The organism is Chryseobacterium sp. 27AL (assembly GCF_057815395.1).
Window position 1 is genome coordinate 173015 of the sequence record NZ_JBYRIW010000001.1, and the last position, 57671, is coordinate 230685.

At 37.0% G+C, this 57671-nt stretch carries 50 protein-coding genes (2 of these 50 running past the window's edge); 33 read left to right on the forward strand and 17 right to left on the reverse strand.

Going from position 1 to position 57671, the window contains the following annotated elements; all coding sequences use genetic code 11:
• The 3 genes in view from gcvT to idi are tightly spaced (at most 15 nt apart) and all read right to left on the reverse strand, a layout consistent with a single transcriptional unit that may run on beyond the window.
• A protein-coding gene (gene gcvT, locus AC3WV0_RS00795; RefSeq protein WP_488843093.1) for a glycine cleavage system aminomethyltransferase GcvT crosses the window boundary here: on the reverse strand, positions 1 to 70 show its 5' end (the start). Its footprint begins 1007 nt before the window's first position; only the first 70 of its 1077 coding nucleotides appear in the window; it begins with the start codon at positions 68 to 70; the stop codon falls past the left edge of the window.
• A 15-nt stretch (positions 71 to 85) separates the two neighbouring features.
• On the reverse strand, positions 86 to 562 hold the full coding sequence (locus AC3WV0_RS00800; RefSeq protein ID WP_488843094.1) for a hypothetical protein: 477 nt from the start codon (positions 560 to 562) through the stop codon (positions 86 to 88).
• A complete protein-coding gene (idi, locus tag AC3WV0_RS00805) occupies positions 559 to 1074 on the reverse strand; it encodes an isopentenyl-diphosphate Delta-isomerase (protein ID WP_488843095.1) in 516 nt (171 codons plus the stop codon). Before idi ends, AC3WV0_RS00800 begins: the two co-directional genes overlap by 4 nt.
• Positions 1075 to 1330: 256 nt before the next feature.
• On the opposite strand from idi, the gene AC3WV0_RS00810 reads away from it, so the two are divergent.
• Complete coding sequence (locus tag AC3WV0_RS00810; RefSeq protein WP_488843096.1) at positions 1331 to 1738, forward strand: LNS2 domain-containing protein; 408 nt, start codon at positions 1331 to 1333, stop codon at positions 1736 to 1738.
• Between the two features lie 81 nt (positions 1739 to 1819).
• Entirely contained in the window at positions 1820 to 2779 is a 960-nt protein-coding gene (locus AC3WV0_RS00815) for a D-2-hydroxyacid dehydrogenase (RefSeq protein ID WP_488843098.1), read from the forward strand.
• Between the two features lie 52 nt (positions 2780 to 2831).
• Here the strand turns inward: AC3WV0_RS00815 and mscL are convergent, their stop codons facing one another.
• The gene (gene mscL, locus AC3WV0_RS00820) at positions 2832 to 3221 is read right to left on the reverse strand and encodes a large conductance mechanosensitive channel protein MscL (RefSeq protein ID WP_089998569.1); all 390 of its coding nucleotides are present in this window, start codon (positions 3219 to 3221) and stop codon (positions 2832 to 2834) included.
• Between the two features lie 205 nt (positions 3222 to 3426).
• Between mscL and AC3WV0_RS00825 the strand changes: the two genes are divergently transcribed.
• Complete coding sequence (locus AC3WV0_RS00825) at positions 3427 to 4941, forward strand: NAD(P)H-hydrate dehydratase (RefSeq protein WP_488843100.1); 1515 nt, start codon at positions 3427 to 3429, stop codon at positions 4939 to 4941.
• Positions 4942 to 5042: 101 nt separating this feature from the next.
• Here AC3WV0_RS00825 and lgt read toward each other — a convergent pair whose 3' ends face one another.
• Positions 5043 to 5909 (reverse strand): prolipoprotein diacylglyceryl transferase, encoded by an 867-nt coding sequence (gene lgt, locus AC3WV0_RS00830; RefSeq protein ID WP_488844686.1) that lies wholly within the window; start codon positions 5907 to 5909, stop codon positions 5043 to 5045.
• A gap of 430 nt (positions 5910 to 6339) precedes the next feature.
• On the reverse strand, positions 6340 to 6591 hold the full coding sequence (gene yidD, locus AC3WV0_RS00835; protein ID WP_488843102.1) for a membrane protein insertion efficiency factor YidD: 252 nt from the start codon (positions 6589 to 6591) through the stop codon (positions 6340 to 6342).
• Positions 6592 to 7023: 432 nt separating this feature from the next.
• Here yidD and AC3WV0_RS00840 point away from each other — a divergent pair, with 432 nt between their 5' ends.
• Positions 7024 to 7770, forward strand: a complete 747-nt coding sequence (locus AC3WV0_RS00840) for a DUF6261 family protein (protein ID WP_488843103.1) — start codon at positions 7024 to 7026, stop codon at positions 7768 to 7770.
• 499 nt (positions 7771 to 8269) lie between these two features.
• Positions 8270 to 9547: a replication-associated recombination protein A gene (locus tag AC3WV0_RS00845; protein ID WP_488843105.1), complete on the forward strand. Its 1278-nt coding sequence runs from the start codon at positions 8270 to 8272 to the stop codon at positions 9545 to 9547.
• Between the two features lie 102 nt (positions 9548 to 9649).
• Here the strand turns inward: AC3WV0_RS00845 and AC3WV0_RS00850 are convergent, their stop codons facing one another.
• The 4 genes from AC3WV0_RS00850 to AC3WV0_RS00865 form a co-directional block, all read right to left on the reverse strand.
• Complete coding sequence (locus AC3WV0_RS00850; protein ID WP_488843107.1) at positions 9650 to 10087, reverse strand: hypothetical protein; 438 nt, start codon at positions 10085 to 10087, stop codon at positions 9650 to 9652.
• A gap of 111 nt (positions 10088 to 10198) precedes the next feature.
• Complete coding sequence (locus AC3WV0_RS00855) at positions 10199 to 12403, reverse strand: DUF2339 domain-containing protein (protein WP_488843109.1); 2205 nt, start codon at positions 12401 to 12403, stop codon at positions 10199 to 10201.
• A gap of 89 nt (positions 12404 to 12492) precedes the next feature.
• A complete protein-coding gene (pheA, locus tag AC3WV0_RS00860) occupies positions 12493 to 13341 on the reverse strand; it encodes a prephenate dehydratase (RefSeq protein ID WP_488843111.1) in 849 nt (282 codons plus the stop codon).
• A gap of 23 nt (positions 13342 to 13364) precedes the next feature.
• A complete protein-coding gene (locus tag AC3WV0_RS00865) occupies positions 13365 to 13775 on the reverse strand; it encodes an acyl-CoA thioesterase (RefSeq protein ID WP_312901755.1) in 411 nt (136 codons plus the stop codon).
• 138 nt (positions 13776 to 13913) lie between these two features.
• Here AC3WV0_RS00865 and dnaA point away from each other — a divergent pair, with 138 nt between their 5' ends.
• The 3 genes from dnaA to AC3WV0_RS00880 all read left to right on the forward strand — a co-directional run bounded on the left by dnaA (position 13914) and on the right by AC3WV0_RS00880 (position 16622).
• Positions 13914 to 15368 (forward strand): chromosomal replication initiator protein DnaA, encoded by a 1455-nt coding sequence (dnaA, locus tag AC3WV0_RS00870; RefSeq protein WP_089998597.1) that lies wholly within the window; start codon positions 13914 to 13916, stop codon positions 15366 to 15368.
• Positions 15369 to 15462: 94 nt separating this feature from the next.
• Entirely contained in the window at positions 15463 to 15912 is a 450-nt protein-coding gene (locus AC3WV0_RS00875; RefSeq protein ID WP_488843114.1) for a low molecular weight protein-tyrosine-phosphatase, read from the forward strand.
• An 11-nt stretch (positions 15913 to 15923) separates the two neighbouring features.
• Positions 15924 to 16622 (forward strand): SAM-dependent methyltransferase, encoded by a 699-nt coding sequence (locus AC3WV0_RS00880; protein WP_488843116.1) that lies wholly within the window; start codon positions 15924 to 15926, stop codon positions 16620 to 16622.
• 97 nt (positions 16623 to 16719) lie between these two features.
• Here the strand turns inward: AC3WV0_RS00880 and AC3WV0_RS00885 are convergent, their stop codons facing one another.
• Entirely contained in the window at positions 16720 to 17097 is a 378-nt protein-coding gene (locus tag AC3WV0_RS00885; protein ID WP_488843118.1) for a GxxExxY protein, read from the reverse strand.
• A gap of 106 nt (positions 17098 to 17203) precedes the next feature.
• Between AC3WV0_RS00885 and AC3WV0_RS00890 the strand changes: the two genes are divergently transcribed.
• Positions 17204 to 18268 carry a DUF2891 domain-containing protein gene (locus tag AC3WV0_RS00890; RefSeq protein WP_488843119.1) on the forward strand — a complete coding sequence of 355 codons (1065 nt, stop codon included), beginning with the start codon at positions 17204 to 17206 and terminating at the stop codon, positions 18266 to 18268.
• Between the two features lie 40 nt (positions 18269 to 18308).
• On the opposite strand, the gene AC3WV0_RS00895 is transcribed toward AC3WV0_RS00890, so the two are convergent.
• A complete protein-coding gene (locus tag AC3WV0_RS00895; RefSeq protein ID WP_488843121.1) occupies positions 18309 to 18782 on the reverse strand; it encodes an Mpo1 family 2-hydroxy fatty acid dioxygenase in 474 nt (157 codons plus the stop codon).
• 70 nt (positions 18783 to 18852) lie between these two features.
• Between AC3WV0_RS00895 and AC3WV0_RS00900 the strand changes: the two genes are divergently transcribed.
• The 5 genes from AC3WV0_RS00900 (at position 18853) to AC3WV0_RS00920 (ending at position 25550) form a co-directional block, all read left to right on the forward strand.
• Entirely contained in the window at positions 18853 to 19698 is an 846-nt protein-coding gene (locus tag AC3WV0_RS00900) for a helix-turn-helix domain-containing protein (RefSeq protein WP_488843123.1), read from the forward strand.
• Positions 19699 to 19787: 89 nt separating this feature from the next.
• Positions 19788 to 21098: a TolC family protein gene (locus AC3WV0_RS00905; protein ID WP_488843125.1), complete on the forward strand. Its 1311-nt coding sequence runs from the start codon at positions 19788 to 19790 to the stop codon at positions 21096 to 21098.
• Between the two features lie 22 nt (positions 21099 to 21120).
• Positions 21121 to 22248: an HlyD family secretion protein gene (locus tag AC3WV0_RS00910; RefSeq protein WP_488843127.1), complete on the forward strand. Its 1128-nt coding sequence runs from the start codon at positions 21121 to 21123 to the stop codon at positions 22246 to 22248.
• A 175-nt stretch (positions 22249 to 22423) separates the two neighbouring features.
• Positions 22424 to 24016, forward strand: coding sequence for an MFS transporter (locus tag AC3WV0_RS00915; protein WP_488843129.1), 1593 nt, complete (start codon positions 22424 to 22426; stop codon positions 24014 to 24016).
• Between the two features lie 829 nt (positions 24017 to 24845).
• The gene (locus tag AC3WV0_RS00920) at positions 24846 to 25550 is read left to right on the forward strand and encodes a class I SAM-dependent methyltransferase (protein WP_488843131.1); all 705 of its coding nucleotides are present in this window, start codon (positions 24846 to 24848) and stop codon (positions 25548 to 25550) included.
• A gap of 26 nt (positions 25551 to 25576) precedes the next feature.
• Here the strand turns inward: AC3WV0_RS00920 and AC3WV0_RS00925 are convergent, their stop codons facing one another.
• Positions 25577 to 26245 carry a hypothetical protein gene (locus AC3WV0_RS00925; protein WP_488843133.1) on the reverse strand — a complete coding sequence of 223 codons (669 nt, stop codon included), beginning with the start codon at positions 26243 to 26245 and terminating at the stop codon, positions 25577 to 25579.
• 49 nt (positions 26246 to 26294) lie between these two features.
• On the reverse strand, positions 26295 to 28331 hold the full coding sequence (gene metG, locus AC3WV0_RS00930) for a methionine--tRNA ligase (RefSeq protein WP_488843135.1): 2037 nt from the start codon (positions 28329 to 28331) through the stop codon (positions 26295 to 26297).
• Between the two features lie 325 nt (positions 28332 to 28656).
• Between metG and AC3WV0_RS00935 the strand changes: the two genes are divergently transcribed.
• From AC3WV0_RS00935 to AC3WV0_RS01025, 19 genes are all read left to right on the forward strand, one after another.
• A complete protein-coding gene (locus AC3WV0_RS00935; protein ID WP_488843137.1) occupies positions 28657 to 31392 on the forward strand; it encodes a SusC/RagA family TonB-linked outer membrane protein in 2736 nt (911 codons plus the stop codon).
• 13 nt (positions 31393 to 31405) lie between these two features.
• Positions 31406 to 32995 carry a RagB/SusD family nutrient uptake outer membrane protein gene (locus AC3WV0_RS00940; protein ID WP_488843139.1) on the forward strand — a complete coding sequence of 530 codons (1590 nt, stop codon included), beginning with the start codon at positions 31406 to 31408 and terminating at the stop codon, positions 32993 to 32995.
• A 17-nt stretch (positions 32996 to 33012) separates the two neighbouring features.
• Complete coding sequence (locus AC3WV0_RS00945; protein ID WP_488843141.1) at positions 33013 to 34122, forward strand: SusE domain-containing protein; 1110 nt, start codon at positions 33013 to 33015, stop codon at positions 34120 to 34122.
• Between the two features lie 77 nt (positions 34123 to 34199).
• Entirely contained in the window at positions 34200 to 36356 is a 2157-nt protein-coding gene (locus tag AC3WV0_RS00950) for a glycoside hydrolase family 97 protein (protein WP_488843143.1), read from the forward strand.
• Between the two features lie 260 nt (positions 36357 to 36616).
• A complete protein-coding gene (locus AC3WV0_RS00955; protein WP_488843144.1) occupies positions 36617 to 38467 on the forward strand; it encodes a glycoside hydrolase family 13 protein in 1851 nt (616 codons plus the stop codon).
• Positions 38468 to 38622: 155 nt separating this feature from the next.
• Positions 38623 to 39156 carry a nuclear transport factor 2 family protein gene (locus AC3WV0_RS00960; RefSeq protein ID WP_488843146.1) on the forward strand — a complete coding sequence of 178 codons (534 nt, stop codon included), beginning with the start codon at positions 38623 to 38625 and terminating at the stop codon, positions 39154 to 39156.
• Complete coding sequence (locus tag AC3WV0_RS00965) at positions 39156 to 40574, forward strand: MFS transporter (protein WP_488843148.1); 1419 nt, start codon at positions 39156 to 39158, stop codon at positions 40572 to 40574. The genes AC3WV0_RS00960 and AC3WV0_RS00965 overlap by 1 nt, the downstream gene beginning before the upstream one ends.
• 200 nt (positions 40575 to 40774) lie before the next feature.
• On the forward strand, positions 40775 to 41503 hold the full coding sequence (locus tag AC3WV0_RS00970) for a pirin family protein (protein WP_488843150.1): 729 nt from the start codon (positions 40775 to 40777) through the stop codon (positions 41501 to 41503).
• A gap of 29 nt (positions 41504 to 41532) precedes the next feature.
• Positions 41533 to 42084, forward strand: a complete 552-nt coding sequence (locus tag AC3WV0_RS00975; RefSeq protein WP_488843151.1) for an NADPH-dependent FMN reductase — start codon at positions 41533 to 41535, stop codon at positions 42082 to 42084.
• A gap of 264 nt (positions 42085 to 42348) precedes the next feature.
• A complete protein-coding gene (gene purM / locus AC3WV0_RS00980; protein WP_488843153.1) occupies positions 42349 to 43341 on the forward strand; it encodes a phosphoribosylformylglycinamidine cyclo-ligase in 993 nt (330 codons plus the stop codon).
• Between the two features lie 74 nt (positions 43342 to 43415).
• Entirely contained in the window at positions 43416 to 43988 is a 573-nt protein-coding gene (gene purN / locus AC3WV0_RS00985) for a phosphoribosylglycinamide formyltransferase (protein WP_488843155.1), read from the forward strand.
• Between the two features lie 416 nt (positions 43989 to 44404).
• Complete coding sequence (gene purH, locus AC3WV0_RS00990) at positions 44405 to 45922, forward strand: bifunctional phosphoribosylaminoimidazolecarboxamide formyltransferase/IMP cyclohydrolase (protein WP_488844688.1); 1518 nt, start codon at positions 44405 to 44407, stop codon at positions 45920 to 45922.
• 131 nt (positions 45923 to 46053) lie between these two features.
• Positions 46054 to 47292, forward strand: a complete 1239-nt coding sequence (purD, locus tag AC3WV0_RS00995; RefSeq protein ID WP_488843156.1) for a phosphoribosylamine--glycine ligase — start codon at positions 46054 to 46056, stop codon at positions 47290 to 47292.
• A 324-nt stretch (positions 47293 to 47616) separates the two neighbouring features.
• Positions 47617 to 49146 carry a glutamine-hydrolyzing GMP synthase gene (guaA, locus tag AC3WV0_RS01000; RefSeq protein ID WP_488843158.1) on the forward strand — a complete coding sequence of 510 codons (1530 nt, stop codon included), beginning with the start codon at positions 47617 to 47619 and terminating at the stop codon, positions 49144 to 49146.
• 994 nt (positions 49147 to 50140) lie between these two features.
• The gene (locus AC3WV0_RS01005; protein ID WP_488843160.1) at positions 50141 to 51640 is read left to right on the forward strand and encodes a carbon-nitrogen hydrolase family protein; all 1500 of its coding nucleotides are present in this window, start codon (positions 50141 to 50143) and stop codon (positions 51638 to 51640) included.
• A 493-nt stretch (positions 51641 to 52133) separates the two neighbouring features.
• On the forward strand, positions 52134 to 52571 hold the full coding sequence (locus AC3WV0_RS01010; protein WP_312901782.1) for a transposase: 438 nt from the start codon (positions 52134 to 52136) through the stop codon (positions 52569 to 52571).
• Positions 52572 to 52573: 2 nt separating this feature from the next.
• Positions 52574 to 52906 carry a helix-turn-helix domain-containing protein gene (locus AC3WV0_RS01015; RefSeq protein ID WP_488843162.1) on the forward strand — a complete coding sequence of 111 codons (333 nt, stop codon included), beginning with the start codon at positions 52574 to 52576 and terminating at the stop codon, positions 52904 to 52906.
• Between the two features lie 92 nt (positions 52907 to 52998).
• Positions 52999 to 54648, forward strand: coding sequence for an ABC1 kinase family protein (locus tag AC3WV0_RS01020; RefSeq protein WP_488843164.1), 1650 nt, complete (start codon positions 52999 to 53001; stop codon positions 54646 to 54648).
• Positions 54649 to 54825: 177 nt separating this feature from the next.
• On the forward strand, positions 54826 to 56178 hold the full coding sequence (locus AC3WV0_RS01025; protein WP_488843166.1) for a DEAD/DEAH box helicase: 1353 nt from the start codon (positions 54826 to 54828) through the stop codon (positions 56176 to 56178).
• Between the two features lie 300 nt (positions 56179 to 56478).
• Here the strand turns inward: AC3WV0_RS01025 and AC3WV0_RS01030 are convergent, their stop codons facing one another.
• The 3 genes from AC3WV0_RS01030 to AC3WV0_RS01040 all read right to left on the reverse strand — a co-directional run.
• Positions 56479 to 56952, reverse strand: a complete 474-nt coding sequence (locus tag AC3WV0_RS01030; protein ID WP_488843168.1) for a hypothetical protein — start codon at positions 56950 to 56952, stop codon at positions 56479 to 56481.
• Positions 56953 to 57606 (reverse strand): GDSL-type esterase/lipase family protein, encoded by a 654-nt coding sequence (locus AC3WV0_RS01035; protein WP_488843170.1) that lies wholly within the window; start codon positions 57604 to 57606, stop codon positions 56953 to 56955.
• Positions 57607 to 57670: 64 nt separating this feature from the next.
• On the reverse strand, position 57671 holds a 1-nt sliver of the coding sequence (locus AC3WV0_RS01040) for a lipocalin-like domain-containing protein (RefSeq protein ID WP_488843172.1). The gene runs 461 nt beyond the window's last position; just 1 of its 462 coding nucleotides falls inside the window; its start codon lies beyond the right edge, outside the window — the gene reads right to left on this strand; its stop codon straddles the right edge of the window (only 1 of its three bases is visible, at position 57671).

Below are 57671 nucleotides of genomic sequence, written 5' to 3' on the forward strand. Positions count from 1 at the left end.
CAAAACCTGCAAAAGGTACGATTTTAGCACCCAAAGACACGTGCTTGTCGTACAATGCTGTCTTCTTCATATTTAATTTTTATTTCTATTTCTTTATTTTAAAACTGTCAAAAGCTTCGTTGAAAATTTTCATATAATTGCCGTTCCAGTATTTCTGGCTGCAATTTACCGATACCAGGTAGAGGTTTTTATCTTTCTGAAATACTTTCGTGAGCCAAATCAGCTTTTCTTTTTCATCAAGATATTCGTAAAAATATTCTGTGTATCCTTTTTTACCGCTTTTAGAGGTGACTTTTTTTTCCTCGTCCGCAGATTTGTAAAGCGCAAGGATGAACTTTTTGGTTTCCGCTTTCGGGAGGTTCAGATCATGATATTCTGAAATAGTAATAGCTCCTATCTGATTAGGAGGAAAGATATTGATAATATCGTCATTATTGGTCACTTTCCAGCCGGCGGGATGGCTGATGGAGTAATTTTCACTCTCATAAGTCTCTGTAGGAACAGTTTGGGCATAAAACAGCGATCCTAAAAACAGCAGAAACGTAAGAATTATCTTTTTCATGAATTGAAATGGTGTTTATATTCTTCAAGAATAATCTTGAACCATTCTGTAAAATTCTCAGGATGTTCCGACATTTCCTGATCGAGATCTTCAAAAGTGATGTAGCGTACTTCCTCCACTTCTTCTTTATTCAGATAAAATTCGTCTTCGAAAATCCCTACGAAAACATGATCCAGTTCGTGCTCCCAAAGACCGTTGCCGACATCAGCTTTATAAATGAAGCTGAATTTTTCCGAAAGATCGGCTTCAATTCCGAGTTCTTCTTTTACGCGTCGTCTTGCGCCTTCAAGATAAGTTTCCTCAACTCTGGGGTGAGAACATACGGCATTGGTCCATTTTAATGGAGAGTGGTATTTTCCCGAAGCTCTCTTCTGCAAAAGCATTTCGCCTTTGCTGTTGAACAGAAATACTGAAAAAGCTCTGTGCAAAAGGCCGTTGATGTGTGCCTGCTGCTTTTCCATCGTGCCGGTGATCTGATCCTCAGGATTGACTAAAACTACGTATTCTTCCATTTTTACAAATGTAAGTCTAATAAATGTATTTCGGAAATTTTTGGTTAAACATCATAATTTTTAGGTATAATAAAATATCTCGGTAGAATTTTATTTTTCGCTGAAAGAATATTTTTAACTTTAATTATAAAAAAACAACTGTTTTTGTTAAAATTATTAATCAGATATTTAAATTTGGTTTAAAAAATTCATATTTGCTAAGTTTAGCGGGACTTATTGATGTAAAAGCCGTAACTTTGCCTTTCAAATTTTTACGATGGAATTAGAGTACAAAGACCACATTAGCCCTATCCTGAAAGATGGCGTAAAAAACTACCTGATCGATATTGACGGAACCATTACAGAAGATGTTCCGAACGAAGAACCTGAGAGAATGGTTACCTGCGAGCCTTTTCCTGACGCCTTGGAAACCATCAACAAATGGTATGATGAAGGACATCAGATCTGTTTTTTCACATCAAGAACAGAAAACCTTAAGCAGATTACCATCGACTGGCTCGATAAGCATGGTTTCAAATATCACAGCGTACTGTGCGGAAAGCCCAGAGGCGGAAACTACCACTGGATCGACAATCATCTGGTGAGAGCTACAAGATACAAAGGCAAATTCACAGATCTTGTTGAAAAACAGGTAACGATTGAAGTTTTCAGAGAGGAAGAATAAAAATTTAATGAACAGATTAAACGATTAATTTCCCTTAAGCTGATTCTGTCGTTTAATCTTTAATATAATGACAAAAATTTTATGAAAGTTTTAGCAAACGACGGTTTGGATCAATCGGGTATTGATGCATTGACTGAGAAAGGTTTTGAAGTAATCACCACCAAAGTTCCGCAGGAGTTTTTGATGGATTATATTAATGAGCATAAGATCCGTACCCTGTTGGTGCGCAGTGCAACGCAGGTGAGAAAAGATATTATCGACAACTGTCCGTCTCTGGAAATCATCGGGCGTGGCGGTGTAGGAATGGATAACATTGACGTTGATTATGCAAGAGAAAAAGGAATTCATGTGATCAATACGCCGTCGGCTTCATCAGAATCTGTAGCTGAGCTGGTTTTTGCCCACCTGTTTTCAGGAGCAAGATTCCTGCAGGATTCCAATAGAAAAATGCCGGTCGTAGGTGATACGGAATTTGCCGCACTTAAAAAAGCATACGCAGCGGGTATCGAACTAAAAGGAAAAACCATCGGTATTGTAGGGATGGGTAGAATCGGACAGGAAGTTGCTAAGATTGCTTTAGGTCTTGGAATGAGAGTCGTTGCAGCGGACAGTAATGTAGGGAAGGCAAGTATTAAAGTAACCTTTTACAATAAACAGTTTATTAATGTTGATATAGAAACAGAACCTCTTCATGACGTGCTTCAGCATTCTGATTTCATAACGCTTCACGTACCGGCTCAGAAAGACGGATATATGATCGGGAAAAATGAATTCGAGATGATGAAAGACGGCGTAGCCATCGTGAACTGTTCAAGAGGAGGCGTAATTGATGAAACGGCTTTAATTGAAGCATTGGATTCAGGAAAAGTGAAATTCGCAGGACTTGATGTATTTATCAATGAACCGACACCTTCAAAAGAAATTCTGAGTCATCCGAAGATCTCTATGACACCACATACCGGTGCCTCTACACTGGAAGCTCAGGACAGAATCGGGCTTTCTCTGGCAGAACAGATCTCAAGTATTCTACAGATTCAGTAATCGAATGTAACAGAAAAATAGATAAAGCACTTCGGGATGAAGTGCTTTTGTTTTATACGTTGTTTTTAGCTTTTAGCAGATCTCTGATTTCCATCAGCAGTTTCTGATCTTCAGTAAGTACGGGTGCTGCAGGAGCTTCTTCTTTCGGTTTTTTATTAAGACTGTTAACCCCTTTAATCAGAAGAAATAAGACAAACGCAACAATCAGGAAGCTGATTACGGAAGATAAAAAATTACCGTACTTTACACCTCCCCATGAAAGTTCTGCAATGTTCTTTACATTAGCCTTTTCCAACGCAGGATTCAACAGGAGAGGAGTGATGATATCATCCACGAATGATTTTACAATAGCACTGAAAGCAGCACCAATAATCACACCGACTGCAAGGTCTAGAACATTCCCTTTGAATGCAAATTCTTTAAATTCTTTTACAAATCCCATATTATATTTTTTAAAGTTTTATCCGAAAGAAGGGAATTAAGTTACAAAAAAATGTGTAAATATTGATACTTAATGATATTCTTAATGAAGAGGTACCGATCAGGTATAAATTTTAATCTGATATATTATGATAAATCTCTTGGCGTATTCCTTTTAAATTTTCTTTTTCGTAAATTGCTCTTAAGACATCATAAAAAATATTTCAATGAAGATTTTCACAGCAGAGCAGATTCGCAATTGTGATCAATATACCATAAAAAACGAACCGATTTCTTCGATCCAGCTAATGGAAAGGGCGGTAGAAGCCTGCGTAGACTGGATTTTCGAAAACTGTAATCATCACAGAAACTTCGCCATATTCTGCGGAAGCGGAAACAATGGTGGTGATGGCTTTGCAATAGCGAGAATGCTGTATCAGAAGGGTTTTGATATCGATATATTCACCAATTCAAAATCAAAATTCTCTCCGGACGCTCTGGAAAATTTTAAGCATATCCGAGAAATATCAGGGATAACGGTAAGAGAATTCAAAGAAGCAATGAACTACCGGTTTGACAGCAGAACGGTAATTATCGATGCGCTGTTTGGAACCGGGCTTTCCAGAGACTTAGAGAATGAAATGAAGGATCTTGTTGAACTTTTAAACCAAAAAAACAATATAAAAATCTCCATCGACCTTCCTTCCGGTCTCCTGGCAGATGGTATTTCAGATTCTGATGCAGCGGTTTTTATGGCAGATTATACCCTCAGCTTTCAGTTCTGGAAAAAATGTTTTCTTCATACCGAAACCGGAAAGTTTGCCGGAAAAGTTCAGATCTTGGATATCAATTTAAGTCAGGATTATATTGACGAGACAGAAACTCAGGATTTTGTCATCGATGAAGAACTGATCAAAAATATTTTCAGGGTCAGAAACGAATTTTCACATAAAGGGACGTACGGAAAGGTTACTATCGCCGGTGGAAGTTATGGCAAAATGGGGGCTGCGGTACTTTCTGCGAGGTCAGCACTCAGGACTGGTGCAGGTCTTACTTTTGTGCTCGCTCCGAAATGCGGATATGAAATTTTGCAGACCTCTGATCCGGAGGCTATGTTTATGGAAGGTGGAATCGATTATATCGACCGTTTCGAGTTTGATGAAACATCGGTATGCGGAATAGGTCCCGGTTTAGGAACTCACAAAAAGACATCAGACAGCCTTTTAAAATTCCTGAAGAATTACTCAAAGCCTTTAATTCTGGATGCGGATGCATTAAATATAATTGCTGAGAATCCTGATCATCTTCTTTTAATTCCGCAAAAATCAATTATTACGCCTCATCCGAAAGAGTTTGAAAGGCTATTCGGTAAAACTGAGAATTCATTTGAAAGAACTTTGTTGGCCAAAAATAAAGCGCATGAACTTCAGATTTATATTGTGTTAAAAGATCATCATACGCAGGTTATCACACCGGAAGGAAAGGTGTTCTATAATATTACCGGCAATTCCGGACTGGCAAAAGGTGGAAGCGGAGATATTCTGACAGGCATTATCACCTCATTGCTGGCTCAGCAATATTCTGAAGAAGAAGCTGCTCTGCTTGGCGTATGGTTCCACGGAAAGGCTGCCGAGTTCGCTTCCGAAAAGTATTCCAAGGAATCGATGCTGCCTACCGACGTCATTGCTGAATTCGGGAATGTTTTTGCGGAGTTGAATGCGAAGGTTCAGAAGGTTTTGTAAAGAAGGATAGATGGATAGAAGATAAATGTAAGAATAACAAAAAAGCAAGCCTGAATAGACTTGCTTTTTTTAACGGCTTTTCCGTAAAATATATTTTTAAATTATTCAGGTTTTTCGTTTTCGGCCTGCGTAATTTTAAACTTTTTAGAAATAATCATGATGACAACTCCGGCAATCATAAAAGGAATCGATAGCACCTGTCCGGTGTTTAGTCCTCCAAACTGGATGAATTCGTCACCCTGAGGTTCTTTCAGGAATTCTACAAAGAATCTGATGGCCCAAAGGATAATGAAGAAAAGACCAAATAGCCATCCCTGCTGGTACTTCTTATTGGTTTTTCTGTATAAAATCCATAAAATAACAAACAGACATACATATCCGAATGCCTCAAAAAGCTGTGAAGGATAACGGGGAACAGTCACCCCATATTCACTGCTCTGTTGCGGGAAAAGCAAAGCAAAAGGAGAGTTGGGATCTGCCGGTTTTCCGATAATTTCAGAGTTGAAGAAGTTACCCATTCTTACAAAAGCACCACCCAAAGCAACGACGATTCCCAGTCTGTCATATACCCAGAAAGGATTTTTCTTAATGATTTTGAATGAGTAATAAAGAGTGGTAAAGATCAAAGCGATCGTAGCACCATGGCTGGCCAATCCTGAAAAACCTGTAAAGTGAAGACCGTTTTTGGTGCTGATCGGTAAGAATACACTCCAGAAGTCTTCTTTAAACAATTCCGGCTGATAGAAAATAACGTGTCCCAGACGTGCTCCGAGAATTGTTCCCACCAATGTCCATGTAAATAAAGGCTCAAGATATTTTTGGTTTACATTATCAATCTTAAATATTTTTGTCATTAAAACATAACCGAATCCAAATGCGAAAATGAACATTAAGCTGTAAAAGTGCAGGGTAATTGGACCAAGCACAATTCCTTTTGAAGGATCCCAGATTTTAAAAGGGGTCTCCAGGCTTACCTGATCTGCAGAGGTAATCGGTTTGTTGGATTTTACTGCATATTTAAAGGTTCCGATGTTTTCCTTGGTCGCAGGAGACTCTATCAGTCTGAAATTTTTATCCAAAAGCTGGTATTTTGCCTGCTTCAGCTTATCCAGGGTCATAGCACCGAAACTAAAGAATGCGGGCTCGAAATTCGATTCGTTCAGAATAATCAGTACATTCCCGTCTACTTTTCTGTCAGGAAATACATTAAGATCGCCTAATTCTGTCGTGCTGTAGATTTTTACAGGAACGCTGGTGGAGTTGATTTTTAAAGTTCCTTCCGACATTCCGTCCGGATAATTCTGCGCAAATAAACATTGGGTGATCAACGCAAAAATAACGAGATACATTCTGAAAAAAATATTACTCATTTCTATTTTTTTAGTAGTTTGTTTTAATCTAAATTTTACTTTTTTTGGGTGGAACAGGATCATAGCCGCTTCCTCCCCATGGATGACATCTTGAAATTCTTTTTATGCCCAGCCAGAACCCTTTAACAGGTCCGTGCACCTGCAACGCTTTTACCATATAATGCGAGCATGTCGGTTCATACCTGCAGTTTTTAGGGAGCAGTGGTGAAATAAACCATTGGTAAAACCGGATAAGAATTACCAGAGGAAAAGTGATTATTTTATTAGCTGTGACTTTCAAAACATTGCAAAAATAGGCTAAAAAATTGGAAATTGGTTTAAATATATCAGAACTTTCGGCAAGACAGAAGCGTGTTGGTCGGAGATTTTTCAGGGTTGATCGATTTGTGGTTTTAGGGAAGCCATGTCTTTTATTTTTAAACTCTTTGCAGAGAATATGAAATTCTTTGCAAGTGTTATTTGAAATCATATATTTGTAATAGAAATGAATATACCGGAAAATTGATGGTATTCATTTTTCCGGAAAGCTTGCCGCACCCTAGCGTCAGGGTTTTTTGGAAACCGGGAAAGTTCAATGCACCCTTGTAATGACTTTTCCGGTAACCGGGAAAAGTTGTTGCACCCCTGCGACAGACTTTCCCGTAGGCGGGAAACCTTCTTGCACCCTAGCAACAGACTTTCCCGGTAAAAACGCAAACAATGTTAAAAAATTATGAATACAATTGAATTACGATTACTCCGCAATGCAGAATACCTGCAGTACGTAAAAGACTTTTCAGGAATTATCGCCCTGAACAATCCCGAAACCTTACAGATCGATGCCAAGCTTTCGGCTTTTAATGCCAGAATTTCCGAGTTGGAAAATCTGTATAAGAAAGCGTTAGCTAATGAGAAAACGCAGGATCTTCTGTTGTTGGACGAGAGAAGGGATAATGCCATCAACGGAACTTATTATTTTCTTTTAGGGCATTCTTATCATTTCGAAGCAGATAAAAAACAGAAGTCACAATTACTTCTCGAAAATATGGCTTTGTACGGAAGCGGCATTGCCCGTCTCAACTACCAGGCAGAAACCGCCACCCTCAACAACCTGATCCGCGACTGGGAAAATAAGCCGGAACTGATGGATGCCATTGCCTTTTTTGATTTATCAGATTGGGTAAACGAGCTGAAAGATGCCAACGAGCAGTTCAATGCAAAATATCTTTCCCGTACTCAGGAATATGGTGATGCGAATCCGGATACTATTAAATCGAAAAGGGAAGAAGCCAATGCCGCTTATTATGCATTACGCGACCGTATCGATGCGCTTCATCTGCTGACGGAAACACCGCCGTCGCCTTATTCCACAGTGATCAATCAGCTTAATGCACTTACCGATCAGTATAATGTGTTGCTGGTGAACCGAAAGGATAAGGCGATTCCTCAGAGTGATCAGAAGCCTCCTTTACAGCAATAAAACATTAATGACCCGTTGTGCATTGAGTCATTTCGTCACTTCGAGTAGATTTTGAAAAAATCGTATCGAGAAGTTGGTGATTTTTGAGGATAAATTTCATTCTCGATACATTTTTTCTCCACTTTGTTACGAGAAAAAACTCGAATCGACGAATCAGAAAATATATATAGTAAAAAACTTAGTATTGTAACCCGCCCAATCATCGGCGGGTTTCTTTTTAAACAAATAGGACAAGTAAAGTAGCATTAACCTTAGCGAACTCTTAATAAGTGAAACGGCTTTGTGAAACTTAAAAGTCATTAGCATTTTAAAAATCATTGTGTACTTTGTGTTAAATAAAGTATGTTGAATTCGTCCAATGATTATTCTTTTTGAATAATTGAGCATTTAAATTAAACAATCTTCAATTTATAATTTAAAAAAATACTTTCTCTACCTTTGTAAGTAATAAAATGTATTCACATTCAATACATCAACGCAAACCAATAATTAAAATACCTTGAATCAAAATATTCCATTAGCCGAAAAATTAAGGCCGAAGACACTGGATGATGTTCTCGGGCAGGAACATCTGACAGGAGAGAAGGGAACAATACGGAAGATGCTGCAGAATAATTCTCTGAATTCTCTCATCTTTTGGGGACCACCGGGAACGGGGAAAACAACACTGGCTGAAATCATTTCGGAACAGTCAGGAAGAAAGTTTTATAAGCTTTCAGCCGTTTCATCGGGAGTGAAAGACGTAAGGGATGTCATCGAAGATGCCAAGAAGCAGAATCTTTTTTCGGGAAAATCGCCGATCTTATTTATTGATGAGATTCACCGTTTCAACAAATCTCAGCAGGATTCTTTGCTTCATGCCGTAGAGAAAGGCTGGATCGTACTCATTGGTGCCACCACGGAAAACCCAAGCTTTGAGGTGGTTTCCGCACTGCTGTCCCGAAGCCAGGTGTATGTGCTGAAAGCCTTAAGCTATGAAAAGCTTGAAGAACTGATTGATATTGCCCTGGAAAGATTCAACCGGGATGAAGGGACAAATTTTAAAGTCACTGAAAAAGAAGCCATGATTCAATATTCCGGGGGAGATGCCAGGAAACTGATCAATTCCGTAGAGCTGGTGCTGAATCAATATAAAGGTTCTTCAAAATCAGACATTACGAATGATGATGTGCTTGAGGTTTTGCAGGAAACGATGGCCCTGTATGATAAAAATGGGGAACAGCATTACGACATCATTTCAGCCTTCATTAAGTCCATGCGCGGAAGCGATCCCAACGGTGCCGTATACTGGCTGGCAAGGATGCTTGCGGGCGGTGAAGATATTAAATTTATTGCAAGAAGAATGCTTATCCTTGCCTCGGAAGATATCGGACTGGCCAATCCGAATGCTTTGGTGATTGCCAACAACTGTTTTCAGGCCGTGAACGTGATCGGGAATCCGGAAGCAAGAATTATCCTGAGTGAAACGGCGGTTTATCTGGCTGTTTCTCCAAAGAGCAATTCGACCTATATGGCGATTAATGAGGCCATGGCACTGGTAAAGAAAACCGGAAACCTGCCCGTACCGCTGCATCTGAGAAATGCACCTACCAAACTGATGAAAGACCTTGATTATGGAAAGGAGTATAAATATGCCCATTCTTATGAAGGGAATTTTGTAAATCAGGATTTTCTGCCGGAGGAGATCAGGGATGTAAAATTGTATGAACCCGGGAATAATGCCACGGAAAAAAAGATCTACGAAGAACTGAAAAAGAAATGGAACAATAAATATTAATACTATTGATTCGTCAGTTGCGGTTTAGAACTGAAGTAATATTTCACAAATTAAAAAGGATACTCACAGAAGTATCCTTTACATTTAAATATGTTTAAGAAATTATTTTTTAGTACTTACGGATATGGCTTTTAAACCATGGCTGTCATTCACTTCCACTTTACTCAGCATTTCTTCGAAAATTGTGAGATTGGTATTTTTAAATTCATAACCATCGATGAATACCGGAGTTCCATCAGCAAGTCCATGGCGGGTATTAAGATCAGAAAGTGTGGTTTTATCAAGGGCTCCCTGATTCTTTTTAAGCTTGTATTCTACCAAGCCGTTATCTGCGATAAAGCTGAATTTCTTTAAGTTTTGCGGAAGTTCAGCAGCAGATTTATAAGAACGTGTACCTTCGATTGTGTTCTTGTAACTGTTTGTAAAGAGATCTACCGTTCCGACAGTATCACCGGCCACTGCAAATTTTGCGGAAACATTTTTCTGGGCAAATAATGTAGCAGATGACAACAGTAAAAAAGAGTAGAATAATTTTTTCATAATGCTTTACAATAAGTCTTATTAAATACTTGATAAATATAGTTATTTTTTGTAAAGTGCGAATGGATTTTTAAAATAATTTAAAGAATATTTATAAATAAACATTTTTTTTCATAATTCATGGTGGTTGTTTTCAGGCTCATCATCCTTTTTTTCAACAATCGTTTTCAATAGATTCTTCAATCGCTGAAACAGGAATGAACTGAGAAGCAGAATGATCCCGAGGATAATAAAAGCAATAATTCTTGAAACATTATCCATTTTCCAGACATCGTGGAGATATAACTTCAAAATCATTACAACCAGCAGGGCAAATCCTGCCTTCCCATATTCCCGCGCATTGCTTTTTAATCCTGTGTAAATAAAAATGCTTGCCAAAACTGCCCAGATAATCGGAAGATATAGAAGGCTGAAATGAGTCTGCAGTTTCGACACCTGAGCTATGTTTTCAGCAAAAATCAGTATATACAGGTGATAAAATTCCATACTTACGGCAATGACAATAGTTGCAGTAAGGAGCCAATAGGAAAGCCTTATGCAGAAGAACGCGGAATCCCGTAAAATTTTTAATGTTGTATAAAGTAGCGGAAGCAGATACAATCCATATAAAAAGTAATATTGGATGTCCAGCTTTTTCATTACAATATGGCTTATAATACCGGTTCCGGAGATGATGGTATTAAAAATAATCAAAGATAAAAAGATATAGAGCAGAGCGATTTCCAGGATCTGACCGATCTCCAGTTTTTTCCTGAAAAGCAAAATGGTAAGAATATAGCAGATACTGAAAAGCATCGCAGTACTGAAAATAATGATCGGAGGCATTTCCGAAATTTGATATAAAATTTCCAGCAGTAATGCTACATAAACTATGGCGAAGCTCACCGAAGTGAAAAGGTTTTCAAAAAAGCTGTTGTCATGCAGTTTACTTTCGGGGAGTTTTCTTAATAAAATTAAATTGACAAGTGTAGTGAATACCGTTACGGAACTCGTCAGAAATATCGGATTGAAAACAGGGGTAAGATTTTTTGCATCAAGATATTCTGCCCAGGTCATCATCTGAGCAATAATTACAAGAGGGAAGAGGATGTAAAAGAAGATTTTGAAAATCAGGAGATTGTTTTTTTTCCAGATAAACAAAAGAAGCGTGGCTTCAACGGCCCATACACTGGTAATCAAATGTGCCCGGAATTGCAATGCTACCGCTACTGTAATAAGACTCACCACCATTCCTGAAAATACAGAATGGCTGAGGCTTGATTTATTTTCTGTATATTCCCGGTAAAGCAGAATGCAATTAAGCAAACTAAAGCTGACCGGGAATATAATAACAGGATCATACTGTAGTTGCTTAAAAATATACACCGTGCCAATGATGCTGGTAAAATTGATAAGGACAAGCATTAAGATATCCCGGGATGATAATCTGTGTTTCCTGAAATAACTCTGCAATGCAAACACGTAAAAAATAATATAGCTTGCTATATAAAAGTAAATCGTAATGATTTCGGTTTTTTCAAATGTCCAGTAAAAAAGATACAGGTATGTGAAAATAAAGGCGATCCATCCAATGCTTTTCCAATGTCGCAGAAACGCAACTGCCAGCATCCCAATATTGATCACGCTAATGTAAGTGAACAGAAACGGATAATTACTCTCACCCGTACTGATCATCAGCGGCGCCAGGAATCCCCCGAACAAAGAAAAGATGATGAGAATTTCACTTTTATAGTAGTAAGAAAGCAGTATTGAAAGAACAGTGATGATACACGTAACGGAAAATGCTGTGCTTTGTGCAAAAAGATGGTATTCGCGAAATGCAATCGTGGTGGTGAAATATAAAATTGCGATACCGCCGCCTGTAATTATGGAAGCAAATACTGTATAATTTCTACGCAGAAAATGACCCATGGCAATGATTGTTACACCCACGGCAAATCCTATTCCTGCTCTTGATATTTCACCGATCCAGTTTTTGTCAATGGCATACTTTACGAAATATCCGATTCCCAGTACCAGTGTAAAGATGCCGGTAATCGTCAGGGCATTCTGTTGTAAAAATTCAAACACCGGCCTGATCCGGTCTTTCGGTTCCTCTTTAACATCGGAAACTTCAGAAGGAATTTCCGGTGCCATATCTGGTTTTTCTTCAGCAAAAATTACTGTTTCAGCAATGTCTTTTTCTTCTTCCTTTTGTTTTTCGGCTTGTATTTTTCTGATCTCAGAAATTTCGTTTTCCAGATTCCTGATTCTTGTACTAAGCTGGGTAAAAAGAAAAATAAAGATTATAATTAAGATAATGACCAGGATATACATGTTTTCCGGTTTTGATACTCTCAAATATAATCAAATGTTTTTTAAGCAGGTATGATTATTCGACCATACAAATCGCGAACAGAGTAATTTTAACTTTCTAAATTAAATTCTTTATAGTTTCCTAAAAAATAAACTTCTGCATCCAGCGCTTTCAGCTCTTCCAGTGCATTTTGATGTAACGCTGTTTCCCATTTTCCAACCACATTGATAAAAAAGAAATAATTTCCCAATCCTGTTTTTAATGTTCTGGATTCTATTTTGCTGAGGTTCATCTTTCGCCATGCAAAAACAGATAACACCTGATGAAGTCCCCCTGCATGGTCTTCTGGTAACGTAATAAGAAGTCCGGATTTTTCACCCAGAATCTTTAAGTCTTCATTTTCATAACTGCCTGAATCTTTGGAGAGGATGATAAATCGTGTATGGTTCTGCTCAAAATCCTGGATGTTATGGTGAATGATCTTCAGCCCGTAAAGGTTTGCAGCGAACTGATTGGCTACGGCAGCCAGATTTCTTTGAGGATTTTCCACGACATATTTTGCCGCGGCGGCAGTGGAGGAAAAATCCTGTTTCTGAACATCTTTAAAATGTTCGTCCAGAAAATGAAAGCTCTGGGCCAATGCCTGGGGATGCGAATATATTTTTTCAATACGTCCCGGGTCAGAATCAGGATGAATCATCAGGTGATGGGCAATCGGCATGACAGCTTCAGCCTGTATTCTGATGCCAGGCGTTTTGTATAAATAGTCGAGTGTCATGGATACCGTTCCTTCAATAGAATTCTCGAGTGGGACAACTGCTTTTTTTACCTCACCTTTTTCCAAGGCTATAAAGCAGTCTAATATATTGGGCTGGGGCACAAGTTCATGATCTGGAAAAAGCTGAATCGCTGCAAGCTGTGTAAAGCTGGCCTCAGGACCTAAAAATGCAATCTTCATTATTTTTTTATTATGATTGAAATTTATTCATTCCAGTTCTCTTTGATGAGTTTCATAAGATAATCCGGACATTTTACTACTTTATTGGTTGTGGCATCAAGAAAAAACAGGGTAGTGGAAGCTTCGGTGATTTTAATATTCTCTTCATTGAAAATTTCATAATCGAATTCTATTCTTACGCCCGGTATTTTTCTTACATAGGTGTGTATTTCCAGTTTTTCATCATAATAAGCAGGACGCAAATACTTAATTTTATACTCTGAAACAGGCAGCCAAATTCCTTGATTCTCAATCTCATTATACGACATTCCGATGCTTCTGAAAAGTTCTACTCTTCCAATTTCGAGGTACTCTGCGTAGTTGCCGTAATAAACGTATTTCATGGGGTCTGTTTCTCCGTAACGGACTCGTAATGAGTGTTTTGTGTGTATCATTATTATTGCTTAATTATACATACAAATATATTTTTAAATAATCAATAAGCGCAATATTTTTTTTTAAAATAAAAAATTTAGACCTTTGTCTTCCTTCCAAAAAAATAATACTAACAAAGAACAATCGGGGCATAAATTATGGATGAAAATTTAATGTTGACATGGCAGAAGTGCCTTCAGTTCATGCGCGATAATCTAAACGCAGCTGAAGATAATTCTGATCTTAAAAAGCTTGAAAAATCTTTCGATTTGCTATTTGATAAGGTACAGCCAATTTCTTTGGTTGACAATAACCTTACGCTGATGGTCCCGAGTGATTTTTACAAGGAATATATAGAGGATAATTACCTGTCCTTGCTTTCTGCTGCCCTGAAGAAAAATATAGGAAAAGGTGTTAAATTGTGGTATTCTGTAATGGAGAATAAGCCTGCCGGCTTAGAGAAGCCCGTTACCATGAATATGAAAGGAAAGACAGTTCCTACTCCAAAAGTTCAGGAAACGATGCCTCAAGGTTTTTCATCTAACATTGTAAATCCTTTTGTAGTACCGGGAATCAAAAAGGTAAATATTGATTCCAACTTGAAATCTGATTTCTCTTTTGATAATTATGTAGAAGGGGAAAGTAATAAATTTGCGGCTACTGTTGCAAGATCTATTGCCAAAAGACCGGGTGCAACGGCTTTTAACCCATTGTTCTTATACGGTGGATACGGAGTCGGAAAAACCCACCTTGGCCAGGCTGTTGGATTGGAAGTAAAGAGCCAGTTTCCTGATAAAGTGGTTCTGTATCTTTCTTCTGAGAAATTTATCCAGCAGTTTATTTCTGCGGCAAAAGCACATAAACAGACAGAATTTGCCAATTTTTACCAGATGGTGGATGTTCTGATCATTGATGATATCCAGTTCCTTTCCGGGAAGTCTGCCACTCAGGACAGCTTCTTCCATATTTTCGATTATCTGCATCAGAACGGAAAACAGATTATCCTTACTTCTGATAAGGCTCCGGCTGATATTATGGATATTCAGGACAGAATTGTTTCCCGTTTCAAATGGGGACTTTCTGCAGAGATCAAATCTCCGGATTACAGCACCCGTAAACAGATTATCGTCGATAAATTAAGCAGAGATGGTATCGTATTGACTGATGATATGCTTGATTTTCTTGCTTCTGAAGCCAAGACAAATGTGAGGGAGCTTATCGGGGTGATCAATTCCGTGATTGCTTATTCTACTATTTATAAATCAGACTTAAGTCTTGAATTATTAAAGGATACGATCAATAAGATTGCGGCCAATCAGAAAAAAATCATCAATATTCCTTACATTCAGGAAGTGGTTTGTGATTATTTCGGAATTAAAAGAGAGCAGCTTTTATCAAAAACAAGAAAAAGAGAAATTGCTCTTCCGAGACAGCTGGCCATGTATTTTGCTAAAGAATTAACGAATGCCACTTTCACAAAGATCGGCGAAGAAATGGGGGGAAAAGACCATTCTACGGTAATGTATGCCTGCGAAACTATTAAAGATGTTTCTAAAATCGACAAGGAGGTTAAAAAATACGTTAAGGAATTATCTGAAAGAATTAAACAATAAGAAATAATTTAATAATAATGAAAATGGAGAATAATTTTATTCTTCATTTTTTATTTAGCTTTGTCTGAAATTAAATTTTAACCGATATATTGCCATGAAAATACTGATGGTCTGCCTGGGAAATATCTGCAGAAGCCCTCTTGCCGAAGGAATAATGAAAGCTAAAGCACCTAAAGATTTTTTAATAGATTCTGCGGGAACGATTTCACTTCATGAGGGTGAGCATCCTGATAAAAGAGCTATAAAAACTGCAGCTCATCACGGAATCGATATTTCAAAGCAGAGATCAAGGCCCATCACAACAAAAGATTTTGAGATATTTGATAAAATCTACTGTATGGATGTAGATGTGTTGGCAGATGTCGTTTCAAAAGCGCAAAATGAAAATCAGAGACAGAAAGTTTCTTTATTTCTGGAAGCTTTGGGCGATCATCAGAATGCTGAAGTCCCGGATCCGTATTGGGGTGATATGACGGATTTTGAGGATGTTTTCCAGCTTTTGGACCGTGGATGCGAATCAATTTTAAAAGAAATTTTACATTAAAAATAAAGAGAATGCTTTTTTTACTTCCAGCTTACCTTTCCGAAAATACTTCTATCACGCACTTTTCACCTGTGATAAAAGATTACATCATGCAAACCGACTGTTTTTTTGTGGAAAATGAAAAAACCGCAAGGAAGGTTGTTAAATTTTTTGCCCCAGAAAAAAGACAATCGGATCTGAAACTTTTTCTTTTAGATAAATACACGGAAAATGCTGATATCAAAGAAGCTCAGGAGCTGATGTTGAAAGGTCAGGATTTTGGATTGCTTTCCGAGGCCGGGCTTCCATGTATTGCTGATCCGGGTAATTTAATTGTTAAATGGTGCCACGAAAAGAATATTCGGGTGATTCCTATTTCCGGACCTTCTTCGATTATTCTAGCGTTGATTTCAAGTGGTTTCAACGGTCAGGAATTTACATTCAACGGATATTTGCCGATTGATAAAGGAGAAAAGAAAAAACAGATTCTTCAGCTTGAAAGTCTGGTTCAAAAGACAGGATATTCACAGATTTTTATGGAAACACCTTACAGGAACAACCAGCTTTTTGAAGATCTCTGCAAGTTTTTATCACCGAATGCAAAGCTTTGTATCGCTGCCAATATCAACGATCCGGAGCACGAGTTTATCAAAACCAAAACGATAAAAGAATGGCAGAAACAAAAACCGGAACTCCATAAAATTCCGGCTGTATTTGTGTTAGGAAAATAAAATCAGTTATTAGTTGATTATAATCTCTCGCTGATTTGCTGACGCGGATTAAAATTAAAATAATATCTGCTTGATCTGCAAAATCATCGAGAGAAAATTATAAATTATTCACAACTCTTTTAATTCCATCCAAAATATTTGTTGTATTAAAATTGATAAGTAATCCTAGTTTTTTATCTGAAAGTTTCAAATAAGTATGCAATTGCTTGTAATGAATATCTTCAATACTTTTTACAGACTTTAATTCTAAGATAACTTTGTTTTCAACCAAAATATCAATTCTGAAATTTAAATCAAACTTTTTCTCGTCATAAATTACAGGAATTTCTACCTCTGATTTTATATCCAGTCCGTTTTCTTCAAGCTCGTAAATTAAAATCCGCTGATAAATAATTTCAAGGAGCTCAGGACCAAGTTTATTGTATACATTAAAAATACATTTCCTTACCAAATAAGAAATTTCATTTTCATCCATTTGTATTGTTTTGTTGCGAATTTAAAAATTTATTAATAATGTTTAGATTACAATTTCGATTAATTTTTTAGAACATAAACTTGAAATAATTTTATATTTTTAGTCAATGAAAAAAAGCCTCTTAGTCCTTATTTTTCCTTCTGTTTTGATGTTTGCTCAGAAAGCGCCGATGCTTACCGATGAAATGGCAGTAAAATTATCCGAAAAGCCACTTCAATGCATTACTCAGGAGTATCCTAATAAAACAGCACATATCATTAATAATGCTAATGAAGTTCCCTTAAGTCCTAAAGATCTGCATCCTGCTTTTTACGGATGTTTCGACTGGCATAGTTCGGTACACGGACATTGGATGCTGGTTCGGCTCTTAAAGTCAAAAAATGACTTATCTATTGCAAAAGACATTGAAAATATTCTCGATAACTCCTTCAGAAAAGAAAATCTACAGGCAGAAGCAGATTATTTTACAAAATACCAACTGACAGGAACTTTTGAAAGAACGTATGGCTGGGCATGGTTACTTAAACTTGACGAAGAATTAGCCACATGGAATCATCCCAAAGCTAAAATCTGGCATCAGAATCTTAAACCTTTGACAGATAAAATTTTAAACGCCTGGAAAACCTATTTACCTAAGCAGACATACCCGAACAGAACAGGAGTTCATCCTAATACGGCTTTTGCCATGGCTTTTGCAATCGATTGGGCAAGAGCAACAGGAGATAAATTTGAAAACCAGTTGATTGAAAAAGCAAAATATTTTTATTTGAAAGATGAAAAAACTCCTGCTTACCTTGAGCCGGACGGTTCGGATTTCTTTTCTCCGAGCCTTGAAATTGCGGATCTGATGAGAAGGGTTTTACCAACTGCAGAATATGTTCGGTGGCTGGACAGATTTTACGATAAACGCGGTATTGAAAATATAGAAAAGATTCCTGTGGTAAGCGATTTGTCTGATTATCAAACGGTACATCTGGTAGGGCTGTCTTTCACCAAAGCATGGTGCATGAAAGGTATTGCAAAGTCCTTAACTGCTAATCATCCTTTAAAAAAAGAATTTCAAAAAACAGCAATAACTTTTTTAAATAACGGACTTCCTCTACTTTTCCAGGGAAATTATGGAGGTGATCACTGGCTGGCAAGTTTTGCAGTATATGCTCTGGAAGATTAATCAGGCTTGAAGTGTGATGCCGTCATCCTTAGCAAGAATTCTAATATCTGATTCCAATTTTTTTAAGGATAAAGCTTAGCAGCCAGATTGGTCCCACTAAAAGAAACTGTAAATCTTTAAGAAAGGAAGGTTTCTTTCCTTCAATTTTATGTCCTACAAATTGTAAGATCCAGGTGACAATGAAAACCGAGAGATAGACGATCCATGAATTTTCTCTGAACCGAATATTGATTCCATACGCAAAACTTTCCATGATTACCATTATAATAAGCATAACGATGCTGATAAGAACAGAAAGTCTTATATAAAAGATCGTAACTAAAGCCATTGCAGCAAGGCTTACATAGCTGATGCAACCAATGTAGATAAAGCATATCGATTTTGACGGGATAAGTGAAATAAAGCCAAGGATCGTCCAGAAAATAAACGGAACACAGATCCAGTGAATCAGTTTGTTAGTAGAATTTCTGTGGCTTTCACTATACTCTGCGAAAAGCAAATCAATTTTTCTCATAGCTATAATTTGGGAATTACTAAAATAATAAATTTTTGTAATCACTCGACATATTGCTTACATTTGTCTTATGTCTGTCTTAGAAAAATTCGGGGTTGAGATTTTTACGCAACATAATATTTTCGAGAGAATTGCTGTCGACAAGCCTTTCCGGCCAGATAATCCTGCATTTATCTTTATTAAAACAGGAACCATTAAGCTAAAACAATCTTTCCGTGATCTGGAGCTTTCTGCCAATATGTTTATGGTAACAGACCCGCAAACGGTCTATGAAATGATCTCTGTAAGTGATGATTTTCAGTCGAGGATGGTTTCTTACAAAAGAGAATTTATCTCAGCATTATCATTAAAATTCAACAGATTAATTACGTACAGGTACTTCCGCCAGCAGATGAATATTGGTGTCCCTTTTCATGCTGATGAGATGGAAGTCGTATGGAAAAGCGTTAATTTTTTAAAGTATATCCTCGATTCTGATACGGAAATGACCTATAAAAAAGAAATTGTAGAGCATCTTTTTTCTGTATTCTGTTACCAGATGGCCGGTATTATTTCCAAAGAAGACAATACTGCCATGAATCAGATGTCGAGACAGGAAGAAATTGTTTTTGTTTTTCTCAATGACGTGGCAAAATACCACAACACTGAAAGAAGCGTTGAGTTTTATGCCGGACGCCAGTCGATTACAACCAGACATCTTTCGTCTGTGGTGAAGACGGTTACTGGTAAGTCGGCCAGTGAGATCATTGCTTTAATTGTAATCAATGAAGCGAAAGTCCTTTTAAATTCCTCAAATAAGCCTGTCTCTGAAATTTCCGCAATGCTCGGTTTTAGTGATCAGTACTCTTTTTCACACTTTTTTAAAAAACATTTAGGCGAAAGCCCCACACAGTACAGAAATCAGTTCGAAAGTTAGAATCTTACATTTGAACATCCTTTTCCAAAATTCAAACATTTGTTTGAGTTTCCTCATGCCATAACTTTGCATTCGTAAAACAAGGTAAAATGATACAGAATATAAAAACAGTGCTGTCATTTATGATAGCAGTCTTTCCTGCGCTGTTTTTTTCACAGGAAATAAAACAGATGACAGCGAATGAAGTGGCAGAACTTGCCCTTCAGAATCATCAGCAGCTGAAAGTCTCGGCACAGAATATTGATATTGCAAAACAGAATACCAATGTCGTAAAACTTCAGAAACTTCCCAACATTACCGCTTCTACAAGTCAGTTTTATTTAGGTGATGCGGTGGTGATTGATAAAGATTTTTCCCAGTCTACAAACGTTCCGATGCCTCATTATGGAAGCACGTATGGTGTTCAGGCTACCCAGCTGATCTTCAAAGGTGGATTAGTCAATAAATCGATTGAACTGGCGGGGCTTCGTGAGCAGCTTTCTGAATTAGACCTCGAAAAGAATAAGCAGGATGTAAAGTTTCTGGTGATCTCCAACTATCTTGATGTTTATAAAATTTTAAATCAACAGCAGGTTTTTCATAGTAACAAGAAACTGGCCCAGGAACGTCTTAAAAACATTCAGAAATTCTACCAGCAGGGAATGGTAACCCGAAATGAAGTGATCCGTGGTGAGCTTGCTATTAAAAATTTAGATCAGGGAATTCTTACATTGGTCAACAATAGGAAAATCCTTAATTATAATCTGAATATTGCCCTTGGTCTTCCTTCAGATACTGAAATTCTTCCCATTGAAAGTCTGGAAAACAAAGAATCCGGAATCGGAATAGAGTATTACCTGAATCTTGCCCATGACAACAATCCTTTGCTGAAATCTGCACAAACCAATGTTAATGTGGCCGACAAGAATATCGAAATTATTAAAACCGACAAGATGCCTACGGTTTCAGGGTTCGGAGGATATACTTTACAGAGACCTATCACTACGAGAAATCCTGTAATCGATATGTATTCGGGAGGATGGCAGACCGGAATCTCTTTGAGCTATAATATTGATAATTTATATAAAACCAAAGAAAGAGTAAAGCTGGGAGAGCTTCAGAAAAACCAGGCGAATGATGCCGTAACACTGACCCAACAGAATGTGGATATGGCTGTGAATGCCGCCTATATCAAATATCAGGAAGCCATTCAGCAGGCTGAAATTCTTAATGATGCCAAACAACTGGCTGAAGAAAACTATAAAATTACCGAAGCAAAATACCTTAACCAATTGGCGGTACAGGCAGAAATGATTGATGCTCAGAACCAGAAACTGCAATCGGAATTAGATTATGCCAATGCAGAGATCAACACTTTGTATCAATATTACAATCTTCTGAAATCTACGGGAACATTATAATTTTTAAAAGGTGAATAAAACAATGGAAAACAAGGAACAAAATACACAGAATACATCTTCTGTCCAGGTACAATCCAGTGCCGAAGCCAAAAAGAAACAAAATAAAAAGAACAGAATAAGAGCCATCATATCCAATATTATCGTCTTTGTGGTAATTGGTTTCGGTCTGTTCTGGCTGGTGCGCGAATATTTTCATGTAGGAGATAAAACCTATACAGAAGCAGCACAGGTTGAGGAATTTATCAATCCTATCAACACAAGGGTTTCAGCTTATATCAAAGAAATAAAATTCATAGAACATCAAAAGGTAAAAAAAGGAGATACTCTGGTGATCCTTGATGACCGTGAGATTCTTACCCAATTGGGGCAGGCAGAAGCAGCTTATCAGAATGCTCTTGCGCAGAGAACTGCTACGAGTTCTTCCGTGAATACAGTTTCCAATAATATCAGTGTGATGGAATCCAATATTGCCGGAGCCAAAGCAAGACTCTGGAATGCTGAGCAGAATCTCAACCGTTACAAAAACCTGCTGGCTTCGGAAGCAGTAACCAGACAACAATATGATCAGGTAAAAACTGAGTATGATGCACAGAAAGCTGCCTATGAAACTTTAGTTAACCAAAAACAGTCTGCAAATCTTTCTACCACAGAGGTGAAAAGCAAATTGGGAATTAATGATGCGGAGATCAAAAGAACAAAAGCTGCTTTGGATATGGCAAAGATCAATCTTTCCTATACCGTGATCACGGCACCGTATGACGGAGTAATGGGACGCAGAACGATCTCTGAAGGTCAGCTGATACAGCCGGGGCAGCAGGTAGCCACCATTGTATTAAATGGACAAAAATGGGTGACTGCCAATTTCCTTGAAAGCCAGATGCCTGATATCAAGATAGGTGAAAAGCTGATAATGACCGTCGATGCATTAGGCGGACAGAAATTTGAAGGTGTTGTAACGGCTATTTCTGCCGCGACAGGTTCAAGATATTCCAGTGTTCCAACGGATAACTCTACCGGGAACTTTATCAAAGTTCAGCAGAGAATTCCGGTAAGAATAGAGTTTACCGAATCTAACAAGAAAGCGGATCTCAATAAGCTGAGCGCAGGAATGAATGTGAATGTAAGTTTAATAGATAAAAGTAAAAAGTAAAAAGAGCTAAGTGAAAAGTATAAAGTAAAGGCCGCATTAATATTAAAGCTATGAAAAAAAATGTGTAGAAGTTTTCATCAGTTGATGAATCTGTATTTCACATCACACTTTTTACTTTTACCTTTTTACTTGGCTCTTTTAATTTGGCTCTTTTAACTTTTAAAAATCAACAAAAATGTACAACAAAGGACTATACAACGACTGGGTTCCCAAACCTATACAGCTACTTCTCATTGTGCTGTTGCTAGTGGTAGTGATGCCGCTGGGTGGGGTGTACACGGGAAACATCAGCTATCTTGTCAGCGGTACCGGGGCAATGACCGAATATTTTATGTGGGCCAATTATGCCACTACCATCGGAATGGGCGCCTGTATGCCCATCGTGCTCAGAATGAAAATGAGATTTAAGGTCCGTGATAAAGTGGTGGTTTTGCTGGTGCTTTTAGGATTATTAAGCTACCTGAATTCCACGACGTATGATCCTATGATCTTTGTGTTCAGTTCATTGGTTATCGGGTTTTTAAAGATGATGGTGACGATTGAACTTTTTCTTCCTTTGATGGCGATGATTGGTAACCGAGGAATGTTTTATGGTGCATTTTATACTTTTGTTCTCGTCCTTAATCAGATCGTTGCTTATTATGCGGTGGATATTTCTATCCGTTACAACTGGCAGCACTTTTACATCATGGCGGCAGTAGGATGTTTCATTCTGGCTCTTCTGCACTGGGTCTTTATGCATGATAAGTATTTTGCCTTAAAGGTTCCGTTGCATTATATAGACTGGCTCAGTGTCTTACTTTTTATGTCTACCTTTATGTTTTCGGCATATGTATTTTCATTTGGAAAACAACAGGATTGGCTTAATTCAGATAAGATCATCAACACCACAATAGCAGCTTTTGTAAGTTTTGCATTGCTTGCGATACGACAGTTGACCTTGAAAAGACCTTATTTATCCTTTAAGATTTTTACTAAAAATAATGTGCAGCATGGGTTGTTCATGCTTCTGTGTCTGGGGATGTTTTTAGGGACAACTTCTATTCAGAATACTTTTGCCGTTGGTGTTTTAGGATATGATCAGCTAACGAATGCCGGGCTTAATCTCTTAATGATTCCCGGATTAATACTGGCAGGTGTGACAGCCATCTTTTGGTTTAAAAAAGAAATTCCATTAAAAATGTACATCTTTTCAGGATTTTCAGCAATGTTAGGGTACGCCATCGTCATGTATTTCTCCATGGTACTGGAATTCAGCTACGATTACTGGTATCTTCCGATGTTCCTGAAAGGATACGGTATGGGAGCGCTCTTCATTTCAGTATGGTTTTACACCCTTGACAAACTTGAATTGGATGATATGCTTGCAGCCATCGGCCTTGTGCTGGTATGGAGAACGTTCCTTGCAGTAGGTGTTTTCTCAGCGCTCTATTCATGGTTTCAGTATCGTTTTCAGGTAGTAGCCGTTGGGGATCTGGCAGTGTATTTAGACGGAATGACGGTGACTCCGCAGAATGTTGCGGCCAATATGAAGCTCATTCAGCTGAACGCCATTATTATCGCATCAAAAAAAATATTCGGATATATTATTCTGGCCGGTATCGGTATTCTGATCTATGTTTTTACCCATCATTTCGGAAAAGAACGTTTCGAATATGTACGGTTTATAAGAATGCTCACCGGGAAATCGGTTATCGCAAGAAGAAGACTCCGTGAGAGGAAGAAACTTCTGGAAGAAATAAAAGACGCAGCCGGTCCTGCGATATAAAGATACCTTGTTTTTCATTTACTAGTCAAAGCTTCATTTTATGTATATAGAATGGAGCTTTGCATTTTACGATCGTCTTTTAAAAAAGGGTTTTGGTAATTCGCTACTGTTTGTCAATGTGGTGTTGACCGTACTGTTGTGGATGCATTGATCGAACGGTCAAAGGAGTGTTGACCGGACGGTCAAGGGTATGTTGACCGCCCGATACATAAGGAGTTGACAAATCGAGATAAACTGACCGTACGGAGCAAGGTGATTGTGTCGAGGCTAGCACGATGCTTGTGACGTACCTTGCACGATGCTTGCAAGCTACCTTGCATGGTGCTTGTGACGTACGATGTAATCATCTTGCAAAAAAAGAGGATGGTTTAAGAGTTTTAGGATATGAGTGTGGGAGTGTTTTAAGATTTGCTATCATTTGCTGAGCAAAGCGCCTTTGCGCTCGAAAGAATATGCGTAAAACTATAAGACTTTTGCGAACATAGCGTTAAACTTGTTTAATTGCAGAATTAACCGCAAAAGTCACAAAAGATAATCTTAACGCAATGATTAGGACAATCAAAGTTTTCAAAAGAATAAAAATCGAAGATTTTTTAAGACTATTGTGCCCTTTTTTAATTTATCGTCATCAACTTTAGATAAAATTGAGCTCGTCTTTTGTGACTTTTGTGGTTATATAAAAAATTTAAAAAGCTTTGTTAATAACCGCAAAAGATTCTTCACTTTGCTATAGAAAACGTTTTTTTGCGAGCCATAGCGTTAATAACTTAGCTGAATAGTTCCGGAAAATACATCAAAAACAGCTATCTTTACGCCCATAATTCGTATTATGAAAGACCTTATGGGAAAGGCGATCTGGGAGTATTACCATCAGGAAAATTCTCAGGATCTGCAGACTGAAACTTCAATTTCCGAACTGGATGAGCTTCCGGTAGATTATCTCTTCCGTGATTTTGAAGAAATGAATAGACTGGAGCAGAAAGCATTAAAGCTGGCTCAGGGAAAAACATTGGATATTGGCGCTGGAGCTGGTTCACACAGTCTTTACCTTCAGAATGAAAGAAGTCTTGACGTGACAGCCCTCGATATATCACCAAAATCTGTAGAAGTGTGCAAATTGAGAGGAGTAAATAAAGCGGTAGCTGAGAATATGCTTTATTTTTCCGGCGAAACCTTCGATACCATTTTACTTCTGATGAACGGAACCGGAATTTTCCAAAGCCTTACAGTGATTGATATGTATCTTAAAAAGCTTCATTCGCTTCTGAATGAAAACGGGCAAATTCTGATTGACAGTACAGATATTCTTTATATGTTTGACCGTGATGAAGACGGAGGGGTTTATATTCCGGCGGAAGGATATTATGGCGAACTTGACTATATTGTTCACTACAAAGGCGAATCTGAAGACCCGATCAAATGGCTCTATCTTGACTTTAATACTTTAAAAAATGCTGCGGAAAACAATTGTTTTACCATAGAAAAGGTATTGCAGGAAGATGACTCTTATCTGGCGAAGCTGACTAAAAGGTAGTTCTTTGCTTAAAAATCATTTTCCAATTAGAAATCTCTCAGTAATCTAAAAACTGAGGCGAAAGGATATGTTGAAAACCATCCCTTGTAATTGATGTAAAGTAAGACGGTCATAACTATGGCTAAAATGACAGGAAATATAAGAGATTTAGATCGGTAAGGTAATTTTTTAGGCATCCAGCTGACAGATATGACCATTAGAATTATTATTCCCAATGCAATAACTCCCATTTCGGGACTATATCGTGAACTGATATGATTATCAAATCCTTTTGATAAAATATAATTTTGCAGAAAGAATATTCCGAATCCAATTAATAAGGTAAAAACAGCAGCGACATATCTTCTTACCGTCAGAAAATTCAAAAATAGCAGAACGGATCCGGGGATGGTACCAAATAATACCGTAAGAACTATAATTGTTGTTCTTGAATAAAGCTTTATGGCATTAGGATCTTCTGTAACATGATCTTTCCAGATTTCCTTTTCTTCATTTGTCCTGTTTTCTTCTTCGCGTTTTTTAGCCAGGATCATTTCATTTATAGCTTCTTTTTCAGGTTCACTGAAATGACGGCCTCTTTCCTGAAGGATTTCAAAAGCGACTTCCACGGCCTCGGGAGTAAAGCGATTTCCGGCAATGAGATATTTATCCAGTTCGGCATCAGATAATTTTCTCAGAACATTTTTACTGACCATATAAAAAGAAAGGGCACCGAAATGCCCATTTATATACCTTATTTAAATTTTATCCAATCTCAATACCGTTTTCTACATTGCTGTCGTCCGGTATTACAAAAGATAATTTACCGTCTGGTTTTGTCGTTAATAATAACATTCCCTGAGACTCGATTCCTCTGATTTTTCTTGGGGCAAGATTTAATAAGATCATCACCTGCTTTCCAATTACCTCTTCCGGAGTAAAGCTTTCTGCAATCCCTGAAACCACAGTTCTTACATCAACACCGGTATCAACCGTCAGTTTTAATAATTTATCAGCTTTTTCCACTTTTTCAGCTTCTACAATGGTTGCTGTTCTCAAGTCGATTTTTGTAAAATCATCAAAAGTGATTTCTTCTTTCATAGGGTTGGCGTTAGGGTTTGTCTTTTTATTATTTTGTTTGGTCTGCTCCAGTTTCTGAATTTGAGCTTCGATCACATCATCTTCGATTTTAGAGAAAAGAAGTGAGGATTCGTTGATTTTATGACCTGTTTCTATCAATACAGATTTTGTTTCAATATCAGTCCAGCTTTGCTTTTCAACATTAAACATATTTAGTAACTTCTCAGAACTGAACGGCATAAACGGTTCACATAGCTGGGCAAGGGCAACGGCAATCTGGGCGCCAACAAATAGTGAGTGGGCCGCTTTTTCAGGATTGTCTTTAATCGTTTTCCAAGGCTCTTCAGTCTGTAAATACTGATTTCCGAAACGTGCTAAATTCATCAATGCTGATAAAGAATTTCTGAATTCATAATTTTCCAGGAATCCTGCGATCTCTTTTGCTGATTTATTGATTTCCTGTAATTCAGGAGCATTTACATCGCCTTGCGGAACAATGCCGTCATAATATTTATGAATAAGTACGGCAACCCTGTTGATGAAGTTTCCGAAAATTCCTACCAGCTCAGAGTTATTCTTTGTCTGGAAATCTTTCCATGTGAAGTTATTATCCTTTGTTTCCGGAGCCGATGAAAGGAGAGCGTATCTCAACACATCCTGCTGACCAGGGAAATCTTCTACATATTCGTGCGCCCAAACCGCCCAGTTTCTTGAGGTTGAAATTTTATCATTTTCAAGATTAAGGAATTCAAAGGCGGGAACATTTGCCGGCATAATGAAATCTCCGTGAGCCTTCATCATACTTGGGAAAATAATACAGTGGAATACAATATTATCTTTTCCGATAAAGTGAACCAGATCAGAATCTTCGCTCTGCCAGTAGTCTTTCCAGTCTTTTCCGTTTTTCTCTGCCCATTCTTTAGTGAAAGAAATATAACCGATCGGTGCATCGAACCATACATACAATACCTTTCCTTCGGCACCCGGAAGCGGAACGGGAACTCCCCAGTTGAGGTCTCTCGTCATGGCGCGGGGTTTCAGTCCGTCATTTAACCAGGATTTCACCTGCCCGTAAACGTTCGGTTTCCAATCGTCCTTATGGCCTTCGATGATCCATTTGTTAAGGAAATCTTCGTATTCATTTAATGGCAGATACCAGTTTTTTGTTTCTTTAAGAACAGGAACATTACCGCTCAGCATTGATTTTGGATTGATCAATTCAGATGGAGAAAGGGTAGAACCGCATCGCTCGCACTGGTCTCCGTAAGCGTTTTCGTTTCCACAATTTGGACAGGTGCCGACAATGTATCGGTCTGCAAGGAATTCTCCGGCCTGCTCATCAAAATACTGCTCGGATATTTCTTCTGTGAATTTTCCTTTTTCGTAAAGAACCTTAAAGAAATCCTGACTGGTTTCGTAATGTTTTTTAGAAGTCGTTCTGGAGTACTCATCAAATGAAATTCCCAAATCTGAAAAAGATTTTTTAATGATTTCGTGGTATTTATCAACGATATCCTGTGGGGTAACTCCTTCTTTTTTGGCTCTTATGGTAATGGGAATTCCGTGTTCATCTGAGCCACAGATAAACGCTACCTCTTTTCCTGTTCTTCTTTGAAATCTTGCATAAACATCCGCAGGAATATATACCCCTGCCAAATGTCCTATATGAACCGGTCCGTTTGCATAAGGCAAAGCGGCCGTAATCATCTTTCTGTTCGACATTTATAGTAAAGTTTTTATATGCAAAGATAACGAATATCTGTGGAATACCGTAAGCCTTCTTTTTATACGGTTTAAAGTCTATCAGGATGGTCTGATATTACATTTAGTTAAACAAATGTTTAACTTTTTGTTAAATTTAAAATGGTGCTATGTAATGCATATTTTAGTTTAAATGATTGACAATTAGATGTATGTAGTAAAATGTTCGTTTAATTTACATAATTTTAATAAAATTTTTAAAAATTTAAGATAATTCTGGATTTTTTTTAAATTGCAGCAGGCTCCGGCCATGTACGATAAAAAGAAACTATATAAAAATAATATTGTGAAAAATTTTACAACGGTATTAAAAATTGCGCCTGCATTTTTATTGGCAAGTACAATAATTCATGCGCAAACCAGCGACTCTGCTACGAAAGAGAAAAAAATAGAAGAAGTAGTTCTGATTGGTTATGGTAAGCAGAAGAAGACGGATCTGACGGGGTCGATATCTTCCATCAGTGCAAAAGATTTTAACGGGGGAGCAACTTCACCCGGACAATTAATTCAAGGAAAAACTCCCGGAGTTGCGATTGTTAACAATAGTGGTGCACCTGGAGCCGGAACTTCTATCAGAATCCGTGGAATAGGATCTTTGAATGGCTCTCAATCCCCATTAATTGTAATTGATGGTGTTCCTCAAGATTTTAGCGGAATAAGTGGAGCCTCAGATCCTCTTTCTTTAATTAATCCGAATGATATTCAGACATTTGATATTTTAAAAGATGCTTCCGCTACAGCGATCTATGGAAATAGAGCTTCTAATGGGGTTATTTTAATTACAACAAAACAAGGAACAGCTGGAAAATTAAAAGTAAATTTTTCAACCTTAACTTCTGTTTCTACAAAAATGGGTAATGTAGATGTTTTAAATGCTGATGAATTTAGATCTTTTGTTAGCCAAAATGCTGCACCAAGCTATGTTTCAAGATTAGGTTCTGCAAATACAAATTGGCAAGATCAAATTTATCAAAAAGCATGGGGTACAGATAATAATGTTGCTATTTCTGGAGGTGTTAAAGGTTTACCTTATAGATTATCATTAGGTTATAATGAGCAAAATGGTATTGTAAGAACAAACTCTTTTCGTAGAACATCAGCAGCATTAAATCTAAATCCTAAATTTTTTGATAATCATTTAAGCGTTAATATTAATGCGAAAGGAACATTTACGGATAACCGTTTTCCGGCAGGTGGTGTAATTGCAAATGCTACATATTTTGATCCCACTCAACCAGTTTATTCCGGTAATTCTAATTACGGAGGATATTATGAATGGCTAGATCCTGCTTCTGCAACTGGTCTTAATGTAAATGCTACGGCAAATCCTGTATCTCAGCTAAATGCTGTAAGGGATGTTTCTTCTGTTTGGCGAGCTTTAGGAAATATTCAGTTGGATTATAAATTTCATTTCTTACCTGATTTACATTTCAATGTGAATGCTGGATATGATTATTCGAAAGGGGAAGGAGCAACAACAATTGATCCAGCTTATAAATCTGGGATTGGGGTTTTGGGGTCTTATAGACCTTATTCAATGGAAAAGAAAAATAAGTTATTAGAAACTTATTTTAATTATACAAAAAATATAACGAGTTTAAACACAAATGTTGATCTTACGGCTGGTTATTCTTATCAAGATTTTCATACTACTGCACCTCTTGTAGTTACAAATCAAGGTAATGGACAAACAGCAGGACAGGTAAATGCTGTTGATAGAAAATTAGTTTTGCTTTCATTTTATGGTAGAGCAATATTTACATTTGCTAACAAGTATATTATTTCGGGATCAATAAGAAGAGATGGTTCTTCAAGATTTTATAATAAAACAAGAGATAACCTTTGGGGGAATTTTCCAGGAGTATCTGTTGCATGGAAAATTAATGAAGAAGAATTTCTTAAAAACTCAGGGCTAAATACCTTAAAATTAAGAGCAGGGTGGGGTAAAACAGGAAATAATGAATTAGGAGATAATTATTATCCTGCATTTGCTTCATATAGTCCGAGTGTTCCTGGAGCTCAATATCAATTTGGTTCGCAATATTACTATATGCTAAGACCTGATATTTATAATCCTAATTTAACTTGGGAAACAACGACGACTCAAAACTTAGGGATAGATTATGGTTTTGCCAATAATAGAATTTTCGGATCAATAGATATTTTTAAGAAAAAAGCTGAAAAGCTTTTAGTAGATTCGCCAATTGCTGCGGGAGATTTAAGTAACCATAATATTTTAAATGTGGGTAATATGGATACAAAAGGAATTGAAGGTTCAATAACTTTTGTACCTGTGAAAAGTGAAAATACAACTTGGGAAGTATCTTTTAATGCAACACATTATAATTCTAAAGTTACTAATCTTGTAAGTGCAGCCAATGATTCATTCTTTATTGCTGTTGGAGATATTACCGGAGGTGTCGGAAATAAAATCCAGGCTCATGCTGTAGGATATCAGCCTTATTCTTTCTTGGTTTATCAGCAAGTATATGATAATAATGGAAAACCACTTGATGGTGTTTATGTAGATCGAAATGGAGATGGAATTATCAATGCAAGTGATATGTATTATTACAAATCTACTCAACCTGATGCTATTTTAGGTTTTAATACAAAATTAAATTATAAAAACTGGGATTTTGGATTAAGCGCAAGAGCTGTATTAGGAAACTATGTTTACAATAATGCGGCTTCCAATAGTTCATTACAATCAGCTTCTACAAACAGCTATTTACAAAATGTATATTCTTCTACTCCAGAATATCAGTTCTCACTGCCAAGATATTTTTCTGATTTGTTTATCGAAAATGCATCATTCTTTAGATTGGATAATGTGAATTTGGGATATAACTTTAAAGATATCTTTAGTAAAGGAAGTAGCTTGAAAGTTTATGGAATGCTTCAGAATGTATTTGTAATTACAAAATATTCAGGAGTAGATCCTGAAATCTTCGGGAATATTGATAATGGATATTATCAAATGCCAAAGGTGTATTCTTTGGGACTTAATTTTCAATTTTAATTAGAAAAAACAAATGAAACCTAATAAAAATATTTTCAAAAAAATAACAATAGCTGCGGCTTTTGGATTACTGATGATTTCAACTTCATGTGTTAGTGATCTTGAGCAGGAGCCAAGAACTGGAGTAACTTCCACAAATGTTTTTAACGATTTTGCAAATTATCCAAATGCCTTAGCTAAAGTGTATGGTGGTTTTGCCAGCGGAGGACAGGAAAGTAATGGAGGAAATTCTGATATCAATGGTATTGATGGAAACTTTTCTCAGTATACCAGATTATTATATACAATGCAGACATTACCAACTGATGAAGCTGTAATTGCTTGGAATGATGGAACTTTGCAGACGATTCATAAAATGACTTGGGATTCTTCAAATGAATTTATTGCGGGTATGTATTATAGAATTTATACAGAAATTGCTTTTTGTAATGAATTTTTAAGAAATGTAACGGATGAAAGATTAGCATCAAATAATATTACAGGAGATAATCTTGCAGAGGCAAAATATATGAGAGCAGAAGTTAGGTATTTAAGAGCTTTATCATATTATTATGCTTTGGACCTATTTGGAAATGTCCCTTTCGTAGATGAGAGTTATTTGCCGGGTTCCATAAATCCGCCTCCAAGAATTACTCGTTCTGATTTATTCAATTATGTTGAATCTGAGTTATTATCGGTTGCTAATGATATGAGAGATGCGAGAACTAGTGCTTATGGCAGAGCAGATAAAGCTGCAGCCTGGGCATTGCTTGCAAGACTTTATTTAAATGCTCCTATTTATAATGGAAGCAATCATAATGATGATGTAATTACCTATTGTAATAAGGTAATTGCGGCAGGATATTCTTTGAAAACTAAATATGCAGACTTATTCTTAGCTGATAATGATAAGAATAATGCTGAAACTATTTTCCCTATTGTATTTGATGGAGTTCATACGCAGACTTCCGGCGGGTCTACTTATATGGTTCATGCTGCAGTTGGAGGAACTATGCCATCAGAAAGCATGTTTGGAATTAATGGAGGATGGGGTGGTTTAAGAACGACAAAATCTTACGTTGCATTGTTTACAAATTCAAGCGATCAGAGAGGGAATTTTTATACAAGTGGACAAAACCTCGAAATTAACAATTTGGGAGAATTTACAGATGGTTATGCATTTGTTAAATATAAAAATCTAACAAGTACAGGACAGTTCGGTTCCGATACTGCAAAAAATTTCTGTGATGCGGATATCCCTTTGTTTAGGCTTGCTGATATTTATTTAATGTATGCTGAAGCTACTTTAAGGGGTGGAAATGGTAATTCTGCTACTGCTTTACAATATATTAATAATATTAGAGCTAGAGCAGGATATACTACACCATTATCATCTATTAATTTAGATTTTATTCTTGATGAAAGAGGAAGAGAGTTAGGATGGGAAATGACAAGAAGAACAGATCTTATTCGTTATGGAAAATTTACAACTGCATCATATTTATGGCCATGGAAAGGTGGTATAAAAGATGGCAAAAGTGTTGAGAATTTCAGAAATCTTTATCCTATTCCGGCTAAAGATATTGTTGCGAATCCAAACCTAATTCAGAATCCAGGATACTAATCTTAAATACTATTAAAATGAAACATTTATTTAAAATATTAGCAATAGCTTTTATAGGTCTTTGGATAGTATCTTGTGATAAAGACGAAGATCAGGCAACCTTAAATGAAACAAGTCAAAGCAAACTTTCTTCTGATAAAACGGCCATTGTTTTAAGTGAAGTTATATCTGATAATACAGCGATAAGCTTTACATGGCAAAAATCTCAATTTAATGTAGCAATTGTTCCTACACAACAAATTGAATTTGGAGTTAAAGGCCAAAACTTTAAAAAAAGTGTGACTTATGATGTTGCAAGTGATGTAAATGCGGGAAGTATTACTCATGGAGGATTAAATACATTAATGTTCAATTTAGGAGTAACACCTGGAATTGTTAATGATATAGAAGTTAGATTAAAGACAGGAGCAGGTTCAGCAGCTTTCTATTCAAATATAATTGCACTTAAAATAACTCCGTATATTCCAAATCCAGATATAACTTATCCAAAGATTAATGTTCCTGGAAGTTATGCAGGAGCGGCAGGTTATGCAGACTGGACCCCTGGAAATTCACCGAACTTATTCTCTCCGGGAAAAAATAGTGAGTATAGAGGATTTATCTATGTAACCGCAGCTAATAGTGAATATAAGTTTACCATTAATGAAGATTGGGCAGGTGATAAAGGAGATGATGGAACGTTTTCTGGAAAATTGGTGGAAACGGGCGAAGTTAATATTAAAGCAGCAACAGCTGGAACTTATTATATTAAAGCAGATTGGGCAGCAAATACATATTCATCCGTAAAAGCTTCCTTCGGAATCCTTGGCGATGCTACACCTACAGGTTGGGGATCAGATACAGATTTTGTATATAATCCGGCAACTAAAACTTTTGTTATCAACTCAATTGCATTAAATAGTTCTGGAGTATTCAAATTCAGAGCAAATGATGATTGGGCGATGAAATTCCAGCCTCAATCTTCAGATCAGACTTTAACTTCAGGGACTGGAGTTGTAACCTATCTAAGTTCTGAAAATACAGTAACAGGAGATCCGAACTATAAAGTTGACGTAGCAGGAAATTATAAAATTGAATTGGATTTACATAATTCTGCTAATTATAAGTTGACTGTTACAAAATTATAAAATACAAAAAATCTAAATAGCAAAGTGTTGCTTTTCGGCAGCACTTTCTTTATTTTTAAAGTTTATAAATAATCATTATGAAGAAAATTACAATGGGAGCATTATTGTTCTCAATGATGTTTGCGGGTGTTAATGCACAATCTTTAAAATCGCCGGATGGAAAATTTGAAATGGATTTTCAGCTGAAGCAGGGCGTACCTTACTATAATCTAAAATACAACGGTAAAACAATAGTTGAAGATTCAAAACTGGGGCTGAGATTATTTAAAGATACTTCCATCAAATTTGCATCTGAAATCGCAAAACCGGAAGATGTAAAATTTGATCTTAATAACGGATTTACGAAAGTTGACGAAAAGCGTGATGCTAAGAATGAAATCTGGCAGCCGGTTCTGGGAGAAAAGAAAAATTATATTAACAACTATAATGAATTAGCGGTTACGCTGCACCAGGATACCACTGACAGAAATATTATCGTTAAGTTCAGGCTTTTTAATGACGGATTGGGCTTTAGGTATGAATTCCCACAGCAGAAAAACCTGAATTATTTCGTGATCCGTGAAGAGGATTCCGAGATCGATTTTCCGACCGATATGAAAGCCTGGTGGATCGTTGCTGATTATGATTCTCAGGAATACCAGTATCAGGAAACAAAACTTTCCGAGATCCCTGCAAGATGGCCGAAAGCCGCAGATGCCAATGCTTCGCAAACTTTGATTAAAAATGCAGTGCAGTCACCGGTAATGCTTAAGCAGGAAGGTAAAGAACCATTATATATCAACGTTGCAGAGGCGGCAGTTTTAGATTATCCGGCTTCTCATCTTGAAGTGGATGCTGTCAATTTTAAATTTAAAACACATCTTACGGCAGATCGACAAGGGGCAAAAGGATATATCCAGACACCTTCCGTAACGCCTTGGAGAACCATTATCGTAGCTCCGAAAGCAGAAGAGGTGATGGATTCAAAAATGCTTTTCAACCTTAACGAACCTACAAAATATACCGATACTTCCTACATTCATCCTACAAAATATATGGGCGTATGGTGGGAAATGATCATCGGTAAATCACAATGGGCGTACGGTCAGCCCGAATCAAATGTACGTATTGGGGTAACAGATTTTTCTAAATTAACACCTAACGGAAAACATGCTGCCAACAACACTAAAGTTAAGGAATACATCGATTTCGCAGCAGAAAATGGTTTCCAGGGGCTTCTCATTGAAGGCTGGAATATCGGCTGGGAAGACTGGTTCGGACATTCAAAAGAATTTGTTTTTGATTTCATCACGCCTTACCCGGACTTTGATATTAAAATGCTGAATGAATATGCGCATTCAAAAGGCATCAAGCTGATCATGCACCATGAAACCTCTGGTTCTGCTACAAATTACGAAAGATGGGCTGATAAAGCGTATCAGTTGATGAATAAATATGGCTACGATGCCGTGAAAACGGGATATGTAGGAGATATGATTCCTCGTGGTGAACATCACTATTCTCAGTGGACCATCAATCACTTCTACAGAATTGCAGAAAAAGCCAATGAGTATAAAATCATGGTCAATTCTCACGAATCCGTGCGACCTACCGGAGAAAGCCGTACCTATCCGAACTATATTTCTGCAGAAGCAGCCCGTGGAACGGAATACGAAGCTTTCGGCGGAAATAACCCAGATCACCAGACCATTCTTCCTTTTACAAGATGGATGGGTGGCTCAATGGATTATACACCAGGGATTTTCCAAACTAAGTTGGATTACTATTTCCCGGGAGATAAACGTTTTGTAAAAACAACTTTAGTTAAACAGTTAGCGCTTTACGTAGTAATGTATATGCCACTTCAGATGGCTGCCGACCTGCCTGAAAACTACAGAAAACATATGGATGCTTTCCAGTTTATTAAGGATGTTGCGGCAGATTGGGACGATACTAAAATTTTATCAGCTGAACCTGGAGATTATATCATCACTGCAAGAAAAGCAAAAGGAACAGAAAACTGGTTTGTAGGCGGTATTACGGATGAAAACAAGCGTGATTATACTGTAGATTTCTCTTTCCTGGACAAAGGCAAAAAGTATGAAGCGACAATTTATGAAGATGGCAAAGATGCAGATTACATCGACAATCCTCAAAGCTATCATATTTATAAAAAGCAGATCACGAGTAAGTCTAAAATCAATTTTAAAATGGCACGAAGCGGCGGTTTTGCAATTTCAATAAAACCATTATAATGGATAATCAACTTTGTCAAAGTTTAATCTTTGACAAAGTTTTTTTATTTTTAGAAGCTTTTTTCCGCTTGGAATTTATGCTGAGCCTGCCGAAGTACTGTATCTTTTTCGTTACGACCTCCTGAACTGCGTTCGTAAATCTCTGATTTATGCTCCGGCCGTAACAAAAAAGGATGCCGTTTATATCGGGGCTAATAATACACACCATACAAACGACTTGTTCAAAGTTGAATCTTTGTTAACGTTTTAAAAATCATAAAATGAAAAAAATATATACCATATTTGCTTTATCGGCAGCATCTGTTGCATTTTCGCAAATTCAAAAAGTAGAACCGGCCTTTTGGTGGAAAGGAATGAAAAATCCTGAGCTGCAGATCCTGGTCTACGGAAAAAATATTGCCAATGATGAACTCGAAATTTCAGACGGAGTTCAGATTAAGAATATTCAGAAAGTTGAAAATCCGAATTACGTTTTTATAACCGTAAATACTAATGATATCAACGTTCCGAAGTTTAAAATAAATACTAAAAAAGGCAAAAAAACAACCAGCTCTTACACTTATGAATTAAAGCAAAGAGAGCCCCATTCTGCAGACCGGGAATCTTTTACTTCCAAGGATGTCATGTATCTCATCATGCCCGACCGTTTTGCTAATGGTGATGAAAAAAATGATTCAAACTCTAACTTAACGGAAAAAGCAAACAGAAGCCTTCCCAACGGACGTCATGGTGGAGATTTACGAGGAATTATCAACAATCTCGATTATATTCAGAATCTGGGAGCAACAGCAGTCTGGCTTACTCCGGTGAATGAAGACAACGAAAAAGTATATTCTTATCACGGCTATGCACAGACCGATTTATATAAAATAGATGCCCGCTACGGAACCAACGAAGAGTATCGTGAACTCTCCCAAAAATTAAACAAAAGAGACATGAAGCTCGTGATGGATTATGTCACCAATCACTGGGGAATTTCACACTGGATGATCAAAGATCTGCCGACAAAAGATTGGATCCATTGGTTTAATGACAAAGAAAATGGCTTTGAACGTTCCAATTACAAAACAACGACACAGTTTGATACCAATGCTTCCGATATTGATAAAAAACTAGCGTTGGACGGATGGTTTGATACAACAATGCCCGATATTAACCAAAAGAATCCCTTAGTTTTAAAATATCTTACCCAAAATGCCATCTGGTGGATTGAATACGCAGAGCTGGGAGGTTTTCGTGTGGATACTTATCCCTACAACGATAAAGAGGCAATGGCTAAATGGGCGAAAGCGATTACCGATGAATATCCGAAATTTAACATCGTAGGGGAAACCTGGCTAAATACAGCGGCATATATTTCGGCATGGCAAAAAGATTCTAAAACAGGTGAAGCGGCAAATTATAATTCTAATCTTCCGTCGGTGATGGATTTTATGTTGTACGGTGATCTGCCAAAAGCATTAAAGGAAAAAGAAGGCTGGGACAGTGGAATGAATCGTATTTACAACAGTCTGGCAAGTGATTTCCTTTATCCTGATATCAACAACGTTATGGTTTTCTTTGAAAATCATGATACCGAAAGATGGAATGAAATATTCAATGATGATCCGAAAGCTTATAAATTAGGATTAACATTAATATCAACAGTCCGCGGAATTCCACAGATTTATTACGGATCAGAAGTCGGAATGCGGGGTGATAAAAATAAAGGTGGGGATGCAGATATACGGAGGGATTTTCCGGGAGGCTGGAAATCTGATAAAGTAAACGCTTTTAAACCTTCAGAACAGACTGCCGAACAAAAAGAATTTTATCAGTTCACTCAAAAACTATTGAACTGGAGAAAAGGAAAAGAAGTCATTCACACCGGAAAAACTAAAAATTTCGTCCCGCAGAATAATGTTTTTGTGTATTTTAGATATAACGAAAAAGAAAGTGTGATGGTCATTTTAAATAATAATGAAACAGAGCAGACATTGGATCTGAAGCATTTTGCTGAATCATTAAAAGGATTTTCAAAAGGAAAAGATATCATCTCCGATAAAGAATTTTCATTACAGAATAATCTCACAATACCCGCAAAAACATCTATGGTCATTGAATTGAAATAAAACATAAATAACACAGACGTTTCACAAATATCACAATTAAACTTTGTTATCTTACTTAAGTGAAACGCCTTTGCGAACTTAAAAACAGTTAGTAGTCAAGAACAAACTTTGCGCTCTTTGCGCTAAAAAATAAAATTAAAGGTTTATAATTAAATATGAAAAAAACAACAATATTCTTTACTTTCATCATATGTCTATTGAGCTTTACGACCATTTCGGCTCAGACAAAAGTTGAAAAAGAAAAAGCAGAAATCGGAATGATGCTCGACGGATTTAATGTCGCAGCCGCAAAAGCAAATTTCACTGATTATTTCAATTATTTTGCTGAAGAATCTACCTTTATCGGAACAGATGCAACGGAAATTTGGGACAAAAAAGCATTTATGAGTTGGGCCAAACCTTATTTCGACAAAAAACAAACCTGGAATTTCACTTCATTAAAAAGGAATATCTATTTCAGCAACGATGGAAAACTAGCCTGGTTTGATGAATTATTGGATACCCAGATGAAGATCTGCCGGGGATCCGGTGTTGTTGAAAAGATCAACGGACAGTGGAAGATAAAACAATACGTTCTATCGGTAACTGTTCCCAATGAAGTGGTAGATAAAGTTGTTGAAATTAAAGCTCCTATAGAAGACAATTTAATTAATGATATGAATACTAAAGAGGTGAATACTAAAAAATAATGGCTGAGATAGAAGGAAAATATATTAAAGGTAATTTTGGCATAACAAAAAAACCGAACCTTTCCATGCTTCAGATCATCAACATGAGCATGGGTTTTTTGGGAATCCAGATGGCATTTGGGTTACAGAACGGAAATGCGAGCCGGATTCTGGCAAATTTCGGGGCAGATGTTCACGAGCTGTCATGGTTTTGGCTGGTAGCTCCTGTAACAGGATTGATTGTACAGCCGATTATCGGTCATATGGGAGACAATACCTGGAGCCCGCTGGGAAGAAGAAAGCCTTATTTCTTAATAGGAGCGGTTTTGTGCGCCATTGGATTGGTGATGCTTCCAAATGCAGCTTCAGCAACGCAGATGATGGCCGCAAATGTATTATTGATGGCAGTGATTTTTCTGGCAATGATGGATGCATCAATCAACGTGGCTATGGAACCTTTCCGCGCCTTGGTGGGAGACATGCTGCCGAAACATCAGGCAACGATAGGCTTTTCAGTTCAGACGATTCTCATAGGAATCGGTGCTGTTATCGGATCAGATCTGCCGGGCTGGCTGACTAAGATGGGAATTTCCAATGAGGCGCCTAAAGGATTTGTGGCAGATAACGTGATCTACGCTTTCTATATTGGAGCGGCAGTACTGATATTATCGATTCTGTACACCATTATTACCACCAAAGAATACTCACCGGAAGAATTTGCCTCATTTGAAGGCGGAAAATCTATTGCAGAAGACAAATCAAAACTTTCTGATATCTTTAAAGATTTTGCCAACGTACCTTCCCAAATGAAGAAATTGGGAATTGTACAGTTTTTTTCCTGGTTCGCTTTGTTTACGATGTGGGTTTTTACAACGAGTGCTCTGGCAACACATCATTTCGGGCTTTCACCTGATGATACTCATTCTGCTGAATTTAATAAAGCTGGAGACTTAACAGGAAGTTTGTTCGGAAGCTATAATTTCTATGCCATATTCTTTGCTTTTGCTTTAACGCCGATTGCTAAATTGATAGGTAAAAAGCAGACACACGCTTTAGCCCTGACTTGTGGTGGATTGGGTCTCATTGCCATGTATTTCATTAAAGACATTCATTATCTCTGGATCTCAATGGTCGGACTTGGATTTGCCTGGGCAAGTATTTTAGCCATGCCTTATGCCATGCTTATCGATTCAATTCCACAAAAGAAAATGGGGGTTTATATGGGGATTTTCAACTTCTTTATCGTAATTCCCCAGATCATAAACGGGATTTTTGGAGGCCCGATCGTAAGCGGAATCTTTAGAAAAATGGCTATTGATTACATCGTAGTCGGTGGAATTTGTATGCTGTTGGCAGCTGTTTTAACAATGATCTTTATTAAATCAGAACATGATACTCCAAAGGAAATTGAAGAAGAGATTCAGCAGGTACATTTTTAACTGAAATTTTGTTTCATATAAATAATCAATAGGAGCGGACTTTAGTCCGCTTTTTATATATCACATGTATGGCTTTAGCCGAAGTTTCAATACATATACTTTTTAAATTCTCCGCAAAAATTAGCTTAAATCCATTCTTATCCTACATCAACACCTGACCGATTTATTGAATGTACATTTGTACCATAAATAATCACAATATGAAAACAGTATATCATAAAGCAGATACAAGAGGCCACGCCAATCATGGATGGCTGAATTCTTACCATACATTCAGTTTTGCAAACTATCAAAACCATGAAAGAACGCATTTCGGAGTTCTCAGAGTATTGAACGACGACACCGTTTCTCAGGGAATGGGTTTCGGAACGCACCCGCATAAAAACATGGAAATTATTTCTATCCCTCTGGAAGGTGATCTGGAACACAAAGATTCCATGGGTACAACAGCTGTTATCAGAAAAGGAGAGATTCAGGTGATGAGTGCCGGAACCGGCGTAATGCACAGCGAATACAACAAAAATAAAGATGAGGAAGTAAAATTTTTACAAATATGGGTCTTCCCAAGAGAAATGAATGTTGAACCGAGGTATGATCAGAAAAGTATAAAAGAAGGCGAGAAGATTAATGGATTCCAGCAAATTTTATCGCCGGATAAAAATGACGCCGGAGTTTGGATTCATCAGGATGCATGGTTCAATCTGGCTAACTTTACCAAAGGAAACGGTAAAAATTATATGCTTCATAAAAAAGGAAACGGGGTATATGCTTTTGTATTAAAAGGAAGTGCAAAAATTGGCGACAGGGTATTAAACGAAAGAGATGGACTGGGAATTTGGGATACCCAAAGTTTCAATATTGAAGCAGTAGAAGATACCGAAATTCTTTTAATGGAAGTTCCGATGGAATTGCCATCTTACCTTAAATAATATTAAATTTGTAAACTTAAATATAAACAATGAAAATTTTAGCTATAGCCGGAAGCAATTCCGAAACATCAATCAACAAACTTTTAGTTTCTTACGCAGCTTCACTCATTCAGAATGCAGAAGTGGAAATCGTAGATATGAATCAATTTGAAATGCCGATCTACAAACATCAGCGTGAAGTGGAAAATGGCGTGCCTCAGCAGGCAGTGGATTTTGCTTCAAAAATTGATGCTGCAGACATACTTTTAGTTTCTCTTTCCGAGCACAACGGAACGTATTCTACAGCTTTCAAAAATGTATTCGACTGGACCTCCAGAATCAAGGATAGAGCAGTGTGGAACGAAAAACCAATGCTGTTGATGGCAACAGCTCCGGGAGCAAGAGGGGGATTAGGTGTTTTAGAAGCGGCAGCAAAACGTTTTCCACTGCACGGCGGAAATATTGTTGATACCTTTACGCTACCTTTCTTCAATGATAATTTTGACAAATCGGCTCAGAAAATTTCTAATGAAGAGAAAGACAGCGAATTGAAGCAAAAGATTGCAAAAGTTTCAGCAGTAGAAATTATCCTTGAAAAATAGATTTGAATATTAATTTAAAATTAATATCTTTGCAAAAAGAAAAAAGATGAATATTCAGACCACTTTTAAAGAATGTTTCTCCAAGAAAGGGAATATTGTGGGCTCTGAAATTCTGAGATAATACAACGCCGATAATCTACCAAGATTGTCGGCTTTTTTATTTTCGAAATTAGAACTAAAATAGAAATAAATTGTGCCAATTTAGCACATTAACAATTACAATCATTGTTAATCGTTAAACTGATACACTCTTACATTAATAATATGAGCAACACTTACAAATCTGCAGGAGTAGACAAAGAAGAAGGGTACAAAACCGTTGACAAAATCAAAAAAGCAGTTGGAGAAACTCACAATTCCAATGTATTGAACCATTTAGGAAGCTTCGGTGCTTTTTATGAAATCGGAGGATACAAAAACCCTGTTTTGGTTTCCGGAACCGATGGAGTAGGAACAAAGCTGAAAGTAGCCTTAGATTCTAAAAAATATGATTCTATCGGGGTAGACTGTTTCGCAATGTGCGCCAATGATATCCTTTGCCACGGTGCAAAGCCATTGTTTTTCCTTGATTATCTTGCCTGCGGGAAGTTAGACTCTGAAATTGCGGCTGAAATCGTTTTAGGAATGGTAGAAGCATGTAAAGATAACAACTGTGCATTGATCGGTGGAGAAACTGCCGAAATGCCGGGGATGTATCAGCCGGGAGATTACGACGTTGCAGGATTCTGCGTAGGAATTGTTGAAAAAGACCAGATTATTGATGGTTCGGGAATTAAAGCGGGTAATAAAATTATTGCATTGCCAAGTTCAGGTTTCCACTCAAACGGATTTTCTTTGGTAAGAAAAGTTTTCCCTGATTTCAATGAAGAATTTGAAGGAAAACCTTTATATGAGACGCTTTTAGTTCCTACAAGATTATATTATAAAGATATTCATAAAGTTCTTGAAGAAGTAAAAGTATGTGGTATTGCTCACATCACTGGTGGCGGATTATACGAAAACGTTCCGAGAATTATTCCTGAAGGTCTTTGTGCTTCAATCGAGGCATCGAAAATAGAAATTCCAGGTATTATGCTTGAATTGGAAAAAAGAGGTGGCGTAGCCCGTGAAGAAATGTTCGGAACCTTCAATATGGGTGTCGGAATGATCCTGGTAGTAGATTCAGAACACGCAGAAAAAGTATTGCACCTTCTTGATGATGCCTACGAAATCGGAGAAATTACCGAAGGAAACGAAAAAATCAAACTATCAATATAACAATTTATCGATGTACCAGTGTACCAATTGAATCATTGTTACATTGATAAACTGATACATTGTTACATTAATTTATGAAAAACCTAGTTGTACTCGTTTCAGGTTCAGGAAGCAATCTTCAGCGAATTATCGATGCCATTGATAGCGGAGAAATCCGGAATGCAAAAATATCGTTGGTTGTGGCTGACAGGGATTGTTACGGACTTGAAAGAGCAAAAAAACATTATATAGACAACGTTCTGATTCCGAGAGGCAAAAACTTCAGCAGTGAATTGAATAAAATGATTCCTGAAAATACAGATTTAATCGTATTGGCCGGCTTTTTATCCATTCTGAAGCCTGAATTCTGTGAAAAGTGGAACGGTAAAATAATCAACATTCACCCGGCGTTACTTCCGAAATTCGGAGGAAAAGGAATGTGGGGACATCATGTTCACAACGCGGTAATTGAAGCTAAGGAAAAAGAAAGCGGAGCCACGGTACATTTTGTAACGTCAGGAATTGATGAAGGAGAAGCTATTCTTCAGAAATCATTTGAAATTACAGAAAATGACACTCCGGAAACCGTAGCAGAAAAAGTTCATTTAATTGAATACGAAATTTTTCCAAAAGCTATAAACAAAGTATTAAATAATGTACCAATTTAGTAATGTAACAATTTACCAATCTAAATGATTGATACATTGTTATACTGATACATTATTACATTAATAAAAAGCACAATTAGATTTTATTATTTCGAAAAACAAGAAAATCTAAGTAAAAATAATAGACCGGAGGTGAAAGAACCGGTCAACAGTTTGAAATAGCTGTAAAAAGTAATTGAAAGTAAAAGTTCTTTAAGTCGTGGAGTCCTGAAAGGACGACCTACATCAGGCTAGGACGAAAGTCCTATCAGATTGTAAAATGAAAGTCCTGAAAGGACGACCTACATCAGGCTAGGATGAAAGTCCTATCAGTTTGTAAAATGAGAGTCCTGAAAGGACGACCTACATCAGGATAGGATGAAAGTCCTATCAAATTGTAAATGAAGAACAACTACAAAGAAAAAATTGAAAGTAAGATGAGCAAAAAAAGAGTTTTAATCAGTGTTTCTGACAAAAGCGGATTGATCGAATTCGCACAGTTTCTCGAAGCCCAGAATTATGAATTGATCTCTACAGGAGGAACGTTCAAACATTTGAAAGATGCTGGTTTAAATCCAATTCAGATTGATGAGGTGACCGATTTTCCTGAAATGTTAGATGGAAGAGTAAAAACATTACACCCGAAAGTTCACGGTGGATTATTGGCCGTTCGTTCCAACGAAGAGCACATGAAAACCGTTCAGGAACATGAAATTGGACTGATCGACATGGTGATCGTGAATCTTTATCCTTTCTTTGAAAATGTAAACAAAGACATTTCTCTACATGAAAAAGTAGAATTTATCGATATTGGTGGTCCTTCAATGCTTCGTTCTGCAGCCAAAAATTTTGATTCTGTGACGGTAATTACCGATGTTGAGGATTATGCAGCCGTAAAAATCGAAATGGAGCAAAACGGTGATACCTATATCGAAACCCGTAAAAAACTGGCAGGAAAAGTATTCAATCTTACTTCTGCGTATGACGCAGCGATCTCAAGAATGCTTTTGGAAGAAGAATATCCAACTTATTTAAATGCCTCTTATAAAAAAGTTTCTGACCTGAGATATGGTGAAAACCCGCATCAGACAGCCGCTTACTACGTTTCTACTTTCGAGAACGGTGCCATGAAAGATTTCGAACAGTTGGGAGGTAAGGAATTGTCTTTCAACAATCTTCGTGATATGGATCTTTGCTGGAAAGTGGTAACAGAGTTCAAAGAAGAAATGGCTTGTTGTGCTGTAAAACATTCCACACCTTGTGGCGTAGCAATCGGAACTTCAGCGTTGGAAACGTATCAGAAAACTTTCGAATGCGATCCTGTTTCTATCTTTGGCGGAATTGTTGCAATGAACTACAAAATCGACGCAGCAACGGCTGAAGAATTAAATAAAACGTTCCTTGAAATCGTAATGGCTCCTGAATTTGATGAGGAGGCGCTGGAAATTTTAAGAAAGAAAAAGAATGTAAGAATTATAAAAATCGTAAACCCTGTTTCCGACAAACAGACTTGGGTGAAGATCGACGGAGGAATTCTTGTTCAGGACAACGACAGTATCTTCTCTGAAGACATTAAAGTCGTTACTGAAACTCAGCCTACGGAAGAGCAGAAAAAAGCATTATTATTCTCTCAGAGAGTAGTAAAATATGTTAAATCTAACGCTATTGTAGTTTCCAACGGAATTCAGGCCTTCGGAATCGGTGGCGGACAGGTAAACAGAATCTGGGCAACTCAGCAGGCAATTGAAAGAGCTAAAGAAAAGTTTTCGGGCGAATTGGTGTTGGCTTCAGACGCATTTTTCCCTTTCCGTGACGTGGTAGATTTCTGCGCTCAGGAAGGTATCACAGCGATTATCCAGCCAGGAGGAAGTGTAAAAGATCAGGATAGCATTGATGCAGCCAATGAGCACAACATTCCGATGATGTTTACCGGAATCAGACACTTCTTACATTAATTGAAAAGCAATAAGCTATTAGCAATTGGCAATCGGCAATCGGCAATCGGCTAAAATTATATTTTGAGATTGTATTTATAGCATTCAAAATTATATATTTGTAAATTATAGACTAGATAATTAAATAAAGTATGAGAATATTAATCATAGGCGAAGGTGGAAGAGAATCTGCTTTGGCAGCAAAACTTCAGAATGACCCAAGAATTTCTAAGATGTTTTTCGCCAACGGAAACGCAACCACTGATGTAATAGGAAAAAATGTTCATTTATCAGAGATTAAAGAACTGAGAGACTTTGCAATCAAAGAAAAGATTGATTTAACGATCGTTGGGCCTGAAGCACCGCTTGTTGCCGGCTTAAAAGACGAATTCAAAAAGCATGATCTTAAAGTTTTTGGTCCGAATCAAAAAGTTGCAAGTCTTGAAGGAAGTAAGGCTTTCTCTAAGAAATTCATGCAGACCTATGATATCAAAACGGCAAAAGCAAAAGTATTTGATTCATATAACGAAGCCAAAGAATATGTTCAGACACAGGAATTTCCTCTGGTTGTTAAGGCAAGTGGTCTGGCTGGCGGAAAAGGTGTTGTCATCTGCGATACTTTGGAAGAAGCTGAGGCTACGATCCACGATTTCATGATCAGAAGAATCTATGGCGATGCCGGAATACGTTTAGTTATTGAAGAATATCTTGAAGGTTTTGAAGCGTCTATTATTGCTTTCTCAAACGGAGATAAACTTTTCCCTTGTGTTGCTGCCAAAGATTACAAAAAAGCAGGAAACGGCGATACCGGACCGAATACAGGAGGTATGGGATCTGTAGCGCCAAGCCCGGAATTTACTCAGGAACATTACGAAGACTTTGACAAAAACATTCTTCAGCCAACACTGAACGGACTTAAAACTGAAGGATTCAGCTTTAAAGGAATTATTTTCTTCGGACTGATGGTTACTAAAAACGGAACTTACCTTCTGGAATATAACATGAGATTCGGAGATCCTGAAACTCAGGTATTAATGGCCTTAATGGAAAACAATCTTCTTGATGTAATCCAGGACTGCATGGAAGGAAAAGAAATTGAGCTGAAGTTTAAAGATGAAAAAGCAGTTTGCCTGGTAATGTGTTCAGGAGGTTACCCTAGAAATATCGAAATAGGTTTCGAAATTGTGGGAGAAGATAAACTGAAATACAGCAAGCTTTTATACGCAGGAGCCATCACAAAAGGAGATAAAGTAGTTTCCAACGGAGGCAGAGTACTGAACATCGTAGCGACTGGAGCCACTTATGAAGATGCTCGCAAGAAAGTTTACGAAGATGCAAGTCATGTACATTTCGATTACGGCTTCTACAGAGAAGACATCGGAAAGTTCTAACATAAATCACGAAAAAAGATTTGGAGAAATCCAGGTCTTTTTTTGTAAAGGTTTCATCATTGAAAGATTTCCATCAATAGGATCGGGCTTTAGCCCGATTAACAAAAAAAGAAATCACATTGGCTTTAGCCAAAACGTAAAAGATTAATTAAAAATATTTGAGTTAAATTTTAATTTAAAATAAACCCGATTTTTGTCATTTCGTACGAATCTCTGCAGTAATGATAAAATTTAAAGGGCGTAGATTCCTACGGAATGACAAACGCACTTGAAAACTTTTAAAATAACTCATCATTTATCAATCATCATTCATCAATTATAAAAATGAACAACGGTATTATCATATTAGATTTCGGATCACAGTACAACCAGCTTATCGGAAGAAGGATACGTGAAATGGGAGTATATTCTGAAATTTTGCCTTTCAATACACCATTAGAAACAATTTTAGAAAAGCAGCCAAAAGGAATTATCCTTTCAGGAGGGCCAAGTTCTGTAAATGCAGAAAATGCCCATCTGGTACAAAAAGAACTATATGAGCAGGGAATTCCTGTTTTGGGAATCTGCTACGGAATGCAGTTGACGGCACACCTTTTAGGTGGTAAAGTACATAAAGGCGTAAAAGGAGAATACGGAAAAGCGCATCTGGAAATTGTAAAAGAAAGTTCCCTGTTAAAAGGCGTAACCAATAATTCTATTGTCTGGATGAGCCATTTTGACGAAGTTGGACAATTGCCTCCAGGCTTTGAGTTGAATGCACAATCAGGCGTAATTGCTTCCATGGCCAATGAAGACAAGAAAATCTATTGCGTGCAGTTCCATCCCGAAGTTTCCCACACAGAAGAAGGCGGAAAAATGTTGGAGAATTTCGTGTTCGGAATCTGTAATGCAGAAAAAAACTGGAAGCTTACAAACTATATTGAGAAAACAGTTGCAGAAATCCGTGAAAGAGTAGGAGATCAGAAAGTGATTCTTGGACTTTCAGGTGGGGTAGATTCCTCTGTTGCGGCCGTATTAATTCACAGGGCCATCGGAGATCAGCTGACATGTATCTTCGTTGATACAGGGCTTTTAAGAAAAGATGAAGGCAAAAAAGTGATGGATAACTATGGAGAACATTTCCATATGAACATTAAGCTGGTAGATGCTTCCGAAAGATTTTTATCTAAGCTGGCCGGAGTTGATGACCCTGAAGCAAAAAGAAAAATTATCGGAAACGAATTCATTCATGTTTTTGATGAAGAATCTCATAAAATTGAAGGCGCCAAATTCTTAGCTCAGGGAACGATTTATCCCGATGTTATTGAAAGCCAGTCGGTGAATGGCCCTTCAGCAGTGATCAAGTCTCACCACAATGTAGGTGGTCTTCCCGAAGAAATGGAGTTTGAACTGCTGGAACCTTTAAGAGAACTATTTAAAGATGAGGTAAGAAAAGTTGGAGAAGAGCTTGGAATTCCTCATCATTTGGTACACAGACATCCTTTCCCGGGTCCAGGTTTGGGAATCAGAGTATTGGGAGCCGTTGATGCTGAAAAAGTAAGAATTCTTCAGGAAGCAGACGATATTTTCATTGAAGAATTATATAAAAATGACTTATATGAAAAAGTTTCCCAGGCATTCGTTGTCCTTCTCCCGGTAAAATCGGTCGGCGTAATGGGAGATGAGAGAACGTACGAATACACAGCCGTAGTTCGTTCCGCCAATACCATCGACTTCATGACAGCAACATGGAGCAGACTTCCTTACGAGTTTTTAGATACCGTTTCAAGTAGAATCATCAACGAAGTAAGAGGAATCAACAGAGTAGCGTATGATATTTCAAGCAAACCGCCTGCAACCATTGAGTGGGAATAATTTGAATTGAAATTTACATATAAATCCTGCCTTCGGGCGGGATTTTTTGTGTTTTAAAGCCTGCTTATTTTAAATATGTTTTTAATAGCACTGAATCAAGGTATAATTTCTTAATTAACCTGAGTCGTGATAAGAAATGTTGTTTATATCAATAGGAATGGGCTTTAGCCCATTTTGATGTGCAAAACAACAACAGGCTTCAGCCAAAATTTAACCTGATTTTTGACACAAGTATGTTTATATTTTAGCAATGTTGATTTAAATAATAACGATGTAGCTTTAAATATTAGTATAGTCATTTTATATTTTAGTAATGTAAGTTTAAATATTAGCGATGTAAGATTAGATATTAGCATGGTCATTATATAATTTAGCAATGTTAATTTAAATATTAAGGATGTAGCTTTAGATGTTAGCATGGTCATTTTATATTTTAGCAATGTAGCTTTAGATATTAGCATGATCATTATATATTTTAACAACATTGGTTTAAATATGAGCAACTCTGATGTAGATATAAACAACTTTGTTTTAAATATAAACGACTTCACTTCAAATCCACTTATACTTTTTTTGAAAGCATTTAGATCATATTAGGCCCAAAATCAAAGATTTTCCAAAACTTCCGTGCTCTTCTTTTCACAGACTAAAATAAACTTTACTCATACGAATATTCTTATATGACTATCCCCCCCCCCCAATAAAAATATTTGTGTTCTTCTATTTTCAGTGCTAGAAATTCATAGCTATGAATTATTTGATAAAAAAAGCAAAGCACAATAATCTGTGAAAATCCGTAAAATCTGTAGTTAAATTCCCGATAAAATCTTTGATTTTTATTCTAATGTGTTCTTCTATTTTCAATACTAAAAAACTTATCTCTGTGACTTATGTGTTAAATACCTTTCGCAACCTCTGAATAATGTAATGAAAAATATTACGATGCACTTTAGAAGTGTCAGATTTTTACTAAATTTAAGTAAAATTACATCAAATGCAAATTGAAACAAGAACACTCACTGTTCAGGATTATCCAGGGTTGGTGGAGACAATGAAGCGGGCTTATCCACAAATGTCAGAATATGTGTGGTCTAAAAAAAGTATCGAGAAATTAACCAAAATATTTCCTCAGGGACAGATCTGCATCACGGTAGATGGTAAGCTGGCAGCTGTAGCGCTTTCCATCATTGTTGATTATGATGAGTTTGGTGACGATCATACCTACAGCGATATTACAGGCAATTATACATTTAATACCCATACTTCCACAGGAAATGTCTTGTACGGAATTGAAGTTTTTGTCGATCCGGAATTTCGTGAGCTTCGCCTGGGAAGAAGGTTATATGATGCCCGGAAAGAGCTTTGCGAATTGCTGAATTTAAGATCTATCATTTTAGGAGGAAGAATTCCGAACTATCATAAGCATAGTGAATTATCACCGAGGGAATACATCCGCAGGGTTCGTGATAAGGAAATCTATGATCCCGTTTTGTCATTTCAGCTTTCCAATAATTTTCTACCCATAAGAGTGTTGAAAAAATATCTTCCCGAAGACGAATCGTCAAAAGAAAATGCCGTGCTCCTTCAATGGAATAATATCTATTACAGCAAAAAGCCCAACACCATGCAGGACAGCATTATCCGTCTGGGACTTGTACAGTGGCAGATGAGGCATTTTAAAGATATTGATGCTTTCTACGAGCAGGTCGAGTTTTTTGTTGATGTGATGGGCGATTATAAAGCCGATTTTGTCCTTTTCCCTGAATTGTTCAACACCCCTTTACTCGCTCCTTTTAACAAACTTTCGGAGAGGGACAGTATGATTGAGCTGGCAAAATTGACGGAAGAAATCAAAATGAAAATTTCTGATCTGGCCATCAGTTATAATGTCAACATCATTTCAGGGAGCATGCCTGTTTTCGAAAACAATGAACTGTACAATGTAAGTTATCTTCTGCACCGCGACGGAAGAACCGATGAATACAGGAAAATTCACATCACCCCAAACGAAAGAAAATACTATGGCATGAAGGGTGGAAACGAGATTAGAGTTTTCGATACCGACTGCGGGAAAATCGGACTGGTAATCTGTTATGACGTAGAATTTCCGGAGCTTCCGAGAATTCTTGCGGATGAAGGAATGAAAATTCTTTTTGTTCCATACCTTACCGATACTCAGAATGCATACATGAGAGTTCGCCACTGTGCGGCTGCGAGAGCCATTGAAAACGAATGTTATGTTGCCATTGCGGGATGCGTCGGAAACCTTCCGGGAGTTAATAATATGGATATTCAGTTTGGTCAGGCAGCGGTTTTCACTCCGTCAGATTTTGCCTTTCCATCGAACGCAGTTAAAGGAGAAGCAACTCCGAATACAGAAATGACCCTCATTGTTGATGTAGATTTAAATCTTCTCAAAGATCTTCATCACCATGGCTCTGTTCAGGTAATGAAAGACCGGAGAAATGATCTCTATGAAACTTATTTAAGATAACGTTTATTTTTAACAATATTCAAACCTCTCGAGACGGGAGGTTTTTTTATTTATGTTTAAACTTCATTTGGGTAGCCGAATTTTAGAAATTTCAGATGAAATCACCACTGTAGAGCTTTTGATATAGTATCTGCCTCGTAATCATCTTATTGGTAGATAGTAATAAAACAATTTTGAAGAGCAATGTCAACTAAAATGCTTGTAATATTAATATTTAAATATCAATATTTTAAATATATTGTATTATCATTTAGTTTTAATTAAATTTGTAAAAATAGTTTAGCCTAAGTATAGCTAATATCACACCCTAATTTTTAATTTAAAAAACAAAAAATCATAAAATAGACCATGAAACAACAATTTTTTTATAACTCTTTATTCGGTGATAAAACATTTTCAACAGTAAACCTTTTCAATATTTAATAAGATCGCCGAAATTGATTTTATTCAGCAAAAAACTACACCATAATTTTCACATATTATACGAATTAGGATGAAATTTGACTACAAAGAAATACACATAGGAAGCATTATACAAACCCGTGTAGCAGATACGGGAACTGATCTGGAACGAATTTGTAAATTCATGAAATCTACAAAAGAACAAATCGAGGAAATGTATCAGTCAAAGAGTCTGGACAGCGATATTCTCATGAGATGGAGCAAGCTTCTGGAATACGATTTCTTCAGAATATATTCTCAACATCTTATCCTCTATGCTCCGCCTTCCAAGGTTGATAAGCAGGAAGAAAAAAAATCTCAGCTTCCCAATTTCAGAAAGAGTATCTATACCCGCGAAGTCATCGATTTTATTGTTGAGCTTATCGAAACTCAGGAAAAAACAATGCCTCAGATCGTTAAAGAATACAGGATCCCAAAATCGACACTACACAGATGGACTAAGAAATACGGAAATATTAATAATGATTAACAATGAAAAAGAACACTTCTCAGCCCGACTTCAAAAGAATATATACCGACATTCTGGAAAAAAAGTTCCCGGAAAAGAAGAAGCTTTGTGAGAAAATATTAAGCAAAAAGACACTTTCCGAGCTTGATGTTATCGCCATCAACAATATCATATTTGCTCCGGTATCAAAAGATATTATTAAATCCAATCAGCAGCACAGATCTTACAGCAAATCGACCATTATTAAGATTCTGGAATTCCAGAAACAACACGGCCTCAATAATACCAAGCTTGCTTTGCATTACAAACTTAGCCGTAACACCGTTTCAAGATGGAAAAAGCTCTTTATTGTATAAAGCTGTTCATTACTCAGTAATCGGTTGGAACTCATTTTTATTAGGAATGGTTTTTGAAATAATTGTGGCTTGTTTTTCTTATTTTTATAATTATGTTTGACAAGCAACAAAGAAAACTGAAAAGATCTGCCAAATTAATTTCCGTATTGAGCAAGTACGGATTTAAAGATCTTTTGTCAAGGATGAATGTCGGAAACAAACCTGTTGAAATTTCCAGCAATCCGGAAGAAATTATTTCAAAAGGTACCGTTTATGAGAGAATAAGGCTTGCTTTGGAAGAGTTGGGACCAACTTTTGTAAAGCTCGGCCAGACCTTCAGCAACAGGGAAGATCTTCTTCCACCGGAATTGATTCAGGAGCTGCAGAAACTTCAGGATAAGGTTGATAAAATTGAAATGAATGTCGCCGAAATTCTTGAAAATGAATTCAATATTTCTGTTGGCGATCACTTTTCCGATATTCAGAAAGATCCTCTAGCCACGGCTTCCATTGCACAGGTTTACAGAGCTACCCTGTCAGATGGAAGCCCGGTGATTCTAAAGATTAAAAAACCGGACGTGCAGGCGGTCATAGAAGATGATTTGCTGCTCATCAAAGATATTGAAAGACTCATTTCATCATATTCCGAAATCGGGGATAAACTTAATCTCAAGCAGGCTATTTCAACATTTGAGAAATCTTTGATGGAAGAAGTTTCTTTAATCAATGAGAAAGAAAATATTCTTCAGTTCAGAAGGAATTTTAAGAATAGCAAAGAAACGTATGTTCCGGAAGTCTATGAAGAATTTTCCAACAATAATGTTCTGTGTATGGAATTTATTGATGGGATTAAAGTTACAGATAAAGCATCGCTTTTAGCCAATTCTATAGATCCTGTAAATGTTTCAGAAACCGGATTGAGACTTTTTGTTTCACAGATTCTTGATTACGGCTTTTTCCATGCAGATCCTCATGCCGGAAATATTTTGGTTAAAAAAGACGGAAAGGTTGTTTTCATAGATTTTGGAGCAGTAGGCAAAATTCCTCCCAATGATAAGGAAGTCCTTGAAAATCTTATCGTAAGTTTCGTTGCCAAAAATCCTCATAAAATTGTACGCTATCTTAAGAAAATGGCAATCAGCTATCAGATCCCCGATGAGAGAAGGTTTGAAGGAGACGTTGAAGATATCCTGGAATTTGTTCACAGCACTTCGCTAAAGGAAATTGATCCTCATGCGGTTATGAATAAGATGAAGGATGTCCTAAAAGATAACCGTCTTTACATGCCCGATTATTTTTATCTTTTATTCAAAGGAATAGGCTTGATCGAAGGCGTTGGCCGAACCATCAATCCGGATCTGGATGTTGTGAAAAGTTTACATCCATACACTAAAAAGATATTTGCCAGGAAAATAAGTCCGCAGAATATTCTCAAGACAGGCATGGATAAGGTGATGAATTTTACTGATAATGTAGATGAAATCCCAAGGGAATTGCGTTCTGTTCTACAGAAATTGGACGAGAATAAATTCACGGTTTCCAGTGAGATCAAGAATATCGAAAAAACGAATCAATTAATAAAGTCAAGTATTGTTAATTTAATGCTTGCGATGATTCTTGGTGCCAATATCATTGCTACGGCGATTGTTTTTGTTTCTGAATCTGGACCAAAGGTCGGTGAAATGTCTTTGGTGGCGGTGCTGGGTTTTATTTTTTCAATTTTACTGGTTATTATTATTCTGTTAAGAATTACAAGAAAATAATTATTGAGATACTGTAACTTCACTCAGCATGATATCACTACAAATTTTTCTTTAAACAGTTAGAATCAGAAGTGTCATGCTGAGCTTGTCGAAACATCTCTATTCCAAAAAATTACCATTATCCATCTGCGAAACTTCCCGCCAAAGTTTAAAAAATTAATTACCTATCTTTGCAAAATGGAAAAACTCACTTTTGCAGATTTTGAACTTCCCGTTAAAATTCTTGATGTTTTAGCAGATCTGGAATTATTCGAACCTACACCCATTCAGGAAAAAAGTCTGAAGCCAATTCTTTCAGGACGCGATGTCATGGGAATTGCACAGACCGGTACCGGAAAAACACTGGCTTATCTTTTGCCTGTTCTCAAAACCTGGAAATATAATAAAAACGGAAATCCTACAGTTCTTATTCTTGTTCCTACAAGAGAACTTGTTGTTCAGGTAACGGAAATTCTTGAAACGTTGACAGAAAATATCACTGCAAGAGTAATCGGTATCTACGGGGGTAAAAATATCAACACGCAAAAGCTTTTATTTGACGGAGGCTGTGATATTCTTGTGGGGACACCCGGAAGAGTAATGGATCTGGCGATCGATAATGCTATTTCTTTAAAGGAAGTTCAGAAGCTGATCATTGATGAGTTTGATGAAATGCTGAATCTTGGTTTCAGACCTCAGCTGACGCATATATTTGAAATGATGAAAGAAAAGAGACAGAATATTCTTTTTTCTGCTACCATGACGGAAGCAGTTGATGAAATGCTGGACGAATATTTTGCAAGTCCGGTTGAGATTTCACTGGCGAAATCAGGAACTCCGTTAGAAAAGATCGAGCAAACTGCCTACAAAGTTGAAAATTTTAATACCAAAATCAATCTTCTTGAACATTTGTTGAAGAAAGATTCAGATATGTCCAAAGTCTTGATCTTCAATAATAACAAGAAAAATGCAGATCTTCTTTTCACTAAAATTGATGAGCTTTTCCCTGAACAGTTTGATGTTATTCACTCTAATAAATCACAAAATTACAGGCTCAAGGCGATGAAACGCTTTGAAAATGAAGAGATAAGAGGATTGATCACTACGGATGTAATGGCAAGAGGTCTTGATATTTCAGATATTACGCATGTGATCAATTTTGAAACGCCGGATGTTCCCGAGCAATATATCCACAGAATCGGTAGAACGGGGAGGGCTGACAAGGATGGAAAAGCAGTAACTTTTGTAACCAAAAAGGAAGAACCGCTGATTCTTGACATCGAATTGCTGATGGATAAGGAGCTAAAATTCATTGACTTCCCCGAAGAAGTGAAAGTTAATCCTAAAAAGATCGCTTCAGAAGAAGAACAGATCGCTATGAAAAATCCTGCTCAGGTAAAATTAAATGACGGTGGGGGAGCTTTTCATGAGAAGAAGGCAAAAAATACGAAAGAAAACTGGGGAGGCCCATCCAAGAGAAAAGCACCCAAAAAGTTTGGGGCAAACAGGGCTCAGCAAAAAGCAATCTCGAAATCTAAAAGAAAGAAATAAAATAACTCCCGGAATTTTCGGGAGTTATTGTTATAATTAAAAAGCTGTTTAAACTTTTTATATAGCCACAAACCAAAGGTTCGACGCAGTCAAAAGTCACAAAAGATGAGCTCAATTTTATCTAAAGTTGATGATGATAAATGAAAAAAGTGCACAATAGCCTTAAAAAATCTTCGATTTTTATTCTTTTGAGAACTTTGATTGTTCTAATCATTGCGTTAAGATTATCTTTTGTGACTTTTGCGGTTAATTCTACAAGTAGTTTAAATAAGCTTTAAGTTAAAATAATTTTTAGGTTAATTATAACTCATCGTCATCTTCATCAAGGAAATCAAGTTCATCATCGTTCTGAATATGATCATGAGCTATTCCCGGCGGATTAAAGAGACCCCAATCATCAACAATAAAATGTTTCCGGTTAAATCCTGCTACCCAATCTACAAATAATATCCTGAAATCTTCGATGAGCTCTCTGATCAGATTATAATATTTGGCATCCGCAAATCCGAACATTTCAAGACTGTTTCCGCTCACCAGAATATCTTTTCCTGCTTTTCGGATGATGGCTGCATTTTCCATTTTAATATCATAAAGCTTTACTGCTTCGGCACCTCTTATTTTAGCCTGAATAAGCATAATATCTCCCAGTATTTGCTGCTTTATGGTTTGAAGATACAGATTATCTTCAGGAAAAAGATCAGTAATAATCCTCAATGTTTGATGGATTTCCTCAGCTTTTTGGTAGAGCAGTGTATTTTTAAAGGATCCGTTCATTTATTTCATATAAGGTTGCATCACTGAAGTCCACAACTGATAGCCTTCAGGAGTCATGTGCAGCATGTCTTCTACGAACAGGTCTTTTCTCACATTTCCCTTGCTGTCCTGCATTACTTTTGTTATGTCAATAAACTCTGCATTAGGTTCCTTTTTCATGAAAGCGGCAATTTTTTTATTGGCTTCTTTCATCTGTGGCCATAGCTTTTCGCGGCTTGGAGAATATTTAATCGAAATATAATCCACTTCAATAGTTGGAAATTTAGATCTTATTTTATTATAAAACGTTTTGAATCTGTCTACAACAACATCGGCTTTCAATTTGTCATCATCGGCAAAATCATTCTCACCACAGTAAATAATAATCTGTTTAGGATCATAATTTAAGAGATCGTTCGCATAATAATTAAGATCGGTTAATCTCGAACCGCCGAATCCTCTGTTGATGATTTGTTTGTCTGGAAAATAAGTAGCAACATCCGTCCATTTGGTAAATGATGAGCTTCCTATTAAAAGGATGGCATCTTTAGGAGGCGTTGTTTCCTGATCCTGTTTTTTGAAATTCTGGATATCCTGCCAGAACATCGGTTTTTTTTCCTGTGAAAAGAAAAGGGCAAAAGTCAGCAATAGAAATGCTGATAACATCTTCTTCATTGTTTTAATCATTTTAAAATTTCTGTCTCATAAAAAACTCCCGTATTTTCGGGAGTTTATTTTTT

Coding starts and splice junctions, on each gene's coding strand:
- AC3WV0_RS00800 (WP_488843094.1), bottom strand. CDS start 562: ATGAAAAAGATAATTCTTACGTTTCTGCTGTTTTTAGGATCGCTGTTT.
- idi (WP_488843095.1), bottom strand. CDS start 1,074: ATGGAAGAATACGTAGTTTTAGTCAATCCTGAGGATCAGATCACCGGC.
- AC3WV0_RS00810 (WP_488843096.1), top strand. CDS start 1,331: ATGGAATTAGAGTACAAAGACCACATTAGCCCTATCCTGAAAGATGGC.
- AC3WV0_RS00815 (WP_488843098.1), top strand. CDS start 1,820: ATGAAAGTTTTAGCAAACGACGGTTTGGATCAATCGGGTATTGATGCA.
- mscL (WP_089998569.1), bottom strand. CDS start 3,221: ATGGGATTTGTAAAAGAATTTAAAGAATTTGCATTCAAAGGGAATGTT.
- AC3WV0_RS00825 (WP_488843100.1), top strand. CDS start 3,427: ATGAAGATTTTCACAGCAGAGCAGATTCGCAATTGTGATCAATATACC.
- AC3WV0_RS00840 (WP_488843103.1), top strand. CDS start 7,024: ATGAATACAATTGAATTACGATTACTCCGCAATGCAGAATACCTGCAG.
- AC3WV0_RS00850 (WP_488843107.1), bottom strand. CDS start 10,087: ATGAAAAAATTATTCTACTCTTTTTTACTGTTGTCATCTGCTACATTA.
- AC3WV0_RS00855 (WP_488843109.1), bottom strand. CDS start 12,403: ATGTATATCCTGGTCATTATCTTAATTATAATCTTTATTTTTCTTTTT.
- pheA (WP_488843111.1), bottom strand. CDS start 13,341: ATGAAGATTGCATTTTTAGGTCCTGAGGCCAGCTTTACACAGCTTGCA.
- AC3WV0_RS00865 (WP_312901755.1), bottom strand. CDS start 13,775: ATGATACACACAAAACACTCATTACGAGTCCGTTACGGAGAAACAGAC.
- dnaA (WP_089998597.1), top strand. CDS start 13,914: ATGGATGAAAATTTAATGTTGACATGGCAGAAGTGCCTTCAGTTCATG.
- AC3WV0_RS00875 (WP_488843114.1), top strand. CDS start 15,463: ATGAAAATACTGATGGTCTGCCTGGGAAATATCTGCAGAAGCCCTCTT.
- AC3WV0_RS00880 (WP_488843116.1), top strand. CDS start 15,924: ATGCTTTTTTTACTTCCAGCTTACCTTTCCGAAAATACTTCTATCACG.
- AC3WV0_RS00885 (WP_488843118.1), bottom strand. CDS start 17,097: ATGGATGAAAATGAAATTTCTTATTTGGTAAGGAAATGTATTTTTAAT.
- AC3WV0_RS00890 (WP_488843119.1), top strand. CDS start 17,204: ATGAAAAAAAGCCTCTTAGTCCTTATTTTTCCTTCTGTTTTGATGTTT.
- AC3WV0_RS00895 (WP_488843121.1), bottom strand. CDS start 18,782: ATGAGAAAAATTGATTTGCTTTTCGCAGAGTATAGTGAAAGCCACAGA.
- AC3WV0_RS00900 (WP_488843123.1), top strand. CDS start 18,853: ATGTCTGTCTTAGAAAAATTCGGGGTTGAGATTTTTACGCAACATAAT.
- AC3WV0_RS00905 (WP_488843125.1), top strand. CDS start 19,788: ATGATACAGAATATAAAAACAGTGCTGTCATTTATGATAGCAGTCTTT.
- AC3WV0_RS00910 (WP_488843127.1), top strand. CDS start 21,121: ATGGAAAACAAGGAACAAAATACACAGAATACATCTTCTGTCCAGGTA.
- AC3WV0_RS00915 (WP_488843129.1), top strand. CDS start 22,424: ATGTACAACAAAGGACTATACAACGACTGGGTTCCCAAACCTATACAG.
- AC3WV0_RS00920 (WP_488843131.1), top strand. CDS start 24,846: ATGAAAGACCTTATGGGAAAGGCGATCTGGGAGTATTACCATCAGGAA.
- AC3WV0_RS00925 (WP_488843133.1), bottom strand. CDS start 26,245: ATGGTCAGTAAAAATGTTCTGAGAAAATTATCTGATGCCGAACTGGAT.
- metG (WP_488843135.1), bottom strand. CDS start 28,331: ATGTCGAACAGAAAGATGATTACGGCCGCTTTGCCTTATGCAAACGGA.
- AC3WV0_RS00940 (WP_488843139.1), top strand. CDS start 31,406: ATGAAACCTAATAAAAATATTTTCAAAAAAATAACAATAGCTGCGGCT.
- AC3WV0_RS00945 (WP_488843141.1), top strand. CDS start 33,013: ATGAAACATTTATTTAAAATATTAGCAATAGCTTTTATAGGTCTTTGG.
- AC3WV0_RS00950 (WP_488843143.1), top strand. CDS start 34,200: ATGAAGAAAATTACAATGGGAGCATTATTGTTCTCAATGATGTTTGCG.
- AC3WV0_RS00955 (WP_488843144.1), top strand. CDS start 36,617: ATGAAAAAAATATATACCATATTTGCTTTATCGGCAGCATCTGTTGCA.
- AC3WV0_RS00960 (WP_488843146.1), top strand. CDS start 38,623: ATGAAAAAAACAACAATATTCTTTACTTTCATCATATGTCTATTGAGC.
- AC3WV0_RS00965 (WP_488843148.1), top strand. CDS start 39,156: ATGGCTGAGATAGAAGGAAAATATATTAAAGGTAATTTTGGCATAACA.
- AC3WV0_RS00970 (WP_488843150.1), top strand. CDS start 40,775: ATGAAAACAGTATATCATAAAGCAGATACAAGAGGCCACGCCAATCAT.
- AC3WV0_RS00975 (WP_488843151.1), top strand. CDS start 41,533: ATGAAAATTTTAGCTATAGCCGGAAGCAATTCCGAAACATCAATCAAC.
- purM (WP_488843153.1), top strand. CDS start 42,349: ATGAGCAACACTTACAAATCTGCAGGAGTAGACAAAGAAGAAGGGTAC.
- purN (WP_488843155.1), top strand. CDS start 43,416: ATGAAAAACCTAGTTGTACTCGTTTCAGGTTCAGGAAGCAATCTTCAG.
- purH (WP_488844688.1), top strand. CDS start 44,405: ATGAGCAAAAAAAGAGTTTTAATCAGTGTTTCTGACAAAAGCGGATTG.
- purD (WP_488843156.1), top strand. CDS start 46,054: ATGAGAATATTAATCATAGGCGAAGGTGGAAGAGAATCTGCTTTGGCA.
- guaA (WP_488843158.1), top strand. CDS start 47,617: ATGAACAACGGTATTATCATATTAGATTTCGGATCACAGTACAACCAG.
- AC3WV0_RS01005 (WP_488843160.1), top strand. CDS start 50,141: ATGCAAATTGAAACAAGAACACTCACTGTTCAGGATTATCCAGGGTTG.
- AC3WV0_RS01010 (WP_312901782.1), top strand. CDS start 52,134: ATGAAATTTGACTACAAAGAAATACACATAGGAAGCATTATACAAACC.
- AC3WV0_RS01015 (WP_488843162.1), top strand. CDS start 52,574: ATGAAAAAGAACACTTCTCAGCCCGACTTCAAAAGAATATATACCGAC.
- AC3WV0_RS01020 (WP_488843164.1), top strand. CDS start 52,999: ATGTTTGACAAGCAACAAAGAAAACTGAAAAGATCTGCCAAATTAATT.
- AC3WV0_RS01025 (WP_488843166.1), top strand. CDS start 54,826: ATGGAAAAACTCACTTTTGCAGATTTTGAACTTCCCGTTAAAATTCTT.
- AC3WV0_RS01030 (WP_488843168.1), bottom strand. CDS start 56,952: ATGAACGGATCCTTTAAAAATACACTGCTCTACCAAAAAGCTGAGGAA.
- AC3WV0_RS01035 (WP_488843170.1), bottom strand. CDS start 57,606: ATGAAGAAGATGTTATCAGCATTTCTATTGCTGACTTTTGCCCTTTTC.